Source organism: Tessaracoccus sp. O5.2, assembly GCF_964266725.1.
Classification (GTDB): domain Bacteria; phylum Actinomycetota; class Actinomycetes; order Propionibacteriales; family Propionibacteriaceae; genus Arachnia; species Arachnia lapidicapta.
Window position 1 is genome coordinate 1 of sequence record NZ_CAXWGV010000055.1, and the last position, 56,625, is coordinate 56,625.

General features: G+C 71.2%; 49 protein-coding genes and 1 pseudogene (1 of these 50 only partly in view). 34 read left to right on the forward strand and 16 right to left on the reverse strand.

Annotated elements, in window-relative coordinates; all coding sequences use genetic code 11:
- Positions 1-170: 170 nt before the first annotated feature.
- The 3 genes from ACFQPD_RS13880 to ACFQPD_RS13890 are packed head-to-tail and all read left to right on the forward strand — an operon-like array spanning position 171 to position 6,372.
- Positions 171-1,100, forward strand: coding sequence for a DUF2398 family protein (locus ACFQPD_RS13880; protein ID WP_385901502.1), 930 nt, complete (start codon positions 171-173; stop codon positions 1,098-1,100).
- Positions 1,097-5,242, forward strand: a complete 4,146-nt coding sequence (locus ACFQPD_RS13885) for an SbcC/MukB-like Walker B domain-containing protein (protein ID WP_385901366.1) — start codon at positions 1,097-1,099, stop codon at positions 5,240-5,242. The genes ACFQPD_RS13880 and ACFQPD_RS13885 overlap by 4 nt, the downstream gene beginning before the upstream one ends.
- On the forward strand, positions 5,239-6,372 hold the full coding sequence (locus tag ACFQPD_RS13890; protein WP_385901367.1) for a TIGR02679 domain-containing protein: 1,134 nt from the start codon (positions 5,239-5,241) through the stop codon (positions 6,370-6,372). Before ACFQPD_RS13885 ends, ACFQPD_RS13890 begins: the two co-directional genes overlap by 4 nt.
- Here the strand turns inward: ACFQPD_RS13890 and ACFQPD_RS13895 are convergent.
- A complete protein-coding gene (locus tag ACFQPD_RS13895) occupies positions 6,347-6,697 on the reverse strand; it encodes a dihydrofolate reductase family protein (protein ID WP_385901368.1) in 351 nt (116 codons plus the stop codon). The genes ACFQPD_RS13890 and ACFQPD_RS13895 overlap by 26 nt on opposite strands.
- Positions 6,698-6,753: 56 nt before the next feature.
- Between ACFQPD_RS13895 and ACFQPD_RS13900 the strand changes: the two genes are divergently transcribed.
- The gene (locus ACFQPD_RS13900) at positions 6,754-6,882 is read left to right on the forward strand and encodes a hypothetical protein (protein ID WP_385901369.1); all 129 of its coding nucleotides are present in this window, start codon (positions 6,754-6,756) and stop codon (positions 6,880-6,882) included.
- Here the strand turns inward: ACFQPD_RS13900 and ACFQPD_RS13905 are convergent.
- The 3 genes from ACFQPD_RS13905 to ACFQPD_RS13915 are packed head-to-tail and all read right to left on the reverse strand — an operon-like array spanning position 6,872 to position 9,101.
- A complete protein-coding gene (locus tag ACFQPD_RS13905; protein ID WP_385901370.1) occupies positions 6,872-7,714 on the reverse strand; it encodes an HAD hydrolase family protein in 843 nt (280 codons plus the stop codon). The two genes, ACFQPD_RS13900 and ACFQPD_RS13905, sit on opposite strands and share 11 nt — an antisense overlap.
- Positions 7,715-7,755: 41 nt before the next feature.
- Entirely contained in the window at positions 7,756-8,670 is a 915-nt protein-coding gene (locus tag ACFQPD_RS13910; RefSeq protein WP_385901371.1) for a proteasome assembly chaperone family protein, read from the reverse strand.
- A 47-nt stretch (positions 8,671-8,717) separates the two neighbouring features.
- On the reverse strand, positions 8,718-9,101 hold the full coding sequence (locus ACFQPD_RS13915) for a YchJ family protein (RefSeq protein ID WP_385901373.1): 384 nt from the start codon (positions 9,099-9,101) through the stop codon (positions 8,718-8,720).
- Positions 9,102-9,519: 418 nt separating this feature from the next.
- Here ACFQPD_RS13915 and ACFQPD_RS13920 point away from each other — a divergent pair, with 418 nt between their 5' ends.
- On the forward strand, positions 9,520-9,762 hold the full coding sequence (locus ACFQPD_RS13920; RefSeq protein WP_385901375.1) for a hypothetical protein: 243 nt from the start codon (positions 9,520-9,522) through the stop codon (positions 9,760-9,762).
- Between the two features lie 412 nt (positions 9,763-10,174).
- Here ACFQPD_RS13920 and ACFQPD_RS13925 read toward each other — a convergent pair whose 3' ends face one another.
- The gene (locus ACFQPD_RS13925; protein WP_385901377.1) at positions 10,175-11,572 is read right to left on the reverse strand and encodes an MFS transporter; all 1,398 of its coding nucleotides are present in this window, start codon (positions 11,570-11,572) and stop codon (positions 10,175-10,177) included.
- 68 nt (positions 11,573-11,640) lie between these two features.
- Between ACFQPD_RS13925 and ACFQPD_RS13930 the strand changes: the two genes are divergently transcribed.
- The 10 genes from ACFQPD_RS13930 (at position 11,641) to ACFQPD_RS13975 (ending at position 21,892) form a co-directional block, all read left to right on the forward strand.
- Positions 11,641-12,264: a helix-turn-helix domain-containing protein gene (locus ACFQPD_RS13930; protein ID WP_385901378.1), complete on the forward strand. Its 624-nt coding sequence runs from the start codon at positions 11,641-11,643 to the stop codon at positions 12,262-12,264.
- Positions 12,261-13,451, forward strand: a complete 1,191-nt coding sequence (locus tag ACFQPD_RS13935; protein WP_385901380.1) for a cytochrome P450 — start codon at positions 12,261-12,263, stop codon at positions 13,449-13,451. Before ACFQPD_RS13930 ends, ACFQPD_RS13935 begins: the two co-directional genes overlap by 4 nt.
- Positions 13,452-13,478: 27 nt before the next feature.
- Positions 13,479-14,273 carry a lysophospholipid acyltransferase family protein gene (locus tag ACFQPD_RS13940; RefSeq protein ID WP_385901381.1) on the forward strand — a complete coding sequence of 265 codons (795 nt, stop codon included), beginning with the start codon at positions 13,479-13,481 and terminating at the stop codon, positions 14,271-14,273.
- A 31-nt stretch (positions 14,274-14,304) separates the two neighbouring features.
- Positions 14,305-15,420, forward strand: coding sequence for a D-alanine--D-alanine ligase family protein (locus ACFQPD_RS13945; RefSeq protein WP_385901383.1), 1,116 nt, complete (start codon positions 14,305-14,307; stop codon positions 15,418-15,420).
- A 1-nt stretch (position 15,421) separates the two neighbouring features.
- Complete coding sequence (locus tag ACFQPD_RS13950) at positions 15,422-16,351, forward strand: thiamine-phosphate kinase (RefSeq protein WP_385901384.1); 930 nt, start codon at positions 15,422-15,424, stop codon at positions 16,349-16,351.
- 68 nt (positions 16,352-16,419) lie between these two features.
- A complete protein-coding gene (locus tag ACFQPD_RS13955; protein WP_385901385.1) occupies positions 16,420-18,945 on the forward strand; it encodes a DNA translocase FtsK 4TM domain-containing protein in 2,526 nt (841 codons plus the stop codon).
- A gap of 17 nt (positions 18,946-18,962) precedes the next feature.
- Positions 18,963-20,378, forward strand: a complete 1,416-nt coding sequence (rimO, locus tag ACFQPD_RS13960; RefSeq protein WP_385901387.1) for a 30S ribosomal protein S12 methylthiotransferase RimO — start codon at positions 18,963-18,965, stop codon at positions 20,376-20,378.
- Positions 20,375-20,992, forward strand: a complete 618-nt coding sequence (pgsA, locus tag ACFQPD_RS13965) for a CDP-diacylglycerol--glycerol-3-phosphate 3-phosphatidyltransferase (protein ID WP_385901389.1) — start codon at positions 20,375-20,377, stop codon at positions 20,990-20,992. The genes rimO and pgsA overlap by 4 nt, the downstream gene beginning before the upstream one ends.
- 28 nt (positions 20,993-21,020) lie before the next feature.
- Positions 21,021-21,500: a CinA family protein gene (locus tag ACFQPD_RS13970; protein WP_385901390.1), complete on the forward strand. Its 480-nt coding sequence runs from the start codon at positions 21,021-21,023 to the stop codon at positions 21,498-21,500.
- Between the two features lie 116 nt (positions 21,501-21,616).
- Positions 21,617-21,892 carry a helix-turn-helix domain-containing protein gene (locus ACFQPD_RS13975; protein WP_385901391.1) on the forward strand — a complete coding sequence of 92 codons (276 nt, stop codon included), beginning with the start codon at positions 21,617-21,619 and terminating at the stop codon, positions 21,890-21,892.
- Positions 21,893-21,894: 2 nt separating this feature from the next.
- Here the strand turns inward: ACFQPD_RS13975 and ACFQPD_RS13980 are convergent, their stop codons facing one another.
- Positions 21,895-22,650, reverse strand: a complete 756-nt coding sequence (locus tag ACFQPD_RS13980; RefSeq protein ID WP_068751468.1) for a DeoR/GlpR family DNA-binding transcription regulator — start codon at positions 22,648-22,650, stop codon at positions 21,895-21,897.
- Between the two features lie 178 nt (positions 22,651-22,828).
- Between ACFQPD_RS13980 and ACFQPD_RS13985 the strand changes: the two genes are divergently transcribed.
- The 4 genes from ACFQPD_RS13985 (at position 22,829) to rny (ending at position 26,577) form a co-directional block, all read left to right on the forward strand.
- A complete protein-coding gene (locus ACFQPD_RS13985; protein ID WP_353081861.1) occupies positions 22,829-23,023 on the forward strand; it encodes a DUF3046 domain-containing protein in 195 nt (64 codons plus the stop codon).
- A 175-nt stretch (positions 23,024-23,198) separates the two neighbouring features.
- Entirely contained in the window at positions 23,199-24,242 is a 1,044-nt protein-coding gene (gene recA, locus ACFQPD_RS13990; protein ID WP_353081862.1) for a recombinase RecA, read from the forward strand.
- The gene (locus tag ACFQPD_RS13995) at positions 24,232-24,738 is read left to right on the forward strand and encodes a regulatory protein RecX (RefSeq protein WP_385901392.1); all 507 of its coding nucleotides are present in this window, start codon (positions 24,232-24,234) and stop codon (positions 24,736-24,738) included. The genes recA and ACFQPD_RS13995 overlap by 11 nt, the downstream gene beginning before the upstream one ends.
- Before the next feature lie 231 nt (positions 24,739-24,969).
- Complete coding sequence (gene rny / locus ACFQPD_RS14000) at positions 24,970-26,577, forward strand: ribonuclease Y (RefSeq protein ID WP_068751200.1); 1,608 nt, start codon at positions 24,970-24,972, stop codon at positions 26,575-26,577.
- A gap of 4 nt (positions 26,578-26,581) precedes the next feature.
- On the opposite strand, the gene ACFQPD_RS14005 is transcribed toward rny, so the two are convergent.
- Positions 26,582-27,460, reverse strand: a complete 879-nt coding sequence (locus ACFQPD_RS14005) for an aldose 1-epimerase family protein (RefSeq protein ID WP_385901394.1) — start codon at positions 27,458-27,460, stop codon at positions 26,582-26,584.
- A gap of 64 nt (positions 27,461-27,524) precedes the next feature.
- Between ACFQPD_RS14005 and miaB the strand changes: the two genes are divergently transcribed.
- Complete coding sequence (miaB, locus tag ACFQPD_RS14010; RefSeq protein ID WP_385901395.1) at positions 27,525-29,018, forward strand: tRNA (N6-isopentenyl adenosine(37)-C2)-methylthiotransferase MiaB; 1,494 nt, start codon at positions 27,525-27,527, stop codon at positions 29,016-29,018.
- Between the two features lies 1 nt (position 29,019).
- On the opposite strand, the gene ACFQPD_RS14015 is transcribed toward miaB, so the two are convergent.
- The gene (locus ACFQPD_RS14015; protein WP_353081867.1) at positions 29,020-29,220 is read right to left on the reverse strand and encodes an antitoxin; all 201 of its coding nucleotides are present in this window, start codon (positions 29,218-29,220) and stop codon (positions 29,020-29,022) included.
- Between the two features lie 92 nt (positions 29,221-29,312).
- Here ACFQPD_RS14015 and miaA point away from each other — a divergent pair, with 92 nt between their 5' ends.
- From miaA to ACFQPD_RS14035, 4 genes and pseudogenes are all read left to right on the forward strand, one after another.
- Positions 29,313-30,296: a tRNA (adenosine(37)-N6)-dimethylallyltransferase MiaA gene (gene miaA / locus ACFQPD_RS14020; protein WP_385901397.1), complete on the forward strand. Its 984-nt coding sequence runs from the start codon at positions 29,313-29,315 to the stop codon at positions 30,294-30,296.
- Positions 30,253-31,071 carry a diaminopimelate epimerase gene (gene dapF / locus ACFQPD_RS14025; protein ID WP_385901398.1) on the forward strand — a complete coding sequence of 273 codons (819 nt, stop codon included), beginning with the start codon at positions 30,253-30,255 and terminating at the stop codon, positions 31,069-31,071. Before miaA ends, dapF begins: the two co-directional genes overlap by 44 nt.
- Before the next feature lie 104 nt (positions 31,072-31,175).
- The gene (gene hflX, locus ACFQPD_RS14030) at positions 31,176-32,603 is read left to right on the forward strand and encodes a GTPase HflX (protein ID WP_385901504.1); all 1,428 of its coding nucleotides are present in this window, start codon (positions 31,176-31,178) and stop codon (positions 32,601-32,603) included.
- Between the two features lie 67 nt (positions 32,604-32,670).
- Positions 32,671-34,563: pseudogene (locus ACFQPD_RS14035) on the forward strand (ATP-dependent DNA helicase); the annotation flags it as partial.
- 36 nt (positions 34,564-34,599) lie between these two features.
- Here the strand turns inward: ACFQPD_RS14035 and lexA are convergent.
- Positions 34,600-35,334: a transcriptional repressor LexA gene (gene lexA, locus ACFQPD_RS14040; RefSeq protein WP_385901506.1), complete on the reverse strand. Its 735-nt coding sequence runs from the start codon at positions 35,332-35,334 to the stop codon at positions 34,600-34,602.
- 201 nt (positions 35,335-35,535) lie between these two features.
- Here lexA and ACFQPD_RS14045 point away from each other — a divergent pair, with 201 nt between their 5' ends.
- The 4 genes from ACFQPD_RS14045 (at position 35,536) to ACFQPD_RS14060 (ending at position 40,035) form a co-directional block, all read left to right on the forward strand.
- Positions 35,536-35,865, forward strand: coding sequence for a hypothetical protein (locus ACFQPD_RS14045; RefSeq protein WP_385901399.1), 330 nt, complete (start codon positions 35,536-35,538; stop codon positions 35,863-35,865).
- Positions 35,866-36,061: 196 nt separating this feature from the next.
- A complete protein-coding gene (gene nrdR, locus ACFQPD_RS14050; protein ID WP_353081870.1) occupies positions 36,062-36,577 on the forward strand; it encodes a transcriptional regulator NrdR in 516 nt (171 codons plus the stop codon).
- A 58-nt stretch (positions 36,578-36,635) separates the two neighbouring features.
- Positions 36,636-39,488, forward strand: a complete 2,853-nt coding sequence (locus tag ACFQPD_RS14055; RefSeq protein WP_385901400.1) for a vitamin B12-dependent ribonucleotide reductase — start codon at positions 36,636-36,638, stop codon at positions 39,486-39,488.
- A gap of 136 nt (positions 39,489-39,624) precedes the next feature.
- The gene (locus ACFQPD_RS14060; protein WP_385901402.1) at positions 39,625-40,035 is read left to right on the forward strand and encodes a pilus assembly protein CpaE; all 411 of its coding nucleotides are present in this window, start codon (positions 39,625-39,627) and stop codon (positions 40,033-40,035) included.
- 25 nt (positions 40,036-40,060) lie between these two features.
- On the opposite strand, the gene ACFQPD_RS14065 is transcribed toward ACFQPD_RS14060, so the two are convergent.
- Positions 40,061-41,302, reverse strand: coding sequence for an FAD-dependent oxidoreductase (locus ACFQPD_RS14065; RefSeq protein ID WP_385901403.1), 1,242 nt, complete (start codon positions 41,300-41,302; stop codon positions 40,061-40,063).
- A gap of 158 nt (positions 41,303-41,460) precedes the next feature.
- On the opposite strand from ACFQPD_RS14065, the gene ACFQPD_RS14070 reads away from it, so the two are divergent.
- Together ACFQPD_RS14070 and ilvD are read left to right on the forward strand one after the other, a co-directional pair.
- Positions 41,461-42,258 carry a sulfurtransferase gene (locus ACFQPD_RS14070; protein WP_385901405.1) on the forward strand — a complete coding sequence of 266 codons (798 nt, stop codon included), beginning with the start codon at positions 41,461-41,463 and terminating at the stop codon, positions 42,256-42,258.
- A 230-nt stretch (positions 42,259-42,488) separates the two neighbouring features.
- Positions 42,489-44,324, forward strand: a complete 1,836-nt coding sequence (gene ilvD / locus ACFQPD_RS14075; protein ID WP_385901407.1) for a dihydroxy-acid dehydratase — start codon at positions 42,489-42,491, stop codon at positions 44,322-44,324.
- Between the two features lie 24 nt (positions 44,325-44,348).
- Here ilvD and ACFQPD_RS14080 read toward each other — a convergent pair whose 3' ends face one another.
- The 3 genes from ACFQPD_RS14080 to ACFQPD_RS14090 all read right to left on the reverse strand — a co-directional run bounded on the left by ACFQPD_RS14080 (position 44,349) and on the right by ACFQPD_RS14090 (position 46,965).
- Complete coding sequence (locus ACFQPD_RS14080; RefSeq protein WP_385901409.1) at positions 44,349-45,494, reverse strand: magnesium and cobalt transport protein CorA; 1,146 nt, start codon at positions 45,492-45,494, stop codon at positions 44,349-44,351.
- A 30-nt stretch (positions 45,495-45,524) separates the two neighbouring features.
- Positions 45,525-46,010: a DedA family protein gene (locus ACFQPD_RS14085; protein ID WP_385901410.1), complete on the reverse strand. Its 486-nt coding sequence runs from the start codon at positions 46,008-46,010 to the stop codon at positions 45,525-45,527.
- 118 nt (positions 46,011-46,128) lie between these two features.
- Positions 46,129-46,965 carry an AEC family transporter gene (locus tag ACFQPD_RS14090; protein ID WP_385901411.1) on the reverse strand — a complete coding sequence of 279 codons (837 nt, stop codon included), beginning with the start codon at positions 46,963-46,965 and terminating at the stop codon, positions 46,129-46,131.
- Positions 46,966-47,041: 76 nt separating this feature from the next.
- Between ACFQPD_RS14090 and ACFQPD_RS14095 the strand changes: the two genes are divergently transcribed.
- From ACFQPD_RS14095 to hrpA, 4 genes are read left to right on the forward strand one after another with little or no spacing between them, the layout of a single operon-like run.
- Positions 47,042-47,929: a YbjN domain-containing protein gene (locus tag ACFQPD_RS14095; protein WP_353081892.1), complete on the forward strand. Its 888-nt coding sequence runs from the start codon at positions 47,042-47,044 to the stop codon at positions 47,927-47,929.
- Positions 47,930-47,981: 52 nt separating this feature from the next.
- Positions 47,982-48,377, forward strand: a complete 396-nt coding sequence (locus ACFQPD_RS14100) for a pyridoxamine 5'-phosphate oxidase family protein (protein ID WP_385901413.1) — start codon at positions 47,982-47,984, stop codon at positions 48,375-48,377.
- A gap of 20 nt (positions 48,378-48,397) precedes the next feature.
- Positions 48,398-49,270, forward strand: a complete 873-nt coding sequence (locus ACFQPD_RS14105) for a universal stress protein (protein WP_385901415.1) — start codon at positions 48,398-48,400, stop codon at positions 49,268-49,270.
- Positions 49,267-53,076, forward strand: coding sequence for an ATP-dependent RNA helicase HrpA (gene hrpA, locus ACFQPD_RS14110; protein WP_385901417.1), 3,810 nt, complete (start codon positions 49,267-49,269; stop codon positions 53,074-53,076). Before ACFQPD_RS14105 ends, hrpA begins: the two co-directional genes overlap by 4 nt.
- Positions 53,077-53,082: 6 nt before the next feature.
- On the opposite strand, the gene ACFQPD_RS14115 is transcribed toward hrpA, so the two are convergent.
- The 3 genes in view from ACFQPD_RS14115 to ACFQPD_RS14125 are tightly spaced (at most 39 nt apart) and all read right to left on the reverse strand, a layout consistent with a single transcriptional unit that may run on beyond the window.
- Positions 53,083-54,435 (reverse strand): sn-glycerol-1-phosphate dehydrogenase, encoded by a 1,353-nt coding sequence (locus ACFQPD_RS14115; protein WP_385901419.1) that lies wholly within the window; start codon positions 54,433-54,435, stop codon positions 53,083-53,085.
- Positions 54,436-54,446: 11 nt separating this feature from the next.
- Complete coding sequence (locus ACFQPD_RS14120) at positions 54,447-56,006, reverse strand: ribulokinase (protein ID WP_385901421.1); 1,560 nt, start codon at positions 56,004-56,006, stop codon at positions 54,447-54,449.
- Between the two features lie 39 nt (positions 56,007-56,045).
- Positions 56,046-56,625, reverse strand: partial view of an HAD-IIA family hydrolase gene (locus ACFQPD_RS14125; RefSeq protein WP_385901423.1) — the 3' portion only. 287 nt of this gene lie beyond the right edge of the window; only the last 580 of its 867 coding nucleotides appear in the window; the start codon falls outside the window, past its right edge; it ends in the stop codon at positions 56,046-56,048.

Below are 56,625 nucleotides of genomic sequence, written 5' to 3' on the forward strand. Positions count from 1 at the left end.
CTTCCGGAGGAACTCCTCCCGCTTCGGGACCCGGCGACGCTGGCCGTACTCGACTTCTGAAAGACTCGGCTGCAACTCATCCACAACCAGCATTCTACCTAGCCAACACGTCATTGACCCGGCTCAACACCCACTGATCAACCATCCACCCCGACAGACCAGGCCGGCCCATCAAATCCCAGGCTCGCCGATTAATCAGCGTTTCCCTAACCCTGTACGCGGCGGCCTGCCTCGACGACCGCCGCGACGACAGCGTCACGTTGCAGGAACTCTCCGACGACGTCCACCTCAGCACCGCCGCACTCGGCCGACGCCTCTACGACCCGAACCTGCGCTCGCACAGGCAGCAACTGGTCCGGGCTGTCGACCGGCTGGTCGCGCACGGTGTCCTCGAGCGCCGCACGGACGAGCGGCTCCTGGAGGAGTGGGAGCGGGGCAACGAGGGCATCGGCGCCGGCCTCATCCTGCACCGCGACGCCCTCGCCCTGCTCATCAGCACCGACGACCTCGACCTTGCGCTCGCCGGACGGGCCGAGGCGCCCGATGACACGCGCGGCGTTCGGCTCCTCCGGCAGCTCATCGAATCTCAGGGCATCCTCGTGGCCGAACTGCCGCCGGACGAACAGCAGTATCTGGTGGGGCAGCGCTCCCGGCTGGCCTCGCTGGCCGAGGAGATGACCGGCGGAACCGTGGAGATGCGCGCCGACCTCATCCTGCTCGTCCTGCCCGCAGACCGCGCACTCCCGGCATCGGTGCAGCTCGATTTCCCGGCCGCCACCGCGAAGGACTGGGTGGCGCTGCGGCTGCTCGACGACGTCGCCCGGTCCGCCACCGACGGCACCCGCACCTGCCCCCGCGACCGAGTAACCGCCCTCGCCCGGGAGTTGCACGCGACGCACGGCAGGAACCTGACCCGGGCGATGCAGGACGCACCCGACCAGGTGCTGGTCGCCGCCGAAGGACGGCTGCGGGACCTCGGGCTGCTGCGTGTCCTCCCCGACGGCTCCTGGCAGCTCACGCCCCTGGCCGCACGCTTCCGCGGCGCCGATCTCGACCTGCCCTCGGCCACCGCCCCGTCGCTCTTCCCGGAGGACCCATGAGTACCGACGACGATCTCCGAGCCTGGCGTGACGCCGCCGCCGCGGGGGGGTTGCCCCACCCGCACCGGGAGCGCTGGCAGCCGCTGCGCGCGGGCGTGGTGAACCTGTGGGAGTTCGAGGCGGCCGAGTATTGGTACGCGGGCGGCTGGGCGCAACTGATGGGGCGCAACGAGACGGGCAAGTCGTCGCTGATGGCGCTGACCACCCTCATCCCCTGGCTCGCCGACACGTCCAGCGACAAGATCGACACCCTGGGCCGTTCCGGGAAGCAATTCTCGTACTACGTCAAGCCCACCGGCGCCGACGGCGACCGACGCGATGCGAGTGCCTCGTTCTTCCACGGCTGGCTGTGGGTGGAGTACGGCCGGGTCGTCGACGGCACGGAGGACTTCTTCACGACCCTTCTCTACGCCTCGGCGCGCAGCGCCACCGGGCGGGTCGCCCTCGAGTGGTGCACGGCGCGCGGCGGCCGGGTGCGCGAGGACCTCAGACTGACCCAGGGTCGCGAGGTCCAGCCGCCCAAGGCCATCACGGACCCCCGCTTCACGCCACATCCCTCGGCGCTGGCGTACAAGGGGGAGGTGGCGGACCGGCTGCTTGGCAGCAGTATCGACAAGCTCGAGATCATCGGCAAGATCCTCAAGGTCACCCGCACGCCCAAGCTCGGCGCACACCTCGATGTGCGTTTCGTCACCGACCACCTCCGCTCGTCGCTGCCGGAAGTCCGCCGCGGCGAGCTCCAGCAGCTCGCACAGGGTTGGGACCAGCTCGACCAGATCCGCAACGACCTGCAGCGCACGCAGGAGGCTGCGGACACCGTCGCCCGGTTCGCCGGCAGGGAATGGAGGGCCTGGCTGGAGGCGCGCCTAAGGCTGGTCGCCGACCACGCGGCAGACCGTCGCACGCGGTTCGACAACGTGCGTCGCACCGAGGAAGCCGCCCGTCAGGCCCTCCAGTCGTCGGAGGGTGCCGTCGCCGCCCTCGAGCATCGCGAGCAGGAGGCCAGACGCACCGAGGAGGCGGCGGCAGCCGCGGCGGAAGAGCTGCGCCAGTCGGCGGCCTATGGTGAGGCGCAGGGCCGGCTCGAGGCGGCCAGGCGCGCCGAGGACCTGCTCGCGGAGGCGCGCAAGCGGCATCGCGATGTGGAGCGCACCCTCGCCCAGGCGGGGCAGCGTGCGGCGGAGGCAGCCGCTGAGGACGAGGCCCGGCGAGGCGAGGCGGATGAGGCCCACGACGGGGCCCGGCGTGCGGGCGATGCACTGCGGGCGGCGGCCACCGACGCCGGGCTGGCCGCACCGGGTGAGATGGATGCCGACCGGCTGCGGCAGCAGGCCCGCGAACGCCGCCGAGATCTCGACCGGGCGGCGCAGCTGCTGCGCGCCGCCGACGACGCCAACGCCACAGCAACCCGTCTGGAAGAGACCGCCGCCACGCTTCAGTCCGCGGCAGACGGTTTCGAGGCCTCCGCCGACGACACTTGGCGACAGGCCGAGGACGAGCATGCGGCTGTGATCGAGGCGCTGTCAGCGTGGGTGGCCGACCTGGAGCCCCAGCCCGACACTGCGGCTTGGCGTGCGGCGCTGCCGACCTCGGCCACCGACGTTTCAGGACCCTCGATCACCGAGCTCATTCGCGCCGACTGGTACGAACCCCGCCGCCTGATCCTGCACGAACAGCGTCGCGCGGCGGAGGATGGGGCCACCCGTGCCCGCGTGGCCGCCGCTGAGCTCGGCGCAGAGATCGCCGCACTGGAAACCGCCGGGGCACTGCCGGTGCCGGAGCCGTCGCTGTGGCGGAGGCGCTCCCGAGCAGGTGCCCCTGGTGCGCCCTTCTGGCGGCTGGTCAACCCCTCCGGCCTCGACGGAGCCGATCTCGCCAGACTGGAGGCCGCCCTCTCGGCGGCCGGGCTGCTCGATGCCTGGGTGGACACCGCGGGCCCTTCGGGCGTCGACACGTTCGTCCAGGACCCCGATCACACCGGTGACGGGCTGAGGCTGAGCTCAGTGCTCCGCGTCGCCGACGACGCGGGGGAGCTGTCGGCGGCCACGCAGCGTGTCCTCGACGGTGTGGCTCTCTGTGGCGCCGGCGAGCCGCTGCCGACGGCGGGACTGGCGGTCGCCGTCGACGGCCGGTGGCGTAGCTCCGGACTGACCGGCATCACGGAACCCATCGGTGACGGCGCGCACTGGCTGGGGGAGGCCGCGCGGGAGTGGCAGCGGCAGCGACGCCTGGCCGAGCTGCGCGACGAACGGTCGAAGCGTGAGGCCGAGGCGGGCCGGTTCCGTACGGCGGCGGACGAAGCCGCGGCAGGCGTCAGGGCGCTGACCGAGGCCTTCCGCCGGGCCCCTGGGGACCGGGAATTGCGTCGGACTCTGGATCTCGCCGCCGAACGCCAGCGCATTGCCGAGAGCGCCCGGGCGGAGGCCGAGATTTCTCTCGAGAAGGCTCGGGCGGCCAGGTCGCAGGCGGACTCCCGGCACGCCGACTTTCTCCGGTTCGTCGGTGACGCGAGGCTGCCCGCAGGCAGTGGAGGCCTGGACGAGGTCCGCGAGGCGCTGCACATCGTCGAGCTCGCGCTTGACCGCCTCCGCACCGCCCAGGATCGGCATCGGAGCGCCCAGCGGATCGCTGATCAGGCACGACAACGCCGAGCCGCTGCCGAGGCGGAGCAGGCCGAGGCCCGGGTGGCAAGCGGGGAGTCCCAGCGGGCGCTCGGCTCGGCTCAGCGAACCGCGGAGGAACTCCAGGCATCCATCGGTGCCGACGACGCCCGGCTCCTCGACCGCTTGGACGGACTGCGCCGCGAGGCGGCGGAGGCTGCCCGGGACCGCGAGAGGCTGGGCGCGGAGCGTGTCAAGCAGTCCGTGACGCTGGGGCAGGCGCGGGAGCGGCTGGAGAACCTTCTGGCCCAGCGGGAGCTTGCCATCCGGGAACGCGACGCCGCCTTCGCCGCGTTCCGTTCACTGGTCGACCGTGGCGTGACGGCCGAGCTAGCCCTGGAGATCCCGGAGGAGGACTCGTCGTCGATCGAGCATGTGCGCGCGCAGGTGGCCGCGGTCCGCCGCGCCGTGACGCCGCGGCGCTGGGAGGACGGACAGGACCGGGCCGACGCGAACGAGCAGCAACTACAGCACCTGCGTTCCGCGCTCGAGGGGCGCGCCAGGGAAGTCAACACGGACCTGGAGCAGGGTGGCCGAGCGCTCAAGCTCGAACCGGTTGACGACCTTATTCGCATCGACGTCACCGTCAACTCCAACGGCGAACTGAAGCCGCTGCGTGAAGCCGTGGGGTACCTGGCGGCGACCGTGGCGACGCTGCATGCCGCCTACGACGCGCGCGTCCAGGAGACGCTCGACGAGCTGCTCGGCTCGACGTTCGTCGAACACCTGCAGGAGCGGATCGGGACCGCCACCACGTTGGTGCGGAACATCAACAAGGTTCTGGGAGAGCACTCCACCACCACGAGCGGCACGGCCATGCGGATCCGGCTCACGCCCGGTCAGCACCGGGCTGTGCTCGACGCGGTCACCGGCTCCGCGATGCTCGACCCCGAGGTGCAGGCGCAGGTGCGCGGGTTCCTGCGCGACCGGGTGGACGAGGCCAAACGCCAGGCCGTGGACGAGGGTCAGGCGGACTGGCACGATGCGCTGGCCAGGCAGCTCGACTACCGCGATTGGTACGACATCGCCCTGGAGCGCCGCATCGGCGTCGGCGGGTCATGGAGCCCGCTGACGGCGCGGAGCTTCGCAGAGATGTCCGGCGGGGCGCGCGCCGTCATGCTGATGCTGCCGCTGGTCGCCACGCTCGCGGCCCTGTACCAGGACATGCCTGGTGCTCCGCGCCCCATCTGGCTCGACGAAGCGTTCGACGGCTTGGACACTGCCAATCGATCCATGGTGATGAACCTGCTGCGCGAGTTCGACCTCGACGTCCTGCTGGCAGGTCCCGGCCGGCTCGTCAACGTCCACGCCGTTCCGGCGGCCGCGATCTACCAGGTGGTCCGAGCCCCGGCGCCGTTGCCCGGCGCTGACCTGACCCTGGAGTTGTGGGCCGGCGGATCGCTCGAGGCCATCGAGCTGCCGCTCACCTGGCTCGACGTCGGCCAGCCGCAGGCCGACTCCGGTCAGGAGTCGCTGTTGTGAGCGTGCCCATGTTCGTCCTCTCCTGGGCCGAGGAACCCGGGCCGGCGCGGGTGCTGACGGCCGCACGGGCGCGCGCCGAGGCCGGGCGTCTCGGCCCTCGGGCCACGCTGGACGTGGAGCTGACCGGAGACGAGCGCCGGCAAGTGGCTCGGCTGCTCGGCCCCGTGTGGGCGGCGTCGGGGGAGTCGGTCAAGGTGGCGCGGATACGCGAGGCACTGGCGACTCACAACACGACACTCGAGGCCCTGCTGGTGGAGGTCGGTGGTCCGTTGCATGACCTGCGCGCGACCCGACGCGCGGCGGCGGAGGCAAAGCGTGGGGATCGGGAGGCAGGGGTCGCGGTGCTCGTCGGCTTGGGTGGCGACGTCGAGCGGGCCGTGCTGGAACGATGTCTTGTCGGGGCGCAATCGTGGGAGGCTCGTGCGACGCAGATCGCGCTGGTCGTGAGCCTGCTGGATGGGCGTGTGGAGTCCGGCGAGGCCCCGATCCGCCTGGCGGTGCTGGCAGCCCAGCTGTTCCGGAACGCGCACGCGCTGGACCGCGCGGAGGCGCTCGGCCGGGCGGTCGCGCGGTTCCTCGCGGGGCGCGGGGCCGCCGCGGGGGGCTGGGTCGATCCAGTCGGCGACGCCGCCGCCTGGCACCGCGCCTGGGAGGCGGGCGGCGTGGTCTGCGACGGCGTCTCCGCGCAGGTGCTGGTTCTCAACCTGCCGCTGACAGGTGACGGCGCCGCCACCGCGCTGAGCGAAGTCGCCGGCGAGCCGGTCTGGTTGACGCTGCGGAGCCTGCTGCGCCCGTTCGCCCTGGCCGACGGCGTGCCGGAGGTCTTCGTGTGCGAGAACCCCGCGATCGTGGAGGCGGCCGCCGACCGCCACGGCGCGTCGAGCCGCCCGCTGGTGTGCACCTACGGCCTGCCGAACCTCGCGACAATGACGCTCCTGGAAGCGCTCGCGCCCCGGACGACTCTGTGGATCCGGGCCGACGGCGACGCCGTCGGCTGGCGGATCGTCGAGCGGCTGCTGCGGCTGCCCGGCGCCAGACCCTGGCGGATGCCTGGTGGTTTCGACCGCTACGAGGAGGAGATCCTCGACGACCTCCTGGCGGATCTCAGCCCGGGACGTAGCTCAGCCTGAGGATGTCGTCGTCCATCCGGTCGGCGCTCTCCAGGTCTCCCTCAAGGAGACTCGCGTTGGGGCCCACCGAGGTCAGCGTCCGGGAGGCGACCCACTTGTGCTGGGCGCGGTACGCGGCGGCGAACTCGCGCTCGTCGTCCTCCCAGGCCGGGTCGTCGTCGTCCCAGTAGCTCATGATCTCGTAGATCCGGCGCCCGTAGATCGAGGCCGCCTGGGTCCTGGCCTCCTCGATGAAGTGGCGGAACAGCGCCGGGGCGGGCGCGAACGCCTCGTGGTCGACGTAGCCGTCGAGCGACTGGTTCATCCCGAACACAAGCGTGGCCATGCTCACTCCTTCTGTGCTGCCAGATCACCGCCTACTGTCGCGAACCGTACTGCGTCATGGCCGCCACGGCCGTCACCCGGCCGCGGGACAGCGGACGCAGTGCGGTGCGGCTCGAGGGCGGCTACCCGCAGTGGCGCGACGCCGGGCTCCCGGTCGCCGACGGACCAGGCACCGCTACGGGCTGAGGTCGTCGGCGACGGCGGTCAGCCCGAGTTCGGCGAAGCCCCGCACCAAACCTGACCGGTGCGGCGGCTCGACGACGTGATCGGCCAGCGCCATCACCTCCGGCGCCGCGCCTTCCACCACCACTGCGGTCCCGGCGTGGGCCAGCATCTCCAGGTCGTTGTGACCGTCGCCGATGCCGATGATGTCGCCGCGTTCGACCCCGAGGTGGGCGGCCGCGACCTCGATCCCGACGGCCTTGTTGACGCCCCGCAGGTGGATCTCCCCGGCGTGGCCGGTCAACCCGGTGACGGAGTTCGGCAGTGCGCCCACCCTGGGCCCGACCATGTGGGCCAACTCGCTGACCGCGACCGGCGAGGCGAAGATCGTCACCTTGCCGAACGAGGCCGCGGCAGGGTCCGGCACCGCTCGCAGGTGCCGGAGGATGTCGTCGACCCCGTCGTGGGGCCCATCGGACCCGAGCGCGGCGCCCAGGATCTCGCGCAAGCGTTCCTGGATCCCCGGCGGGCCGTACAGTGCGTCGGGGGCCTCGAGGATGAAGGTCGCGTCGTGGGCGGCCAGGACGGCGACGACGCGTTCGGCCAGATCCCCCGGGAATCGGGTGTCGGCCAGGACCCGGTCGCCCACCTCGACGTACCCACCCGCGGCGCCGACCATTCCGTCGAACACCGAGTCCAGGATGCGCGGCGGCACCATCGCCTTCGGCCTGCCCGTGCACAGGAACACGTGGTGGCCGTTGCGTCGCGCCTCCCGCACGGCCGCCACGTGGCCGGCAGGGACCTGCCCGCGGTCGGCGTACGTCCCGTCGAAGTCGATGAACACGGCCTTCGGCATCTCACACCCCATCTCGTCGCTCCCCGCGGGCCGGTTCCGGCTCACTCGTCGTCGTCGGTCACCGTGCGCAGGAAGTTCTCGAATTCTGCGGCGAGTTGGTCGGCCGAGGGGATCCGCGACGACTCCGGGGCCCAGAGGTTGGGGTGGTGCTGCCCTTCGAGGAAGGCGTCGTACTGCTGCTCCAAGGCGGCGACCACGGCCTGGACCTCCTCGTTGCCCTCCACCTCGGCGGCGATGGCGCGCCGGTTGGCCTCGGCGGTCTCGACCAGTCCGTCGTTGGGCAGGTGGAGCCCCGTCAGGTCGACGATCGCGTTGAGGGCCGCGAGGGCGCCGTCGGCGAACTGCGACGCGGCCAGGTAGTGCGGGATGTGCAGCGCGAAACCCGCGGCGCGGTGCCCGGCCTCCCCGAGGCGCAGCTCGAGCAGCGCGCCGATCGAGCCCGGCACCTGGACGCGCCCGAAGGGGGAGTGGGTGTCGCCGATGAGCGCGGGGTCTGTCGCGTGGGCGGTCATCCCGACCGGCCTGGTGTGGGGAACCGCCATCGGCACGCCGTGGACGCTGACCACCAGAGTGACGCCGAGCGCGACCACCAGCTCGCGGATCGCCGCGACCATCCGCTCCCACTGGAAGTCCGGCTCTGCCCCCGAGAGGAGCAGGTACGTGTGGCCGTCGCGGTCGGTGAGCCGCTGCAGGATGATCGACGGCGCCTCGTACTCGGCCCACCGGTTGACGTCGAAGACCATCGCCGGACGCCGGCCGCGGTAGTCGAACAGCTGGTCGACGTCGAACGTCGCGACGACCTCGGCCTCGCCGGTCTCGACGAGGTGCTGGGTCAGCGCGCGCTGGATCTGCCCGGCGTCGATGAAGGCGCCCAGCGCCACCACGAGGACGCCCGAGCCCGGGTCCGTGAGGTCGACGTGGGTCTCGAGGCGGTAGAGATCAGACGGGTTCTGCACGGGACAAGCGTTGCACGTCGTGCGAAATCCGGCAGCGGGGTGCCCGCCTACGGGCGAAGATCGCCGTCCACATACATCCATCGTCCGGCTCGGCGCTCGAACCGGGACCGCTCGTGCACGCGGCCCGGGCGGCGGCCGTCCCGGTAGTGGGCGACGAATTCGACGACGCCGGTGGAGTCGTGCTCGCTGCCGTCGACGACATCGATGATCTCCAGGCCGGTCCACGCGGAACTGTCGACGGTGACCCGCTCCGGGCGGGTGCGCGGGTGCCAGGTCCGCCAGAGATGGTCAGGCAGGCCCAGCGCGAAGGCCGAGTAGCGCGACCGCATCAGAGCCTCAGCGGTCGTGGCCTGGGCGTCACCGGCGTGCAGGGGCCCGCAGCACCCCGCATAGGGGCCGCCGCCACACGGGCACTGGGTGGGATCGGTCATCTGGCGCCTCCTTCGGCGCGACGCTAGCACCGGCCGGCCTGCTTGGGGCACGCCGGGGCGGTGGCAGCGTCAGGCCACGACCTCCGTGTGCCTCCTCCGGATTATTGGTCCGTGGCTCGCGGCTCGAATTCGACCAGGCCGTCACCCTGGCCTGACAAGGCTTGCCATCCCGTGTTCGTCGGGGTGACTGCTACCGCGGCGACGCCTGCCTGGTGACTCCCGGCCTGTCCTCAAGGGCAGGCGTCTCGACACAGGGCAGGCGCCCCAGTGACGCCTGCCCTGGAGAGCAGGCGTACCGAGGCATGGCAGGCGCGTTGTTCGACGTGGCGTATGGGCGCTCCTCACGCGCATCGCGGCCTGGAGGGTGATGGGCTACCCCTCCTCGGACAGTCTGGCTTGTGAGCGGTTGAATGTTCCTGTGATCGCACAGCAGACTCTGCAGTCGTGGTGGGCGGGGCTCACTTCCGAACAACGCGGGCGCGCCGTCATCGTCGCATCCCGCCCTGCGCCGCGCGGGATGCTGATCGACGACCTGACTGCGTCGATGATCCAGGCCGGACTGCCGACGTCACGGCAGATCTGGACCGGCCAGCCTGAGCACCTCGTGGAGATGCTGGACGATGTCGCGGAGTTCGTGCTGGGGGATGGCCGGGTGCCGTGAGGTCCGTGGTGCGGTCGCCGAGTCGCGGGCTGGGGGGTCGTCGAGGGCTACGGTGAACGTCATGCTGATGGACAAGTCCTTCTCCGAGCTCACGACGACCGAGCTGTACGCCATCCTCCAGCTGCGGCACATGCCCGCTACGTCGGTGGCGCCCTGACTCGCGCCTCGCCTGAGCCGCTCGGCGAGGGAGGCGCCTGTCCTACCTCTTGTCGCCTGCCCTCTAGGACGAGCGTCGAGCATCACGGCAGGCGCCCTGGGCCGCGGGGCAGGCGAAGCGCAGTAAGGCAGGCGTCGTGAATGTAAGGCAGGCGTCGTGAATGTAAGGCAGGCGTCGTGAATGTAAGGCAGGCGTCGTGAAAGTAGGGCGGGCGTTGTGGAGTAGGGCAGGCGTCAGGCGGAGAGCGGGCCGGCGTCAGGCCGCGACCGGGTCAGGTTCCGGCTCGATCGAGGATGCCGAGCCTCCGGCTGCCGAGCCCGCGCTGGACACGGCAGAGGTGGCCCGGCCGGAGGGAGCGGAGTCCGGCTCGGCTGCGGCGCTGTCTGTCGGGCGGAGCTCCCACCGGTCGACGACCGACTGCGGCACGCGGACCGCGACGATCGCCGTCGACAACAGCATCAGCACCACCACCGTGAGGAACACCGCAGGGATCCCGAACCACTGCGCCACCTGCCCGCCCGCAACGGCGCCGAGCGGCATGGCGCCGAAGCCGATGACCCGGGCGGCTCCGTGCACGCGGCCCAGCAGACGCTCCTCGACCATCCGCGGCCGCAGCGACCCGCTGACGACATTGCCGACGACGCCGAACACTCCGGCGCACATGAGGAACAGTGCGAAGGACCACGCGGCCGGCCACAGCAACGGCAGCAGGTTGACCAGCGCGGCGGCACCCCAGCAGGCGACCAGCACCCGCATCTCGGACCAGCGAGCCGTCACCGGCCCCGCGACAACGCTGCCCAGCAACCCGCCCACCGGCATCGCGAGCAGCACCAGCGAGAACTCCTGCGGGGTCAGACCGGCCGCCGAGCCGGGCCCGACCATCCACAGCACGAAGACCGCCGAGAGCGCCGTCGACCCGAAGTTCCACAGCCCTGCGGCGATGAGCAGCGGACGCAGCACCCGGTGCCGCCACAGGACGCTCAGCCCCTCGCCGAGGTCGTGGCGGAGGGCGCCGAGACGACTCGCGGAGGCCGCCGCGGGCAGGTGATCGGCCGCAGCCCGGGGCGCCGCGAACCGGCCGCGTAACCCCAGGGCCAGGACCACCACTGCCCCCACGACGATGAGGGCCGGCACCCCGGTCACCCACGCCGCACCGACGGCGACCAGTAGGCCGGCGACCGGGGGAGCGACGAAGCCGCCGGCGGCCTGCTCGACCGCGAGCAGCCGCGAGTTCGCGCTGCGCAGCGCTGCGCCGTCGCGGCCGACGAGCGCCGGCACCTGCGCCTGGGCGGCGAGGTCGGTGAACACCTCGGTGAACCCGTAGGCCAGTGCGAAACCGATCAGCCACCAGATGCTGAGCGCCCCGGCCGCGCCCACCATCGCCACGGCCGCGAGGAGAGCGGCGCGCAGCCCGAGCGCGACGAGCATGGTGCGGCGGCGGTCCCAGCGGTCGACGAGCACCCCGGCGGGGATGCCGGCCAGCAGCCACGGCAGCCAGACGGCCGCGGTGAGCAGCCCGATGAGCCCGGGGGAGCGGGTGAGCGTGATCGCGAGCAGGGGCACGCCGGTGGCGACGACCCCGTCGGCGAGGTTGGCCAGGGCGACCGTGGAGAGATGGATGCGGAAACGTGGGTCGAGCTGGCGCGCTGGCATGAGGACCTCCACTAGACTGATGCAGAAGAAGTTATGCAAAGAAGTCTCTGCAAAGGTACCTCTGCATCATGGCTGAGCGCAAGACCCATTCCCGGCCGGCGACGGCGCAGCAGATCAAGGCGTTCGCGCACCCCCTGCGCATGCAGCTCTACCGCCTCCTGAGCGATCAGGGCCAGGCCACCGCCAGCGTCCTGGCGCGCGAGACGGGGGAGAGCACGGGCCAGACCAGCTACCACCTGCGCCAGCTCGCGAAGTTCGGCTTCGTGGAGGAGGTGCCCGGTGAAGGAACGGCCCGCGAACGCTGGTGGCGCGCCGTCGGCTTCTCCTACGACCGCGTGGACGACCCCGACAGCCACACGGTGCGCACCCTCAACCGCTGGATGATCGACAACCAGTCCGACACGCTGCACGCCGCCCTCGCCGCCCTGCAGCACGACGACGAGGGCTGGCGCGACGCCAGCGTCCTCGGATCCACCAGCGGCTGGATGACCCGTGACGAGCTTGAAGCCCTGAGCGAGGAACTGCTCTCGGTCGTTGAGCGGCACACCGAGCAGGCCAAGGCCAGGCGCGACGAGGCGGGCCCCACCCCGGCACACCTGGCCGCGCGGCCCGGCGAGCGCCGGGTCCGGATCTACATCAGCGCGCTCCCGCTCCCGAGCAGCGACGCCGGCGGTCAGGGGGCCGCGCGATGAGCCGCGGAGCGCCCCGCAAGGTCGAGCGTCCCGGCGAGCCCGACGGCCCCCGCGTCGAGCGCATCGATCGCGTCTGGCGCATCCGTTCCCTGGCGGCGGCGCAGCAGGTCCTCCGCGCCCGGCACGCCACAACGCAGGCCGGCTTCACCGCCGAGGCCATCCCCAAGGGGTACCTCAAGCACCACCCGATCCTCATGTCGGACGGTCCCCTGCATGACGAGCAGCGCAAGAAGGTCGCGCGGTTCTTCGCCCCCGCCGTCGTCGCCAAGCGCTACGAGACCCGCATGGAGGAGTGCGCCGAACGCCTCCTCGACGAGGCCGGCCCCGAGATCACGCTCGACGAACTCGCCCTCCACTACACCGTCGAGGTCACGGCCGAGGTGGTGGGCCTCACCGCGTCGCCCCCGAAGAAGATGGCGGCCCGGCTCGTGACCTTCTTCAACCAGCCGCCGTTCGACATCACCAAGCCCGGCCTCGGCCGCACCAACCGGCAGTGGATGCAGGCCGCGTTCAACGGCCTGGCCCCCATCCTGAAGTTCCACGTCCTCGACGCCCGCCCGGCCATCCGCGCCCGCCGCAAGGCGCCGCAGGACGACATCATCAGCCACCTCATCGCCGAGGACTACACCGACCTCGACATCCTCGTCGAGTGCGTCACCTACGGCACCGCCGGCATGGTCACCACGCGCGAGTTCATCTGCATGGCCGCCCTCCACCTCCTCGGCGACGACGCGCTGCGCGAGCGCTACCTCGTCGCCGGCCAGCGGGAGCGCCACGCGATCCTGGCCGAGATCATCCGGCTCGAGCCCGTCGTCGGCCACCTCTACCGCCGCGTGCAGGAGGCCATCGAGGTCACCGACCGCGGCGAGAGCCACACGCTCGAACCCGGCGACCTCGTCGACGTGTTCGTCCGCCCCGCCAACGCGGACCCCGACGCCGTGGGCGAGGACCCGCTGCACCTGTGCCCCGGCCGCGACACCGCCTCCGGCGTCAACGAGACCGGATTGGCGTTCGGCGACGGCGCCCACAAGTGCCCCGGTCAGCCGCTGGCCATCCTCGAGTCCGACGTCCTCCTCCTGAGGCTGCTGCGCCGCCGCCCGCGCATCGTCCGCATGCCCGAGCTGGGCTGGGACGACCTCATCGCCGGCTACTGGCTGCGGGGTTTCGTGCTGCATCAGGAGGGCTGACCGCGCCCACCCTGCCATGATTGGCCTATGACCGTCCCTGACCCAGCGACCCCGCACTGGCGACGACCCCTGCGCCAGGTCAACCACGAGCGCGCGCCGTGGATCTACCACCTCATCGCGCGGTTCGCGCATACCGTGTTGCCGATGGTGGCCCGGCGCCGCTGGGTGGGAATGGAGAACGTGCCCAAGGAGGGGCCGGTCATCGTCGTGGCGAACCACATCTCCAACTTCGACCCCATCGTGATGGGCGAGTTCCTCATCTGGAGCGGCCGCTGGCCGCGGTTCCTCGGCAAGGCCGACATCTGGAAGGTCCCCGTGCTCGGCTGGATCGCCCGGCAGGCGGACCAGATCCCCGTGCACCGCGGCACCACCCGCGCCGCCGACTCCCTCTTCCACGCCCACGAGGCGCTCAAGAGGGGCAAGCTCGTCGCCATCTACCCGGAGGGCACCATCACCGGGGACCCGGACGTGTGGCCCATGAGCGGGCGCCGGGGTGCGGCCCAGCTGGCCCTCGACTCCGGGGCGCCGGTGATCCCCGTCGCCCAGACCGGCGCACACCTCATCCTCGGCCAGAAGAGCCTCGAGTTCCGCAAGTTGTTCGGGCGCCGCCGCGACGTCGCGGTCATGGCGGGCCCGCCGATCGACCTCACCCCGTTCCAGGGCCGTACACGCACTCCCGCGCTCCTCGACGAGGTCACCGACCTGTTCCTCGACGTCCTCACCGGCATGGTCGCGGAGCTGCGCGGCGAGCAGCCGCCGGAGGGGCGCTACGACATCCGCAAGGGCATCCGCGTGCCGAGGCAGCCCCGCGCCGACCAGTAGACTCACGCACGCCCCACCCCAAGGAGGACCCGTGAGTGACCGGACCCGCGTCGCGCTGATCTTCGGCGGTCAGTCGTCGGAGCACGGCATCTCGTGCCTGACTGCCGCGAGCGTGCTCAAGGCGATCGACCGCGACCGGTACGACGTCGTCGGCGTCGGCATCACGCGCACCGGGCGCTGGACCCAGATCCCGCTGGAGACCATCCGCGACTACCGGATCGTCGACGGTGTGGTCCCCGAGGTCGCGGAGCCGCGGCACGACGCGGTGTGGATGGTCGGCGAGCACGGCTGCGAGGTGGCCACCCGGGCGGGGGAGACGCTGGTCGACATCAACGGCGTCGACGTCGCGTTCGCCCTGCTGCACGGGCCGTTCGGCGAGGACGGCACCATCCAGGGCATGTTCGAGCTCATGGGCATCCGCTACGTCGGCAGCGGCGTCGCGGCCTCCGCGATCGGCATGGACAAGCACTTCATGAAGGTGGCCTTCGAGGCCGCCGGCCTGCCGGTCTGGCCCTACGTCGCGGCCTCCGCGCACCGGCTCCGGCACCACCGCACCGCCGTCATCGCCGAGATCAACGAGCGGCTCGCCTACCCGCTGTACGTCAAGCCGGCCCGAGGCGGGTCGTCGCTGGGCATCGTGCGGGTCACCGAGCCCGCCCAGCTGGACGCCGCGATCGACGAGGCGCAGCGCTTCGACCCGAAGATCGTGGTGGAGCAGGGCTTCGTGGGCGCGCGCGAACTCGAGGTCGCGGTGCTGGGGGCGCCCGGATCGCCGGATGGGTGCCTGGCGTCGGCCGTCGGCGAGATCCGCGTGCACGCCGAGGACGGCTTCTACGACTTCCACGCCAAGTACATCGACGAGAACGGCGCCGCCCTCGACGCCCCCGCCGACGTGACGCCCGAGCTGACCGCGCGGCTCCAGGACCTGGCCCGGCGCTCCTACGAGGCGGTCGGCGCCGAAGGCCTGGTCCGGGCGGACTTCTTCGTCACCGACGACGGCGCCTGGATCAACGAGGTCAACACCATGCCGGGCTTCACGCAGATCTCCATGTACCCCACGCTGTGGCAGGAGGCCGGCATGACGTACCCCGAGTTGGTCGGCCGCCTCATCGACCTCGCCATGGAACGCCCCCTCGGGCTGCGCTGACGTGGCGGGCGAGTTCGAGCTCATCGACCGCATCACCGAGGGGCTGACCGTCGGCGACGACGTGGTCCTCGGCGTGGGCGACGACGCGGCCGTGCTGGCGCCGTCGGGCAACATTGTCGTCACCACGGACATGCTGATCGAGAACGTCCACTTCCGGCGCGCCTGGTCGCCGGCCCGCGCCATCGGCCGCAAGGCGGTCGCCGTCAACGTGTCCGACGTCGAGGCCATGGGCGCCCGCCCGAGCGCGGTCGTGGTCGCGCTGGCGTTCCCGACGGACCTCGACCAGGACTGGGTGGCTGAGTTCGAGGCCGGCGCCGTCGAAGAGTGCCGCCGCGCGGGGGTCAGCCTCGTCGGCGGTGACCTGTCGTCGTCGGCCCACATCGCGATCACGGTCACCGCCATCGGCGACCTCGACGGCAGGGCCGCCGTCACGCGCGCCGGGGCCCGCGTGGGCGACATCGTCGCGGTGTGCGGCCGCCTCGGCTGGGCCGGCGCCGGGCTCGCGGCACTGCAGCGCGGGTTCGGGTCGCCGAAGGAGGTCGTCGCCGAGCAGCTCACCCCGAGCGTCCCCTACGGCCAGGGCGTCGTGGCTGCCCGGGCCGGCGCCACCGCCATGCTCGACGTGTCCGACGGGCTCCTCGCCGACCTCGGCCACATCGCCGAACGCAGCCACGTCCTCATCGACGTCGACTCCACGCTCCTGGAGATCCCCGACGCCGTGCAGCGCGTCGCCGCCGCCACCGGCCGGCCCGCACTGGGCTTCGTGCTGGCCGGCGGCGAGGACCACGCGCTCGCCGCCACCTTCCCCGCCGACGCCGCGCTCCCTGAGGGCTGGCGGCGCGTCGGCTCGGTCCGGGAAGGCTCCGGGATCGTCGTCGACGGCGCCCCCTTCGACGGCAGCCTCGGCTGGGACCACTTCGCCCAGCGCTGAGCGGGCCATCCACGGCAGCGCCGGGGGAAATACCGGGCTTCGCCGCGCCCTCGGCTAGGTTGGACCCCATGGCGTCCCGCGGTTCTTCCCCCACGCGGAACGCCGGCACCGCGAACAAATCCTCCGGTGCTGCGCGTTCCCGCACGACCCCGGCCCCCCGGAAGTCGACGAGCACCAGCCGGTCCGGCTCCGCCCGGTCCGGGGCGTCGTCGCGCCGTCCACCGGCCAAGAAGCCCGCCGCCCGGCAGCCGGGCGGATTCTCGCGCGCCATGGGCGCGCTGCTGCGCGGCATCGGCGCGATGTTCCGCGGGCTGGCGGCCGGCGTCGGCTGGGTGGCGCGCAGCTTCGGCGGCGCCGCGCAGGACGTCGACCCCAAGCTCCGCCGCGACGGCTGGGGCCTCGTGCTGCTGGCCCTCGGCATCGTCGTGGCCGCCCGCTTCTGGTTCGCGCTGCCCGGCCCCGTCGGCCAGGCGCTCGGCGACGGCATCTCCACCGTCTTCGGCTCCGTCGCGATCCTGATCCCGGCCGTGCTCCTGTACGGCGCCTGGCGCGTGCTGCGCCACCCCCGCGACGTCGACGCCGCCCCCCGCACCGGCCTCGGCTGGGTGCTCATCACCATGGGCGTGCTGGGGCTCATCCACATCAACCGCGGCATGCCCGCCCCAGCCGACATGCCGGCGCTCCGCGAGGCCGGGGGAGTGCTCGGCCACGTGGCCTCCAGCCTGCTGGTCGACCTGCTGACGGTCTGGGTCGCGGTGCCGCTCCTGTCCATCGTCACGCTGTTCGGCACCCTGCTCGTCATCGGCCGCCCCCTGCACGAACTCGCCGCCGGCGCCCGCAACGCGTTCGGCGCCCTCGTCGAGCACGACGACCAGCGCGACCGCCCCGAGAAGCTGAAGCTCGGCGTCGACGTTCCCTACGACACGCCGTTGATCGAGGACCCCGCCGAGGACTCCGCGGACGACGTCTTCGACGTCGACGCCCAGGACGACGAGTACCTGATGCCTGCCGCGGCCGCCGAGCCGCGGCAGATCCCGGGCCGGCCCAAGGCCGACGCCCCCCGCGACCTCGAGCCCCCGCCGCACACTCCGCCGCCCGCCCGGGCTGAGCAGCTGCAGCTCAGCGGCGACATCGTCTACGCCCTGCCCGAGGACCGCGTGCTCGCACCCGGCAGCAAGCCCAAGGCCCGCACGGAGGCCTCCGACAAGGTCGTACGTCAGCTGGGCGACGTGCTGCGCGAGTTCGAGATCGACGCCCGCGTCACCGGCTACACGCGCGGCCCGACGGTCACGCGCTACGAGGTGGAGCTCGGCTCCGCCATCAAGGTGAGCAAGGTCACGGGCCTGGCGGACAACATCGCCTACGCCGTCGGCTCCAACGAGATCCGCATCCTCACGCCCATCCCGGGCAAGTCGGCCATCGGCATCGAGATCCCCAACGTCGACAAGGAGGTCGTCTCCCTCGGCGACGTCCTGCGCTCGACGAAGGCGAAGAACGACCACCACCCGCTCACCGTCGGCCTGGGCAAGGACGTCGAGGGCGGCTACGTCGTGGCCAACATGGCCAAGATGCCGCACCTCCTCGTCGCCGGCGCGACCGGCTCGGGCAAGTCGAGCTTCATCAACTCGCTCATCACGTCGATCATGATGCGGGCCACCCCGGACGAGGTCCGGCTGCTGCTGGTCGACCCGAAGCGGGTGGAGCTCAACCACTACGAGGGCATCCCGCACCTGGTCACTCCGATCATCACGTCGCCGAAGAAGGCCGCGGAGGCGCTGGCCTGGGCCGTGCGCGAGATGGACATGCGCTACGACGACCTGGCCGCCTTCGGCTTCCGGCACGTCGACGACTTCAACAAGGCGGTCCGCGCCGGGCAGGTCAAGGTCCCCGAGGGCTCCGAGCGGGTCCTGGCGCCCTATCCGTACCTGCTCATCGTCGTCGACGAGCTCGCCGACCTCATGATGGTGGCCCCCCGCGACGTCGAGGAGTCCGTGGTCCGGATCACGCAGCTGGCGCGCGCCGCCGGCATCCACCTCGTGCTGGCCACCCAGCGCCCGTCCACCGACGTCGTGACCGGCCTCATCAAGGCCAACGTGCCGTCGCGGCTGGCGTTCGCGACGTCGTCGATGACGGACTCGCGCGTCATCCTCGACCAGCCGGGCGCCGAGAAGCTCGTCGGCAAGGGCGACGGGCTGTTCCTGCCCATGGGCGCGGGCAAGCCCATCCGCGTGCAGGGCGCCTGGGTCAACGAGTCCGAGATCCGCGACGTCGTCACCTTCGTCTCCACGCAGCTGCAGCCCAACTACCGCGACGACGTCACGACGGGCGCCGCCACGGAGAAGAAGGTCGTCGACGACATCGGCGACGACATGGAGCTCGTGCTGGACGCCTGCCGCCTCGTCGTGGAGCTGCAGCTGGGTTCGACGTCGATGCTGCAGCGCAAGCTGCGCGTCGGGTTCGCGAAGGCCGGCCGGCTCATGGACATCCTCGAGAGCCGCGGCGTCGTCGGCCCCTCCGAGGGCTCCAAGGCCCGCGAGGTGCTCGTCAAGCCCGAGGACCTGGACGAGGTGTTGGCCAACCTCGCCGCGGGATAGGGATAATGGCGTCCACCATGACTGCCCCACACTCGGTCCACATCGCCTCCCTCGGCTGCGCGCGCAACGACGTCGACTCTGAGGAGCTCGCCGCCCGTCTCGAGATGGGCGGCTTCCTCCTCGTCGACGACCCGGAGAGCGCCGAGACCGTGGTGGTCAACACCTGCGGCTTCGTCGAGCAGGCCAAGCAGGACTCCATCAACACGCTCCTGGAGGCCGCTGACCTCAAGTCGGGCGGGCAGGTCCGCTCGGTGGTGGCCGTCGGCTGCATGGCGGAACGCTACGGCGTCCAGCTCGCCGAGGCGCTCCCTGAGGCCGACGCCGTGCTCGGGTTCGACGACTACGTCGACATCGCCGACCGCCTGCGCGGCATCCTCGACGGCGAACGCCACATCTCGCACGTCCCCAGGGACCGGCGGCACCTGCTGCCGCTGACCCCCGCGGCCCGGCCCGCCGCCGCCCGCGGTGTCGCGGTGCCGGGCCACACCCCGCTGCCCGACGGGCTCGCCCCCGCCACCGGGCCGCGCGCGCTGCGCCGTCGGCTCGCCGGCGGTCCCTCAGCGTCGCTGAAGATCGCCTCGGGCTGTGACCGGCGCTGCGCGTTCTGCGCCATCCCGGCGTTCCGCGGCTCCTACCTGTCGCGGCCCGTCGAGGAGGTGGAGGCCGAGGCGCGCTGGCTCGTGGAGCAGGGCGTGCGGGAGGTCTTCCTTGTGTCGGAGAACACCTCGTCCTACGGCAAGGACCTCGGCGCCGACCACCGCCTGGAGACCCTGCTGCCGCGTCTGTCGCGCATCGACGGCCTCGACTGGATCCGCGTGTCCTACCTGCAGCCCGCCGAGATCCGTCCCGGGATGCTGGACGCGATGCTCGGCACGGACAAGGTCGTGCCCTACTTCGACCTCAGCTTCCAGCACGCCTCCCGCTCGGTGCTGCGCGCCATGCGCCGGTTCGGCGACGCGGACAGCTTCCTCGACCTCATCGGACGCATCCGCGCCGCCGCACCCGCCGCGGGCATCCGCAGCAACGTCATCGCCGGCTTCCCCGGCGAGACCGACGCCGACGTGCAGATCCTGCGCGACTTCATCGTCGCCGCCGAGCTCGACGTCATGGGCGTCTTCGGGTACTCCGACGAGGAGGGCACCGAGGGCGTCACCCTGCCGGGACACCTGAGCGACGACGAGATCGAGGCCCGGCGCGCGTCGCTGGCCGATCTGGCGCTGCAGGTCTGCGAGGCGCGCGCCGCGGACCGGGTCGGAGAGGATATCGTCGTGCTCGTTGAGAGTGTCGACGAGCAGATCGTCGGCCGCGCGATGCACCAGGGCCCCGAGACCGACGGTGTCGTCACGCTCGACCGTGAGGCGGCCGTCGGCGACCTGGTGACGGCGACAGTGGTGGACTCGATCGGAATCGATCTGATGGCGGAGGCGACGTGAGCGAACCCCGACGGGCGACGGACCGGCCGAGCAACTGGAACGTCCCCAACGCCCTGACGGTGGTCAGGATCATCCTCGTCCCCGTCTACGTCGTGCTGCTGTTCGCGGCGCCGGACGACCTCGGCTGGCGCATCGGCGCGACGGCGGTGTTCGTCGTCGCGATGCTGACCGACCTGGCCGACGGTCACATCGCACGCAGCCGCAACCTCATCACCGACTTCGGCAAGCTGTGGGACCCCATCGCCGACAAGGCGTTGACCGGCGCGGCCTTCGTGTCGCTCAGCATCCTCGAAGCGTTCCCCGGCCAGGTCGGGCTGCCGTGGTTCTTCACCATCATCATCCTCGTGCGCGAGTGGGGGATCACCTGGGTGCGGGCCGCGATCGCCAAGTACGGCATCATGGCGGCCAACAAGGGCGGCAAGGCCAAGACGCTGACGCAGTCGCTGGCGCTGATCCTGTTCAGCCTGGGGCTCCAGTTCCTTCCCGGATGGATCCAGGTGGTGGCGTGGATCCTGGCCTGGGCCGCGCTCATCCTCACCGTCGTCACCGGCCTTGACTACCTACGGCACGCCTGGAAGATCCGTGCTGACGCCCGCGCGGGGCGGGTAGGCTGACGGGACCGCACTCGACGAGGAGACTCCCATGACGCTGGCCGCCGACGTGATCGCGAAGATGACCCATCGTTCCGTGACGCTGGCCACGTGCGAGTCGCTGACCGGAGGTGGCGTCGGCGCGGCGCTCACCTCGGTGCCCGGGGCGTCGGCCGTCTACCGCGGCGGCCTCATCACCTACGCCCGCGACCTCAAGAGCCGGCTGGCGGGGGTCGACCCTGAACTGATCCAGGCCGAGGGCGTCGTCAACGAACTCACTGCGCTGCAGATGGCCGTCGGCGCCCAGTCGCGGTGCGACGCGGACTGGGGGGTGGCCACTACAGGTGTCGCGGGCCCCACCGAGGCGGACGGCGTGAAGGTCGGCACGGTGTGGTTCGCCGTCGTTGGTCCGCGGGTCGGGATGTCGCCGCCCCCGCAGTACACCGAGCTCAAGCACTTCGACGGGGACCGGGAGACCGTCCGAGCGGCGGCCACCGAGCACGTGTTCGAGATGCTGCTGCGCGTCCTCTGACCGCACGGGAGCGCTCGCCAGGAATTTCTCCCAGAGGTCGGGAACAAACGGCCCCGGCCAGCGGTTGCAGTGTGTCGAGGGCGGGCACACAGCTCGCCGGTTGGGATATGGAAGCCGTGAAGACGATTCTGATTCGTAAGGTGATGGGCGAAACTCTCCGGGAGCTCCGGATGAGCGCCGGCATGACCCTGCGAGAGGTCTCCATGGCCAGCATGGTCTCGCTGGGCTACCTCTCGGAGATCGAGCGCGGCCACAAGGAGGCGTCTAGCGAGGTGCTGTTCGCCATCGCGTCCGCGCTCGACGTGTCCCTGTCCGAGCTGATGATCGCGATCAGCGGCAAGCTCGCGGCGCTCGAGGCGGCCCGTGTGCCGCGCGTGGCGGTCGCCGCCTGACGTCAGCTCGGCGCGTCCACCACGTGCACCTCGACGCCCGCGTCGCGTAGCCGCTGCAGTTCGTCGGCCGGGGCGCCGGAGTCGGTGACCACCACGTGGACCTCCGAGATGTCGGCCATCTTCGCCAGCGTCGGCCTGCCGACCTTCGACGAGTCGACGGCGACGATCACCCGCTGGGAGCGCTCGATCATCGCGTAGTTCGTCCGAGCCTCGATCTCGTCGTGGGTCGTCAGGCCCTCGGCGGCCGTGAGCCCGTCGACCCCGACGACGGCCGTGCCGACGTTGACCATCTTCATGGTCTGCTCCGCAAGGGAGCCGACGAGCTCCAAGGAGCTCGACCGCAGCACTCCGCCCGCGATGAGGACCCGTGCCTGGCCCTGCTCGGCGGCCTCCAGGCCGATGCTGATCGAGTTGGTGATGATCGTGAGGTCGTTGCGGTCGTGCAGCGCGCGCAGTACCTCGGCCGTCGTCGTGCCGCCCGTCAGCCCGATGGCGTGCTTGCCGTGGGGGATGAGCTCGGCGACCGCGCGGGCGATCCGCCGTTTAGCCTCCTGGTTGCGCCCGTCTCGGAGCCGCACGGGCAACTCGCGGTTGCCCTTGGCCGGCCGGGCGCCCCCATGCGTCCGGTCGAGGAGTCCCTGCGCCGCGAGCACCGCGACGTCGCGGCGGATGGTGGCCGCCGACGCCCCGAGTTCCTGCGCGAGTAGGGACAGGGGGAGCGGGCCGCGGTCGTTGAGCATGGCCAACAGCGCGACCATGCGGTCCGAGCGCTTGTGCGACGGGACCCCTGGTGCGTTCATGCGCGACTGCTCCTCTGCGTCGGGCGGGTGTCCGCCGTGCTCACTTGCCATGCGCGAGCGTACAACGGATTGTGCGCGTTCGCGCGACGATTGAGCAGAGTCGGCGACCGGTTGACGGGGCGGGTACGGTGGCGGCGTGCGTGAGGTCGAGCTGTGGCAGCGGATGGGCGAGGTGCTGCCCGGCGGTTACGCCTCCGTGTGGGCCGACCAGGTCGTGCTGGCCGATCTCGGCGGGCGGACCGTCCGCGAGGCGCTCGCGGCCGCCGTGCCGTGCAAGCGCATCTGGCGCGCGGTGTGGCGGCAGCTCGAGCTCCCCGACCGCCTGCGCTGACCCGCCGACACGCCGCCGTGGCGACGCGCCAATCGAACGGGTGTTCGGGTAGGCTGTGCCTCAGTTCTCCACAGGAGACGGCGCGGACGGAAAATTGTCGGTGGCCCTTCCTAGTGTGAGGGTCGACATCGTTACACCTGGCCGAACACCCCGGTCCAGTCAGAGAGGACACCCCATGGCCGTTGCGGACCGTACCAAGGCGCTCGAGGCAGCCCTGGCCCAGATCGAGAAGGCCCACGGCAAGGGCTCCGTCATGCGCCTCGGCGAGGACACGCGCCAGCCGATTGACATCATCCCCACCGGGTCCGTGGCGCTGGACGTCGCGCTCGGCATCGGCGGGCTGCCGCGTGGCCGCATCGTGGAGATCTACGGCCCGGAGTCGAGCGGTAAGACGACGGTGGCCCTGCATGCCATCGCCAATGCGCAGCGCGGCGGCGGCATCTGCGCGTTCATCGACGCGGAGCACGCGCTGGACCCGGACTACGCCCAGAAGCTTGGCGTCAACACCGACGAACTGCTCGTGTCCCAGCCGGACAACGGCGAGCAGGCGCTCGAGATCGCCGACACGCTGGTGCGCTCGGGCGCCCTGTCGCTCATCGTCATCGACTCCGTGGCGGCGCTGACGCCGCGCGCCGAGATCGAGGGGGAGATGGGGGACTCGCACGTGGGCCTGCAGGCGCGGCTTATGTCGCAGGCGCTGCGCAAGATGACCGGAGCCCTGAAGTCCACCAACACGACCGCCATCTTCATCAACCAGCTCCGCGAGAAGATCGGCGTCATGTTCGGCAGCCCCGAGACCACCACCGGTGGCCGGGCGCTGAAGTTCTATTCGTCGGTCCGCATGGACGTGCGTCGCATCGAGACGCTCAAGGACGGCACGGAGATGGTGGGCAACCGCACCCGCGTGAAGGTGGTCAAGAACAAGGTGGCCCCGCCGTTCAAGCAGGCCGAGTTCGACATCATCTACGGCGAGGGCATCTCCCGCGAGGGCAGCCTCATCGACATGGGCGTGGACGCCGGCATCATCCGCAAGGCGGGCGCCTGGTTCACCTACGAGTCCGATCAGCTGGGTCAGGGCAAGGAGAACGCCCGCACGTTCCTCAAGAACAACCCGGACGTGGCGGCGGAGATCGAGCGCCGCATCCGGCTCCACCTGGGCGTGGACAAGGAAGCGGTCCCGGAGGGCGTGGATCCGGCCACCGGGGAAGTTGACTTCTGAGTCCGAGCGGGCCACCCAGGTCGAGGTGGCCCGCAAGATCGCGCTTGATCTCTTGTCCGTCCGGCAACGCTCCGCCGAGGAGCTGCGGCGGGCCATGGCGAAGCGCAACGTCCCCGAGGACGTCGCCGAGGAGATCCTCGAGCGGTTCCAGGACGTCGGCCTCATCAACGACGCCGCGTTTGCGGCGGCCTTGACGGCCTCCCGGTCCGAGTTTTCCCTCCGCGGGCGCCGTCGCATCCGGCAGGAGCTCCAGGCCAAGGGCGTCAGCCGCGAGCTGGCGGACGAGGCCCTGGCGTCGCTGCCCCCCGAGGACGAGCGGGCCGCGGCGCTCGCGCTCGCTGAACGTCGCGCCCGGTCGCTGTCCGGCCTGGAGCCGCACGTGGCCCGCCGGCGGTTGATGGGGGTGCTGGCGCGCCGCGGATTCCCCGGCAACATCGTCTCCTCGGTGACCGACGAGGTCCTCGGGCGGTGGACCGACCCCGACCAGGGCTGTTGAGTTTTCCACAGGTCAGGAATAGGCTCGACGCCAAGGTCCACGGACCCCGCATAAACCCGCCCGGCTCGCCGGGCACAGTGAAACGACACTCACCAGCGGCCTCGGCCGCTGTCTGACTCCGTCCGTGGCGGCGCTGCCGCCGCGTCTCGCCGACCCCGAAGGTCGGTCGTCTGCTGACCGGTGTGTGCGGCGTGCGCGGGACCGGGAGGTTCGCAGACAACAGGAGGCGCCGTGCCCGAGCTCGGATGGATCGTCGCAGGCGTGGTCGTGGTCGCCGCCGCCGTTCTGGCGTGGCTGCTGTGGCGGGCCACCGTCCGCAACCGGCTCGAGCGGGACTCGTGGGAACGCCGGTCCCGCGCGGACATGGCCTCGATCCGCGAGTCGGCCCAGGCGGCCGCGGAGACCATCCGCGCCGACGCCGAGCGGCTGCTCGCCCAGGCGCAGGAGCGGGCCCGCGAGGCCCTCGACGACGTGGAGCGGCGGCGCGGCGAGATGGAGGCCTCCCTCACCGCCCAGCGCGCCGAGTTGCGCGAGGTCCGGGCCACGCAGGAGCGGCGGGAGTCGCGTCTGCATGAGCGCGAGGACCGGGTATCGGCTGAGGCCGAGGGCCTGGAGTCCAGGGCGCAGCGGCTCGAGGCCCAGCGCACGCAGTTGAAGGAGCAGCGCGAGGCCCTGCGCCTCGAGCGCGACCAGGTGCACGCGGAACTCGAGCGCGTGGCCGGGCTCACCGTCGCCGAGGCGAAGGCCGAGGTGCTCGCCGAGGCGGAGCGGCAGGCCAAGCTCACGGCCACCGCCCTGGCCCGCGACATCGAGGGCGCGGCCAAGCGGGAGGCCGACAAGCTGGCCCGCTCCATCATCGTCACCGCCATCCAGCGCGTCGCCTCCGAACAGACCAGCGAGTCCGTCGTCTCCACCGTCGATCTCCCCAGCGACGACATGAAGGGCCGCATCATCGGCCGCGAGGGCCGCAACATCCGCGCCTTCGAGCAGATCACCGGCGTCAACGTGCTCATCGACGACACCCCCGAGTCGGTGCTGCTCAGCAGCTTCGACCCGGTCCGCCGCGAGATCGCCCGCCTCACGCTCACCGACCTCGTCGCCGACGGGCGCATCCACCCCGCCCGCATCGAGGAGGTCTACGAGCGGGCCGAGCGGCGCATCCACGAGCGGATCGAACGCGAGGCCGAGGACGCGCTCACCGAGGTGGGCATCGTCGACCTCCATCCCGACCTCGTGCCCATCCTGGGGTCGCTGGCCTACCGGACGTCCTACGGCCAGAACGTGCTGCGGCACCTGGTCGAGTGCGCGCACCTGGCCGGGGTCATGGCCGCCGAACTCGGCCTCGACGTCGCCACGTGCAAGCGGGCCGCCTTCCTGCACGACATCGGCAAGGCGCTCACCCACGAGGTCGAGGGGCCGCACGCGCTCATCGGCGCCGAACTGCTGCGCAAGCACGGCGAGCATGAAGACATCGTCCACGCCGTCGAGGCCCACCACAACGAGGTCGAGCCCCGCACTGTCGAGGCGGTCCTCACCCAGGCGGCCGACGCCATCTCCGGGTCACGGCCGGGAGCCCGTCGGGAGTCGCTCGAGGCGTACGTCGAGCGCATGGAGAACCTGGAGGGCATCGCCCTGGCCCACGAGGGAGTGCTGCGGGCCTACGCCATGCAGGCCGGCCGCGAGGTGCGGATCATGGTGGCGCCCGACCAGGTCGACGACGCCGGCGCGCACGCGTTGGCCCGCGACATCGCCGCGGAGGTCGAGCGCAACCTCAGCTACCCCGGGCAGATCCGGATCACCGTGGTGCGCGAGTCGCGCGCCACGGAGACCGCCCACTGACGGGTCAGGAGACCCGGAAGCCCCACACCGAACGCGAGCCCTCGCCCGGCTCCAGCACGATGAGACCGTCGTGCGTGGGGCCCTCGTTGAAGGCGTCCGGACCGCAGGTCATCGGCTCCACCGCGAGTGCCACGCGGTCCGGGTGCGTGAACACCTGGCCCCACGGCAGCGACTCGTCCGCCCACAGCGTCACGGTCCTGCCGCCGGTGGTCACCGAGAGCTCCCAGGCGCCGTCGGCGCCGGTGAGCGCGGTGTCGAACTCGGTGTCGCCGACGGGGCGCGCGCTGCGGAAGTCGTGCTCCGGGGTCACGTCCGCGACCTCGATCGGCAGCAGGCGCTCGGGGTCGACGAGCAGTTCCTTGGCGAACGGGAGACTGAGTTCGGCGGTCGCGACGTCCGCCTTCAGGTACGGATGCGCGCCGTAGCCGTACGGGGCGCGGGTGGCGCCGACATTGGTGACCTCAACCGTGACCGTCAGCCCGTCCTCGCCCACGCGGTGCCCGATCGTCGCCTCCAGGACTGCGTTCCAGCCGCGCTGCGGGTAGTAGCGCGACGTGAGGACCACCTCGTCGTCGGTGTGGGAGACGAGCTGCCACGCGACGCCCTCGTTGAGACCGTGCAGCGCCGTCGTGCGGGGAACCTCGGTGATCGGCAGCTGGTACTGCGTGCCGTCGAAGGTATAGCGGCCGTCGCGGATGCGGTTGGGCCACGGGAGCAGCTGGCGACCCATCGAACCCGAGGGGGCCTCGTCGGCCGCGAACGTCCACAGCACCTCCTCGCCGTCGAGCGTCAGGGAGCGCAGCGTGGCGCCGACCTCGGTGACGACGGCGCCGTAGCGGCCGTGGCTGATGGAGTACTGCGTGCCGGTGGGGTTCAACGTCATGGCCAGAGCCTACGACAGCCGTGATTCGGCCGCCCCCCACCACCGCGTTTAGCATGGTGGGACCATGGCAGACCCACGCACGTACCACGTCATCACCTACGGGTGTCAGATGAACGTCCACGACTCCGAGCGCATCAGCGGCCTCCTGGAGGAGGCCGGCCTCGCGCGGGCCGAGGGACGCTCCGAGGCGCTGGGCGCCGGCGCGGACGTCGTCGTGTTCAACACGTGTGCGGTGCGCGAGAACGCGGACAACCGGCTCTACGGCAACCTCGGCCACATGGCCCGGATCAAGGCCGAGCATCCCGGCCTGCAGATCGCCGTCGGCGGCTGCATGGCGCAGAAGGACCGCGACGTGATCCTGCGCAAGGCGCCGTGGGTCGACGTGGTGTTCGGCACCCACAACGTCGGGTCGCTGCCGACCCTCCTGGAACGGGCGCGGGTCGAGCGCGAGGCGCAGATCGAGATCAAGGAGGCGCTCGAGACGTTCCCGAGCAACCTGCCCAGCCGTCGCGAGTCGCCGTACTCGGCGTGGGTGTCGATCTCGGTGGGCTGCAACAACACCTGCACGTTCTGCATCGTCCCGGCGCTGCGTGGCCGCGAGGCAGACCGTCGGCCCGGCGACATCCTCGCCGAGATCGAGATGCTGGTGGACCAGGGCGTGCAGGAGATCACGCTGCTGGGCCAGAACGTCAACGCGTACGGGGTCGAGTTCGGGGACCGGCAGGCGTTCGCAAAGCTGTTGCGCGCCTGCGGCACGATCGACGGGCTGGAGCGCGTCCGGTTCACCTCGCCGCATCCCAAGGACTTCACCGACGACGTCATCGACGCCATGGCCGACACCCCCAACGTCATGCCGCAGCTGCACATGCCGCTGCAGTCGGGGTCGGACCGCATCCTCAAGGCGATGCGGCGGTCCTATCGCTCCGAGCGGTTCCTCGGCATCCTCGACCGGGTGCGCCTCGCCATGCCCGAGGCGGCCATCACCACCGACATCATCGTCGGCTTCCCCGGCGAGACGGAGGAGGACTTCCTGGCCACCATGGACGTCGTCCGCCGCGCGCGCTTCTCGGCGGCGTTCACGTTCCAGTACTCGATCCGGCCCGGCACCCCGGCGGCGACGATGCCCGATCAGGTGCCCAAGGCGGTCACGCAGGAGCGCTATGAGCGGCTGGTGGACCTGGTCAACGAGGTGGCCTGGGAAGAGAACCGGCGCTTCGCCGGACAGGACGTCGAGGTGATGTTCGCCACGGGCGAGGGGCGCAAGGACGCCGAGACCCATCGGATGAGCGGCAGGGCCAGGGACAACCGCCTGGTGCACGTCGCGGTGCCGGAGGATCCGGCGCTTCGCCCCCGGCCGGGCGACATCGCCACCGTGCGGGTCACCCACGCCGCGCCGCACCACCTCAATTCGGATGAGCTGCCCCGCGACCTGCGCCGCACGCGGGGCGGGGACGCGTGGGAGGCCGCGACGCAGGCCCCCCGCCCGGTGGGCGTCGGGCTGGGACTGCCGACAGTGGGTCGGCCCGACCCGCTACCCGCCGCCACCGGCTGCGGCTGAGTCAGCGCCGCGTCGGATCCTGGTCCGCGTCGTCGTTCATGCGGTCCAGGTGCTCGTTGGCCAGGTCCTGCGCCTGGTCCACGTGCTCGGCGTACCGGCCGCCGGTGCGTGCGTCGAGGACATCGCCGGCCTTCTCGATGCCGCCCTCGACCTGCTCCTCGTGCTGCTTGGCCAGGTCACCCAGGTTGTCGAACAGTCCCATGACGGTTCCTCTCTCGTAGCGGATGGCCCCATGATGCCCCGGTCGGAGGTCGCGGCCAAGGGTCCGGGGCGGGCGATGGCACACTGGCAGGCGTGAACGTCCCCCTCGTCGTCCTCGTGGGCCCCACCGCCACCGGCAAGTCGGGCCTCGCCGTCGACCTGGCACTCGAGCTGGCCGCGGCCGGCCGGCCCGCCGAGATCGTCAACGCGGACTCCATGCTCGTCTACCGCGGCATGGACATCGGCACGGCCAAGCCGACCAGGGCCGAACGGCGCGGGGTGCCGCATCACCTCATCGACATCTGGGACGTCACGGTGCGCGCCTCCGTGGCCGAGTTCCAGCTGCTGGCGCGGGAGACGATCGCGCGGCTGCGCGGGGCCGGCGTCATTCCGGTCATGGTCGGCGGATCGGCGCTGTACACCCGGGCCATCGTCGACCGGTTCGACTTCCCCGGCTCGGACCCGGAGGTGCGGGCCCACTGGGAGGCCGAGCTCGCGGCGGTCGGTCCGCACGCGCTGCATGCGCGGCTCGCTCAGCTGAGCCCGGAGTCCGCGGCCCAGATCGAACCCGGCAACGGCCGGCGGATCGTGCGGGCCCTGGAGATTGCCGAGCTCACCGGCGGTCATCGCGCGGAGCTGCCCCAGTGGACCTACGAGCTGCCGGGGGTGCACCAGTTCGGGCTCACCATGGACCGGGCGGACCTGGACCGCCGTATCGAGGAGCGCGTCAACGCCATGTGGCGCGCGGGGCTGGTCGATGAGGTGCGCGGCCTGGTGAGCGCCGGACTCCGCGACGGTCAGACGGCCGTGCGCGCCATCGGCTACCGTCAGGTCGTCGACTTCCTCGACGGCGCCTGCAGCGAGGACGAGGCACGGGAGGCCGTCAAGCGGGCCACGCGCCAGTTCTTCCGCAAACAGCTCGGCTGGTACCGGCGCGACCCCCGCATCACGTGGCTCCCCGCAGGTGACCCGATGAACGTGGGCCGCATCGTCGCCGCGCTACGATCGGACGACCAGGCGCAAGGAGGTCGGCATGCGGCGTTTCAGCTTCCACAAGGGCCACGGGACCCGGAATGACTTCATCATCCTGGACGACTCCTACGGCATGCACGACATGCATCCTGAGTTCATCCGGGCGGTGTGTGACCGGCACGCCGGGATCGGCGCCGACGGCGTCATCCGCGTGGTGCGCGCGGGCAGCATCCGCGACTGGACGGGCGACCCGCACCTGTGGTTCATGGACTACTACAACGCCGACGGCTCCGTCGCGGAGATGTGCGGCAACGGCCTGAGGGTGTTCGCACGCCACCTCATCAACGAGCAGCTGGTCGACGCGGGCGCGTTCGACGTCGCCACCCGCGCGGGCGTCAAGCACGTGGAGGTCGCCCGCCACGGCCTCATCAGTACCGACATCGGCCGCGCCCTGGTGCTGCCCGACGACGTCACCGTGACCCTGGAGGACCGGTCTTGGCCCGTGGTGAAGGTCGACGTCGGCAACCCCCACGCCGTCGTGTTCCTGACCGACTCCGACGTCCTGGAGGATCTTGACCTGCACCGCGCGCCCCGCTGGTCCCCGGCTGAGGCGTATCCGCAGGGCGTCAACGTCGAGTTCGTGCGGGTCGACGCCCCCGACGCGCTGACCATGCGCGTGCACGAGCGGGGAGTGGGGGAGACCATGAGCTGCGGCACCGGGGTCGTGGCGGTCGCCGCTGCCCACCGGGCGCGCGGCGGGCACGAGGGGCCCGTGACGGTGCGCGTCCCGGGGGGAGAGCTGTCGGTCCAGTTCACCGGCGACGAGGCGCGGCTGACCGGACCCGCCGTCGTCATCGGCCGGGGCGAGTTCTGGATCTAGCGTTATCCACAGGCGCGACTCCGCGCTTGGGTAACCGGCCGCGGGCTGGGACAATGGGCGGCACGATGACAGATCATTCCCTCGACGAGAACGTCGACGACCTCATGCCGGACCTCGACGGCGACGCCGGTGACTACCCCCAGGACGACTACGACGAACCCGACTACGACGGCGGCCAGGAGGACCTGGCGGCCCGCCGCTCACTGCGACGCGTCGCGGGCATGCGCACCGAGCTCGAAGACGTCACCGAGGTCGAGTACCGCCAGCTGCGCCTCGAGCGGGTCGTGCTGGTCAGCGTGTGGACCAGCGGCACGCAGGAGGACGCGGACAACGCCATGGCCGAGCTGAAGCTGCTGGCCGAGACGGCCGGTTCCGAGGTGCTCGCGGGCCTGGTCCAGCGGCGCAGCCACGTGGACCCGGCCACCTACATCGGCCGCGGCAAGGTCGAGGAGGTCGCGGAGATGGTCCGCGCCACCGGCGCCGACACCGTCATCTGCGACGGCGAACTCGAGCCCGCGCAGCTGCGCAACCTGGAGGACCGCGTCAAGGTCAAGGTGGTGGACCGCACCGCGCTGATCCTCGACATCTTCGCGCAGCACGCCAAGAGCGCCGAGGGCAAGGCCCAGGTCGAGCTGGCGCAGCTGCAGTACCTCAAGCAGCGGCTCCGCGGCTGGGGTGGCAACCTGTCGCGCCAGGCGGGTGGCCGCGCGGCGGGCGGCGCCGGCATCGGCGGCCGCGGCCCTGGCGAGACGAAGATCGAGACGGACCGCCGGCGCATCCACACCCGGATCGCGCAGCTGCGCCGCAAGCTCCGCGAGATGGACGCCACCCGCGAGGGCAAACGAGCCGAGCGGCGCCGCAACCAGGTGCCGTCGGTCGCGATCGTCGGCTACACCAACGCGGGCAAGTCGTCGCTGCTGAACCGGCTGACCGGGGCGGGGGTGCTCGTGGAGGACGCGCTGTTCGCGACTCTCGATCCCACCACCCGTCGCAGCGAGACCGCCGACGGCCGCGTCTACACCCTCACCGACACCGTCGGCTTCGTCCGGCACCTGCCGCACGACCTCGTGGAGGCGTTCCGGTCCACGCTGGAGGAATCGTCCCAGGCGGACCTGCTGGTCCACGTGGTCGATGCGTCGGACCCGGACCCGGAGGGACAGATCGGCGCCGTCCGCACCGTGCTCGCCGAGATCGGCGCCGCACAGGTGCCCGAGCTGCTGGTGCTCAACAAGGCCGACGCGGCCGACGAGACCACCATCCTGGCGCTGCGGGCCAACCACCCGGACGCCGTTGTGGTCTCCGCCCGGACGGGAGCCGGGCTGGACGAGCTGCGCGCCATCATCGAACAGCGCCTCCCGCAGCCGGAGGTCCGCATCACTGCCCTCGTCCCCTACGAGCGCGGGGACCTCGTGGACCGGATCCACAAGACCGCGGTGATCGACTCGCTTGAGCACACGGCGGACGGTACTTTGGTGAGCGCCCGCGTGATGCCGGCTCTGGCCGACGAGTTGGCGGCCTTCGCCCGTGACTGACCACGCCGCCATCCTGGCCGCCGCCGTCGGCGAGATCCACGGTCAGGCCAGGCCGGGGCAGCAGGTGATGGCGGACTCCGTGGCGCGCGCGTTGGACGACGGCGTGCACCTACTCGTGCAGGCGGGCACGGGCACGGGCAAGTCCTTGGGCTACCTGGCCCCGGTGCTGGCCCGCTGCGTGGACCGGGAGGAGCGCATCGTCGTCGCGACGGCGACCCTCGCCCTTCAGGCGCAGCTCGCGAGCAAGGACATCCCCACCGCGCTGGACGCCGTCGAGGCGGTCACCGGGACGCGCCCCAAGGCGGCCATTCTCAAGGGCCGCACCAACTACGCCTGCCTCTACCGTGCTCGCTCCGGTGGGCCCGCGGAACAGGACAGCCTCGTGGGCAGCTCCGCCCTGGCGGAGGCCGTGTCCCCGAGCGCCGATGACGTGTCGCGGCTGGGAGCCGAGGTGCTCGCCCTGCGTGAGTGGGTCGAGGAGGAGGCCGAACGGAAGGGGCTCGCAGACCGCGACGACGCGCCCACGCACACGGCCCGGGCCTGGGCCCAGGTGTCGATCCCCACCCGGGAGTGCCTGGGCGTCGCGAACTGCCCCTTCGGCGCCGAGTGCTTCGTCGAGGCGTCGCGCGAGGAGGCCCGCAACGCGCAACTGGTGGTGACCAACCATGCGCTGCTGGCCATCAACGCCATGCACGGCGGCACGGCGCTGCCCGAGCACGAGGCGCTGATCATCGACGAGGCCCACGAACTGGTCAGCCGGATCACCACCGCCGCCACCGACGAGCTCACGCCCGGCCTGGTCGAGCGGACCGCCCGGCGGGTCCTGACCTGGGTCGACGACGACCTCGGCGTCGACTTCCTCGACCAGGCGGACGTGTTGCGCCAGGCCCTGGCCGAGTCGGAGCTGGCGCGCATCACCGCCGGGTCCGCGCCGCTGGTCTACGCCGCGGCCCAGCTGCGCGACGTCGCGCGCAAGGTCGTGAGCGCGCTGGGCAAGGCCACCGACGACGCTGAGCGGACCCAGGCCGCGTCGGCCGTGAAGGAGGTCTTCGACATCGCGGAGCGGATCGCGAAGCTCTCGGAGGCGGACGTGGTGTGGGTGACGGAGTCGGAGGTGTTCGGCCGGTCGGCCTACGTGGCGCCGCTCAACGTCGCCGGCCTGCTGCGCAACCAGATCTTCGCCGAGACCCCGACGGTGCTGACGTCGGCCACCCTGGAGCTCGGCGGGTCGTTCGAGGCCGCCGCCAGCGCCGTGGGGCTGTCCTACGGGGATCGGCTGGAGGACGGCCAGGAACCCCAGGACCAGTTCGCCTGGCGGGGGATCGACGTGGGGTCCCCGTTCGACTACCGGAGGCAGGGCATCCTCTACGTGGCCCGACGCCTGCCACCACCCGGCCGCGACGGGATGAGCGAGCAGACGCTCGCGGAGATCGCGCAGCTCATCTGGGCGGCGGAGGGGCGGACCCTGGGGTTGTTCGCGTCGCGCCGGGCGGCGGAGCAGGCGGCCGAGTACTGCCGCCGCGAGCTGCCCGACCTGCGGATCCTCTGCCAGGGTGACGCACAGTTGTCCGAGCTCACCCGCACCTTCATCGCGGACCCGTCGGCGTCGTTGTTCGGCACCATGTCGCTGTGGCAGGGCGTGGACGTGCCGGGGGAGACGTGTCAGCTGGTCATCATCGACAAGATCCCGTTCCCGCGCCCGGACGACCCGCTCATGCAGGCCCGCAAGAAGGCCGTGGACGACGCCGGGGGCAACGGGTTCATGCGGGTGGCCGCGACGCACGCGGCGCTCCTGCTGGCCCAGGGCGCGGGGCGCCTGATCCGGCGCTCCGAGGACCGCGGGGTCGTGGCGATGCTGGATCCGCGGCTGGTGACCGCCCGCTACGGGGAGTACCTCAAGTCCTCGCTGCCCGGCTTCTGGATGACCACCGACGGCGACATCGCGGTCCAGGCGCGGCGCCCCCCCCGCGGAGCGTTGTCGCGGCGCAGCGGCGGCTCAGAGCTTGCGGAGGACGGCGACGACCTTGCCCATGATGGTGGCGTGCGTCCCGTCGATGGGGGAGTAGTCCGGGTTGTGCGGCATCAGCCAGACCTTCCCGTCCTGCCGCTTGAAGGTCTTGACCGTCGCCTCGTCGTCGAGGAGGGCGGCGACGATGTCACCGTTGTGTGCGTCCGACTGCTGCCGGACCACCACCCAGTCGCCGTTGCAGATGGCGGCGTCGATCATCGAGTCGCCCCGGACCTCGAGCAGGAACACCTGCCCGTCGCCGACCAGTTGGCGCGGCAGCGCGAAGACGTCCTCGACCTGTTCCTGAGCCAGGATCGGGCCGCCGGCCGCGATGCGGCCGATGAGCGGGGCCGCGACGGAGGTGGGCGCGGCATCGAACGTCTGCGCCGAGTCCATGCCCTCGTCGCCCGGCAGCGTCACCACCACGGCACGGGGGCGGTTCGGATCCCGGCGGATGAAGCCCTTCTCCTCGAGGACCTTGAGCTGGTAGGTCACGCTCGACGTGGACGCGAGGCCGGCCCGCGTGGCGACCTCCCGGATGCTGGGCGGATAGCCGACCTCGTCGATCGACTGCTTGACGACACGCAGGATGGCCATCTGCCGCCGCGTCAGTCCATGGGCGTCGACCGGCCCGTCCGGGAACGGCGCCATCGATCCGAGCTCAGCCTCGATGGCGGCGTTGGTGGGGCGCCCGCGACGGGGACGTTTCGTCTCATCAGCCATGACCCCAGCCTACCCAGTGGCGGTACGTGTGTTCGATAAGACACCCCGTGTCGAGCACCTGCGCGAAAAATGTCAGTGGTCCCCGGTGGACTCATCCCGTGCCCGATCGTGGGCATCGGATCGGACGGGTTCGCACAGGTGTTTGAATCGACGCGTCGGATTCGCTACAGTTCAATCGAACAGACGTTCTAGGAGGTTGACATGACCGCGTCCGCCGCAGTCCGTTACCAGGTGATCGACGCCGGCCACCGTCGGCTGGTCACCGTGTCGCCCGCCGCGCGCCCAGAGCTGGGTGGCCCCGTCGCACGAGCCGCCCGCCCCGCGCTGCCGGGCCGGGTCCGCACCGCCTCCTCCTGTCGCGTGACTCGTCCGGTGTCCGGATGGATGGCGCTCAAGGTCGCCGGCGTCGGCATTCTCACGGCGGTGGGGATGGCCGTGGCGGGTCTGCAGTTCGCCGAGATGGCGTCGGCGGAGGCCCCCACGGGCTACGTGGCGGGAGACCCCGCCTGGGCGCACGTGTCCCAGCCCTGACGGCCCTGCAGCACGCCGCGCCCACGACGATCTGGCCGAAAGTCGTGGGCGTTTCGCGCTTGTATGTGGTGGCGCCGCGTCCTAGGCTTCCCTATATCTAGTAGTTCCAGCGGCGGGATTCCCCTACAAGTTGTGGTTAAGGCCACACAGTGGCAAGGTAGGGCCCCCGTCGCACACAGGGAAGGTCCGCTCGCCCATGCACTGCCCGTTCTGCCGCCATCTCGACACCAAGGTGTCGGATTCGCGGGCCACCGAGGATGGCTCGGCCATCCGCCGGCGGCGGGTGTGCCCCGTGTGCGAGCGGAAGTTCACCACCGTCGAGCAGATCGTGCTCACGGTCGTGAAGCGCTCGGGCGTCGTCGAGTCGTTCAACCGGGACAAGGTCATCCGGGGCGTGTCGAAGGCATGCAAGGGCCGGCCGGTGACGGCCGCGCAACTGGCCGCGCTGGCCCAGCGCGTGGAGGAGTCGCTGCGGTCCTCCGGCCAGGCCGAGATCCCGGCCGAGCAGATCGGGGTCGCCATCCTCGGTCCGCTCGAGGAGCTCGACGAGGTGGCCTACCTGCGTTTCGCCAGCGTCTACAAGAACTACGACTCCGTCGACGACTTCCAGCGGGAGATCGACGCGCTGAAGATCAGCGCGGCGGAGAAGGAACTCAGACGTGAGGTCGCCGCCATCGAGGTCGCGTCGGCCCAGGAGCCACTCATCAGCTGAGCCGCACGGCTCGGTTCGCTATTCATCACCACATCCAGGTAACAACGAGGGGAAGATCATGACCGCGACAGCTGCACGCGCCACCCGCCGCAAGGCCACGGGCGAGGGGAAGGGCCTCGTCATCGAGCGCGTCTTCACCAAGCCCGGCGTCCACCCGTACGACGAGGTGGAGTGGGACCGGCGCGACGTCGTCCAGACCAACTGGAAGACGGGCGAGACCGTCTTCGAGCAGCGGGGCGTCGAGTTCCCGTCGTCGTGGAGCGTCAACGCCTCCACCATCGTCACCACGAAGTACTTCCGGGGCGCGCTCGGCACCGCGCAGCGCGAGGACAGCCTCAAGACCCTCATTGACCGTGTCGTGCGCACCTACCGCAAGGCGGGCCAGGAGTACGGCTACTTCGCCTCGGAGGATGACGCCGAGATCTTCGAGCACGAGATCACCTGGATGCTGCTCAACCAGTACTTCTCCTTCAACTCGCCGGTCTGGTTCAACGTGGGCACCCCCTCGCCCCAGCAGGTCAGCGCGTGCTTCATCCTCAGCGTCGACGACTCGATGGACTCGATCCTCAACTGGTACAAGGAGGAGGGCTTCATCTTCAAGGGCGGCTCCGGCGCCGGGCTGAACCTGTCGCGGATCCGCTCGTCGAAGGAGCTCCTGAGCTCGGGCGGCACCGCCTCCGGGCCCGTGTCGTTCATGCGCGGCGCCGACGCGTCCGCCGGCACCATCAAGTCGGGCGGCGCCACCCGTCGCGCGGCGAAGATGGTCGTGCTGGACGTCGACCACCCGGACATCGAGGAGTTCGTCGAGACCAAGGCCCGCGAGGAGGACAAGATCCGCGCGCTCCGCGACGCCGGCTTCGACATGGACCTCGGCGGCAAGGACATCACGAGTGTCCAGTACCAGAACGCCAACAACTCCGTGCGCGTCAGCGACGAGTTCATGAACGCCGTGGAGGCGGGCGACAAGTTCGGGCTGCGCGCCCGCATGGACGGCCGGGTGATCGAGGAGGTCGACGCCAAGGGCCTGTTCCGCAAGATCGCGCAGGCGGCCTGGGAGTGCGCCGATCCCGGCATCCAGTACCACGACACCATCAACGACTGGCACACCAACCCGGTCACCGGCCCCATCACGGCCTCCAACCCGTGCTCGGAGTACATGAGCCTGGACAACTCGTCGTGCAACCTGGCCTCGCTCAACCTGCTGAAGTTCCTGAGCGCCGACGGCACGTTCGACGCCGAGCTCTTCGTCAAGGCCGTCGAGCTCATCATCACCGCGATGGACATCTCGATCTGCTTCGCGGACTTCCCGACCGAGTCGATTGGCGAGACCACGCGCAACTTCCGCCAGCTGGGCATCGGCTACGCCAACCTCGGCGCGCTGCTCATGGCCATGGGCAAGGGCTACGACACCGACGGCGGCCGGTCGACGGCCGCGGCGATCACGTCCATCATGACCGGCACCTCCTACCGTCGTTCCGCCGAGCTGGCGGGCATCGTCGGTACCTACAACGGGTACGCGGAGAACGCGGAGGCGCACCAGCGGGTCATGCGCAAGCACCAGGCCGCCAACGACGACCTGCGTGTGCTGCCCGACGACCGGCAGTTGCATGCCGTGGCCTCCCGCGAATGGGATCACGTGGTGCAGCTCGGCGCCCGCAACGGCTTCCGCAACGCCCAGGCGTCGGTCCTGGCGCCCACCGGCACCATCGGCTTCATGATGGACTGCGACACCACCGGCGTGGAGCCGGACTTCTCGCTGGTGAAGTTCAAGAAGCTCGTCGGCGGCGGCTCCATGCAGATCGTCAACCAGACCATCCCGCGCGCCCTGAAGCGGCTCGGCTACAACTCGGAGGAGATCGACGGCATCGTCGAATTCATCTCCGCCAACGGACACGTCATCGGGGCTCCCGGCCTCGCCGCGGAGCACTACGAGGTGTTCGACACCGCCATGGGCGCACGCGCCATCAAGCCGATGGGGCACGTCCGGATGATGGCCGCGGTGCAGCCGTTCCTGTCGGGCGCCATCTCCAAGACCGTCAACCTGCCGGAGACGGCGACGGTCGAGGAGATCGAGGACGTCTACCTGCAGGGCTGGAAGCTGGGCCTCAAGGCGTTGGCCGTCTACCGCGACAACTGCAAGGTCGGCCAGCCGCTCTCCGACGGGAAGAAGGAGACCAAGGAGGAGAAGAAGGCCGAGCCCGAGGTGCGCATCGAGTACCGCCCGAAGCGGGCGCGGCTGCCCAAGTCGCGCGCCTCGCGCACCACGAGCTTCTCCGTCAGCGGCGCCGAGGGCTACATGACCTCCAGCGCCTACGAGGACGGCCGGATCGGTGAGGTGTTCCTCAAGCTCGGCAAGCAGGGCTCGACCCTCGCCGGCGTCATGGACGCGTTCTCCATCGCGGTGTCGATCGGCCTGCAGTACGGCGTGCCGCTGGAGAGCTTCGTCCAGAAGTTCACCAACCTGAAGTTCGAGCCGGCCGGCATGACCGACGACCCGGACATCCGGATCGCGCAGTCCTTCATGGACTACATCTTCCGCCGCCTGGCGCTGGACTACCTCAGCTTCGACGACCGCGCCGAACTGGGCATCTACACCGCCTCGGAGCGCGCCCGGTACGTGGAGACCGGCTCCTACCTGTCGGAGGAAGACGAGGCCGCGATGCCGGAGGCCGTGTCCCTGCGCAACGACGCCGGAGACGACTTCAAGGTCGACGGCGCCCGTCAGCCCTCACTCATCGACGCCCCGGCCCCGGCCGAGTTCGGCACCGCCCGCACGACGGCGGAGCTGATGGAGTCGTTGACCGGGCGTGAGGTCGACGCCCCGCTGTGCATGACGTGCGGCACGAAGATGCGCCCCAGCGGCTCGTGCTATGTCTGCGAGGGCTGTGGCTCCACCAGCGGCTGCAGCTGATCCGGTACCCGGGTCCACCGGGACACCGTGACGCGAGGGCGTCGGCCTCAGGGCCGGCGCCCTCGTTGTCCGCCCCGGCTTTTGCCGCCGCTGGGCACAATAGCAGCACCACCCACTGACATCGACGAGGAGCCAGATGATCTCCGTTGCGACCGCCGAACGCCTCGACCGGGCGGGTGTCGCCTGGCACCCGGGCGAGGGGGACCGGTTCGTGGTGCGTGCCGCCGACTTGGCCGACGAGGTGTTCACGCTGGCCAACATGGTCGTCGAGGCCCGCGAATACCCGTCGGGGACGCTGCTTGCCTTCAACGGCACGACGGAGTGGGCGCTCGACTCGCTCCCCGCCAGCAAGGCGCTGTGGCTGCCCCGTGAGGATCAGCTGCGCGAGCTGCTCGGCGGCACCTTCCGGTCCATGTCGCGGGCGGCGTCGGGGGAATTCTCCGTGGTCGTGGAGATCCCCGGGCAGCCCCCGCGGGCCTTCATCTCCCCGGACGCCGCCGAGGCCTACGCCGAGGCCCTGCTGGCGCTGGTCGCGGCGGCGGGGTGACCGGCGCCGGGACCAGCGGTCGGGATCAGATCGAGTACGCCAGCACGTAGGCGTCGTCGATGGCGTCGCCGACCTTCCGCGGCGACACGCAGTCGCCGACCGAGTGCACCTTCGCTCCGAAGGCAGCGGTGAGTGCGGAGGGCAGTGACGTCGCCGGCCGGACGCCGAACGCCGTCACGACGGTGTCGCATTCGAGGACGACGTCGCCGTCTGGGCCGGCCGCGCGCACCCCGTCGTCGGTGACCTCCCGGACGGTGTAACCGGTGAGGACCCGGACCCGGTTCTCGGCGAGGGAGCGCAGCAGGGAGATCCGGTTGAGGAACAACATGGCGCGCGCGATCACGTCGACCATCTCGACGAGAGTCACCTCGTGCCCGTCCTCGGCCAGCTCCAAGGCGAGATCCGCGCCGGAAAGCCCGCCTCCGCAGACGACCACCCGGTGACCGGGTCGGCCTCCGGCGTGGCGGGCCGGGTAGAGCACCCCGCCCAGGTGGTCACCCTTGTCGTAGACGTGGACCCGGTGCCCCCGCAGGCCGGCGACGCGCGCGGCCTCGAGCCCCGCCGGTCCGGCGCCGACGACGAGGATCTGCTTGGGCGCGTCGGTCGGGGTCAGCCGCCACTCGAACTCATGGCTCACTTCCGGGTTGACGGCGCAGCCCAGCGCCTTGCCGTTGAACGCGTTACCGGTGCACAGCTGATTGCAGCGGATGCAGGGCCGGACCCGGGACTCCTCCCCGGCCCGGATCTTGGCGACGATGTCGGGGTCGGCGATGAGGCCACGGCCGATGCCGATCATGTCCGCCGCCCCGCGGGCCAGCAGTTCCTCCCCGCCGGCCGGGGTGATGTTGCCGCAGGCCGCCACCGGGATGTTCACGTGGGGTTTCACGGCCTCCGCCGCGCCCACCATGCAGTTGTCGCCCAGATAGTACGGCGGGAAGACGTAGTCCATGGCCTCGTAGGACCCCTCGTCGCAGAGCAGAAGATCGACACCGGCCCGCTCCAACTCCTGCACGATCGGGATGGTCTCCTCCGCGGTGCGGCCGCCCGGGAAGCGGTGGTCCACCGAGATGCGGAAGCTCACCGGAACCCCCGGCGCGTTGTGCTTGACCGCTGCGATGGCCTCGGCCGCGAACCGGCACCGGTTCTCCACTGAGCCGCCGTACTGGTCGGTGCGACGGTTCCAGCAGGCGCTCATGAACTGGTCGACCAGGTAGCCCGGCTCCATGCCGAGGCTCTGGCAGTACTGGTTGTTGCGCCCCAGGCCCATGGCGAGCTGGAGGGCCAGCTTGCCCCCGCGGCGTGGACGGCGTCAGCGATGGCGGCGAAGCCGGTCCTGGGATCCTCCTCCTTGAGGTCGTCATCCGAGACTATGACCGGACATTCTGTGCGCATTGACCGGGGTCGGTTGGGCGTAGGCTGGCGCGCGTGATCCCTCCTGTTGTCGACTCCGCGTGGCTGGCCGCCCACCCGGACGCTGTCGTCGCCGACGTGCGGCACTACCTCGACGGCCGTTCGGGCGGCGACGCCTACGCCGCCGGTCATCTGCCGGGTGCGGTCTTCGTGCCGATGGACGATGTGTTGGCGGGCCCGCCGTCGGCCGCCCGCGGGCGTCATCCGCTTCCGGATCCTTCGACGTTCGCGGAGGGGCTGGCCCATCTCGGTATCGGTGACACCGACACGGTCGTCGCCTATGACGACGCCGGCGGCGCCATGGCGGGACGCCTGGTGTGGCTGCTGCGGATCCTGGGCAGGGAGGCGGCTCTCCTCGACGGCGGCCTCCAGACGTGGGAGGGACAGTTGACCACCGACGTGCCGCGCCGCCCGCGAGCGGAGTTCGCCGTCAGGTCCTGGCCGGACGAGGCGCTCGCCGACATCGAGGACGCCTCCGAGGGGGCGTTCGTCATCGACGCCCGAGGCGCGGAACGCTTCCGAGGCGAGTCCGAGCCGATCGACCCCAAGGCCGGCCACATCCCCGGCGCGCGCAGCTATCCGATGACTGGGAACCTGGACGCGGAGGGCCGGTTCCTCAGCCCGGCGGCGCTGCGGGCGCGGTTCGCCGCCGTCGACGACGCGGCCGACGTCATCTCGTACTGCGGGTCCGGGATCACCGCGTGCCACAACCTCATCGCGATGGAGTACGCGGGCCTCGGCCGCGGGCGGCTGTACTCGGGATCGTGGAGCCAGTACAGCCACACCTCGCGCCCGGTCGCGACGGGGGAGTAGCCGCGCAACCGGTGAGCACTGCCCAGGGGTGACCGGCGGGGCCCGGTCGCGGTGGGCCGGGCGTCGGGCAAGGCACGCCGTCCTTTCGGCGTGCCGAGGGCGCCCGTGGGCGAGGCCGGGCCCCGTCGGGCACCCCTGACCAGGGCCCCTTCCCCATAAGACGCGATCGGGGCGGCAAGGGCGCGCCCGGTATCCTTGGCCGGGTACGTCCACGCCATTGGAGGATCCCCATGCCGGCACTCCGGTCCCGCACCACCACCCACGGCCGCAACATGGCGGGCGCACGCGCCCTGTGGCGGGCCACCGGCATCACGGACTCGGACTTCGGCAAGCCGATCGTGGCGGTGGCGAACTCCTTCACGCAGTTCGTGCCCGGGCACGTCCACCTCCGCGACATGGGCAAGCTCGTCTCCGAGTCCATCGCCGAGGCCGGCGGCATCGGCCGCGAATTCAACACGATCGCCGTCGACGACGGCATCGCCATGGGCCACGGGGGCATGCTCTACTCGCTGCCCAGCCGCGAGCTCATCGCCGACTCCGTGGAGTACATGGTCAACGCGCACTGCGCCGACGCGCTGGTGTGCATCTCCAACTGCGACAAGATCACCCCCGGCATGTTCCTGGCCGCGCTGCGGCTCAACATCCCCACCGTCTTCGTCTCGGGCGGGCCCATGGAGGCCGGCCGCGCCGTCGTCAAGGATGGCGTCGTGCGCTCGCTCGATCTCGTCGACGCGATGGTCTCCGCGGTCGATCCGAGCGTCACTGACGACGAGCTGGACCGCATCGAGGCCAACGCCTGCCCCACCTGCGGCTCGTGCTCGGGCATGTTCACCGCCAACTCGATGAACTGCCTGCTAGAGGCCATCGGGCTCGCGCTGCCCGGTAACGGCTCGACGCTGGCCACGGCCGCGGCCCGCAAGGGCATCTTCCAGGAGGCCGGCCGGCTGGTGGTCGAGCTCGCGCGCCGCTGGTACGACGACGAGGACGCCACCGTGTTGCCGCTGTCGATCGCCACGAAGGCGTCGTTCTCCAACGCGATGAAGCTCGACGTCGCCATGGGCGGCTCCACCAACACGGTCCTGCACCTTCTGGCCGCCGCGCAGGAGGCCGGGGTCGACTTCACCATGGCCGACATCGACGCCATCTCCCGCGTCACCCCGTGCCTGGCGAAGGTGGCGCCGAACTCGCCGAAGTACTACATGGAGGACGTGCACCGCGCCGGCGGCATCCCCGCGATCCTCGGCGAACTGCACCGCGGCGGGAAGCTCGACGACCAGGTCTCCTGCGTCCATTCGCCGTCGCTGCAGCAGTGGATGGACGACTGGGACATCCGCGGCGGGAAGGCGAAGCCGGAGGCGGTCGAACTGTTCCACGCGGCCCCCGGCGGGGTCCGGACCACGGAGGCGTTCTCGTCGACCAACCGCTGGGACACCCTCGACACCGACGGCGAGAACGGCTGCATCCGCTCCGTCGAGCACCCCTACACCCTTGACGGGGGCCTGGCCGTCCTGACCGGCAACCTCGCCCCCGACGGCGCGATCGTGAAGACCGCCGGCGTGCCGGAAGCCCAGTGGGAGTTCACCGGCCGGGCGGTGGTGACCGAGTCGCAGGACGACGCCGTCGAGGCCATCCTCGGCAAGCGCATCCAGCCCGGCGACATCGTCATCGTCCGCTACGAGGGCCCCAAGGGCGGCCCCGGCATGCAGGAGATGCTGTACCCGACGTCGTACCTCAAGGCGCTGGGCCTCGGCCCGCAGTGCGCGCTGATCACCGACGGCCGGTTCTCCGGCGGGTCCTCCGGCCTGTCCATCGGGCACGTGTCCCCGGAGGCTGCCTCGGGCGGCGCCATCGGCCTGGTCGAGGACGGCGACACCATCACCATCTCGATCCCGCAGCGCTCGATCACCCTCAACGTGGACGACGAGACCCTCGCAGCCCGCCGTGCCGCGCAGGATGCCGCGGGATGGGCGCCGAAGGCACGCGAGCGTGAGGTGTCGACGGCGCTGAAGATCTTCGGGATGTTGGCGCAGTCCGCCGACAAGGGTGCGGCCCGCAAGCTGGGCTGACCCGCCGCCGCGGGGAGGGCCGGCCTAGAGCCAGCCCTTGAGCTTGAACACGGTGTACATGCCGACGCCCGTGAGCAGCATCAGCACCACCGCGAACGGATAGCCCCACGTCCAGGTCAGTTCCGGCATGTGGGCGAAGTTCATTCCGTAGGTGCCGGTGACGAGGCTGGGCACGAACAGCACGCCGGCCCAGGCCGCGATGCGACGGGAGTCCTCCGCCTGCTTGAGGCTCGCCGCCGTCATGTGGCTGACCTCCTCGTTCTGGCGCTGGGCCTGCAGCGAAATGTGCAGGTCGAGCGTGCCCTTGAGCGTCTCGCGGAGCACGTCGACGCGCTCGATGAGGGCGATGGCGTGGTCCTCGATGTCGCGCAACTCCTGGCGGCGGCGCTCCCCGGCGCTGGCGAACACCCGGTCGCCGCGGACGCCGTCGATGATCTGCTTGATGGGCCGCACGGCGCGCTGGAAGTCGATGACCTCCCGCGACAGCTGGTAGATGCGCTTGGACACCCGCGAGCTGCCGGTGAACACCTGCGTCTCGATCTCGTCGATGTCGTTCTCGATGCCGAGCACGACCGGCAGGTAGTCGTCGACGATCACGTCCAAGAGCCCCAGCAGCACCACGCTGGGCCCCTTCGCCAGCACCGACGGCGTCGACTCCAGTTCCCGGCGGATGCGGGTGAGGTCCGGCGTCTCGGAGTGCCGGACCGTGATGACGAAGCGGTCGCCGACGAAGGCGTGCACCTCGCCGAAGTCGACGGTCTCGGAGCGGTCGATGTAGCGGGCGGCGCGCAGGACGAGGAACAGCGTGTCCTCGTACCGCTCGAACTTCGGCCGCTGGTGCGCCGTCAGGGTGTCCTCGACGGCGAGGGGGCTGAGGTGGAACTCCGCCGCGACCGCCTCCATCTCGGCGTGGCGCGGGCGGTAGAGCCCGATCCAGGCGAAGGCGTCCGGGTGCGCGGCGAGTAGCCGGAAGGCCTCGTCGAAGCTGGTCGGGGTGGCGATGCGCTTCCCCGCGACGTAGATGCCGGCATCGACGATGGGGTTGGTGCGCGGCGCGGTGGTGTCGGCAGCCCCGGTCGGGGGCTCCTCGACGGGGCCGGGCGCCGATGCGCCGGTGCGCCGGCGAAGCGTCCGCAACAGCCGCTCGGTGGATCTGCTCTGCTCCGCCATGGCACCTCCCCGTCCGTTCCCGGGCCGAGCCTACTCCGCGGCTGGCACTGCCTCGGCTCGGTCGCGGCGCGTGACGACCCAGACCACCACGGCCGCACCCGCCGCGAGCACGGCCACCGTGAGGGCGGGGGACCGCTCCCAGAGCCGCACGACGGCGTACCACCCGATGAACCCGACCGTGCCGTACATGAACGCCCAGATGATGCAGCCGACGGTGACCGCGGGCAGATAGCGCCGCAGCGGCATCCGGGTGACGCCGGCCGCGAGGTTGACCATCGTCTGGATCCCGACGGTGAGGAACGACAGCGACACGGCCGGGGCGCCCCACCGGTTGAGCCACCGGGCGCCACTCGCGTAGTGCGGGGAGGTGAGGAGCCGCTGCCAGCGGGTGCGCTCGGCGCCCGCCGCGAGGCCCCGGCCGAGCCAGTACGTGGCGTTGGCGCGGGCCATGACGATGGCGAACAGTGCGACGACCACGACCGCGAACGGTGCGTTCCACGAGGTGGGGTCGAACACGGGCGGTCTCTTCCGTTCCGGGCGGGGGAGGGTCGGCCCAGTCTACCCGTCAGCCCAGGAGCGCCCCGACCGCGACGATGATCGGCACGCTGAGGGCGGTCGACCACAGGGTCGTGGCCTAGACGAGCTGCAGCCCGACGCCGTAGCGGATCGCGTGCACGAACACGACCTGCGCCGTAGGGAGCGCGGCGAGCACCACGGCCGCCTGCAGAGACGGGCCGCTGACGCCGGCGGCGAGGCCGATGAGCAGCGCGACGGCGGGCACCACGACCGTCTTCGTCGCGATGGCCGCCACCGAGCGCGCCGACAGGTGTCGCGGCAGGGGGCTGGCGTGCAGCGACATCCCGAACGCCAGCAGCATCGCGGGGATGCCCAGGTCCGCCAGCAGGGTGGTCGGGCCCCACAGCACCGGCGGGGGCCGCCAGCCGGTGAGGTTGAGCGCGAGCCCCGTCAGCCCGCCCAGCACCAGGGGGTGCGTGCCGAAGCTCCGCACGACGGAGCGGCCGCGCCCCGACGGCGACGACTCCAGCACCGCGACCGCACTCGGCTGCAGGAGCAGCACCTGCAGGAGAATCGCCGGCGCCGCCCAGGCCGGGTCGCCGAGCACGAACGCCGACACGGGGATGCCGAGGTTCCCGGCGTTGACGTAGCTCGTGGCGAGGTAACCCATCGCCGCCTCGGCCCGCCCGGATGCCCAGCGCCGCCAGGACACGACGGCGAACCCGACCCCGCTCAGCACGCACGCCGCGCCGAACACCGCCACGTGAGGACCGACGAGGAGGTCAAGGTCTGCGCCGGACACGGCCACCAGCACCACCGCCGGTTGGCCGATGACGAACGCCACGTCGCCCAGCGCCTTCTGCGCCCCCCGGTCGACGGCGGAGAACCTGGCGAGCAGGTACCCGACGGCGATCACGATCCCGATCGTCGCGAATCCCTCCAGCGCCGCCCACATGGCCCTCAGCCTAGGGCGCGACCGCTCGTGGGGCGTCGCGGGCTTTGCTAGGTTGACGGCCAAGGAGGTGACCGAGATGGCCGACTACCGCGACTTCGACTTCGACGCCACGCAGCGGCACGCATGGGAGGAGTTCACGCTCCGCCTGGACGAGGTGCTGTCCGTCATGGACGCCACCGCGGATCTGACGATCTCCGCGGCCGGCCCGGACGACATCCCCACCCGCCCCGGCCTCCGCTTCTCGATGGTGCGCCCCGGCAGCATCACCGCGTTCGTGACCGGCTCGGACGGGGGCCGCGCGACCGCCGCCGAGGCCGAACAGCTGCGCGCACTCGGCTGGGAGGAGCCCACCGAGGCGGCGCCCCAGTTCCACGCCGAGGCCGATCAGGAGGCGTCGTCGGGGCTGGCGGCGCTCGCGTCCGCCACTCTCACGTCGGTGTTCGGGGTCCTGCACCCCGTGTTCCTGCACCCGGACCAGCTCGCCGAGATCCTCCAGGGCGAGGCGGCGTGGACCCCGCTCACGCCGCGCAAGTTGTCGCGGGAGGAGACCGCCGTCATGCCCGGGTCCCGGCCGGAACTCGACTCGCTCGTCGACGACGAGCTGCGCCGCGTCTTTGGGCATCCGCCGCTGCGCAATGAGGTGGGCGACGTGGCCATCCGCGTCGGCTCCACCATGGTGTTCCTGCGGAGCACCACCGACGCGGCCGAACTCCTGCTCTTCTCCGCCCTCGTCCACGACGTCGAGGGCCGGTCCCGGGCGTGCGAGGTCCTCAACGACCTCAACGTGGAGACCCGCTTCGGCAGGTTCGCGCTCCACCGCGACCGCGTGTTCGTGCAGTTGACCGTGCCGGCGCAACCGTTCGTCCCGGCGCACCTGCACCAGGCACTGGCCCACCTCAGCCAGATCGCTGACGGCATCGACGACGACCTCGCCACCAAGCTCGGCGGCCGCACCACGTTCTGACGCGCGGCGCACCGGCGCCCGCCGGACGGCCCCGAGCACTAGAGTGGGAGACATGACGACCGATCCCCTGCCGGTGAGCTACTTCACGCGACTCGACGCCGAGGAGTGCTGGGCGCTGCTCGCGGAGGGCGACGTGGGCCGCATCGCGTGGCTCGCACCCGACGGGATCTCGGTCGTCCCCGTCAACTACCACCTGGTCGAGCGGTCCATCGTCTTCCACACCTCGGAGGGATCCTTCCTCGCCCGCCTCGCGGAGCGCACCGAGGTCGCGTTCCAGGTCGACGAGATCGACCCCGAGACCGCCACGGGCTGGTCCGTGCTGGTACGCGGGGAGAGCGGGCCGGCGGACGGGCAGGTGTCGAGCGTCAGTTGGCTCGACGGCACCGTCGGGCTCGCCGTCACGGCCGCCTCCATCGCGGGGCGCGTCGTGTCCGGCCAGAAGAAGTGAATCGACAGGAGGAGTCCACCATGACCGATCGCACCTCACCCCTGGTGGTCGTCGGCGTCGACGGCAGCGACGACGGCCTGCGCGCCGTCCGCTTCGGAACGGGCACCGTGCTGCGCTACGGCGGTGAACTCCTGCTCGTCAACGCCGTCGACGACACCCTGATGGCCGGCGCCTGGGGCGTCGTCTACGACCCCGAGGTCCTGCAGGCCGCCGGGGTCACCGCCAACGAGCAGGCCAAGGACGTCGCGCTCGGCATGGGACTCACCGAGGACAAGATCCGCACCGAGGTCGTCATGGGGTCGCCCGGCGGTGTGCTGACGCGTCTCAGCGAGGTCGCGGACCTGGTCGTCGTCGGCCGGCGCGCCGCCACCGGGCTCGAGCGCATGTTCGTCGGATCGACGTCGGTGGCCGTCGTGGCCAACGCGTCGTGCCCCGTCGTCGTCATCTCCGCGGCGGCGCACCCGAACCCGGTGGGCGAGAAGGGCCTGGTCGGGGTCGGCCTCACCACCGAGCCCGGCTCCGAGAAGGTGCTGGAGGCCGGCTTCGTCCAGGCCGAGCGGCTCGGCGCGCCGCTCGAGGTCGTGCACGCGATCCAGCCCCCCGTCGGACTGTTCGCGCGCAAGCTGAGTCCGACTCAGCTCGACGAGCAGGTCCGGTTCGCCAAGGGAGGCATCGAGGCACTGGCGGAGAAGCTCGCGCTGCAGCACCCGGGTGTCCGCTACGAGGTCATCGTGGCGGCGGACAGCCCCATCAACGAACTGGTGACCCGCAGCGCCAACTACGACCTGCTCGTGCTCGGGGTGGGCGAGTCGCACCTGCCGGGCTTCGGGCTCGGCGGTCTGCTGCGCGGGCTCATGGCGCACGCCGAGTGCCCGCTCTACATCACTCGATGACGGACGCGCACACCGCGCCGACAGTCGAGGTCGATCCGTCCCTGCCGATCGCGGCGGAGGCGGAGCGCATCGCCGCGCTGATCCGCGACCACCAGGTGGTGGTCGTGGCGGGCGAGACCGGATCGGGAAAGACGACTCAGCTGCCGAAGATCTGCCTGCTCGCAGGCAGGGAGCGCATCGCGCACACCCAGCCGCGGCGCATCGCGGCGCGCACCGTGGCACAGCGGATCGCGGCCGAATGCGGCGTCGAGCTCGGGGACTTCGTGGGCTACCAGGTCAGGTTCACGCGGAAGGTGTCGGCCGAGACCCGCATCAAGGTGATGACCGACGGCATCCTGCTCTCGGAACTCACCCACAACCGGCGCCTCAGCCGCTACGACACGATCATCATCGACGAGGCGCACGAGCGCAGCCTCAACATCGACTTCCTGCTCGGCTACCTCAAGCAGCTGCTGCCGGCGCGCCCGGACCTGCGGGTCATCGTGACGTCGGCGACCATCGACACCGCGCGGTTCTCGGCGCACTTCGACGACGCCCCCGTCGTGGAGGTGTCAGGGCGCACCTACCCGGTGGAGACGCGCTACCGGCCGCTCACCGAGGACGAGGACGAGATCGACGGGATCGTGGGCGCGGTCGAGGAGATCGTCACGGAGTCGACCACGGGAGACATCCTCGTGTTCCTCAGCGGAGAGCGGGAGATCCGTGACGCCGCGGACGCCGTCGAGAAGCTGGGCACCGGCCTGGAAGTCCTGCCGCTGTTCGCCCGCCTGTCCGCCGCCGACCAGCAGCGCGTGTTCCAACCGCACGGCGGGCGCCGTGTGGTCCTCGCCACCAACGTGGCCGAGACGTCCATCACGGTCCCGGGGATCCGCTACGTCATCGACACGGGGACGGCGCGCATCTCGCGCTACTCGGCCCGCACCAAGGTGCAACGCCTCCCCATCGAGCCGGTCTCCCAGGCGTCGGCCAATCAGCGCGCCGGGCGATGCGGGCGCCTCGGCCCGGGCATCGCGATCCGCCTGTACAGCGAGGAGGACTTCGAGTCGCGTCCCCTGTACTCGGAGCCGGAGATCCTGCGCACCAACCTCGCCACTGTCATCCTGCTGATGGCGCAGGCCGGCCTGGGCGACGTCGAGAACTTCCCCTTCGTCGAAGCCCCGGTGCTGTCGCAGATCAACGACGGCGTACGCGTCCTCACCGAGCTGGGCGCCCTGCATCCGCGCAAGCGCCACGACCACGTCCGGCTGACTCGCACGGGGCGCATGCTGGCCCGGCTCCCCGTCGACCCGCGCCTCGGCAGGATGCTCGTCGAGGGCTCCCGGCGGCGCACCCTCGGCACGGTGCTGATCCTCGTCGCGGGACTCACCGTGCCCGACGTCCGCGAACGCCCCGCCGAGTTCCAGGCCCAGGCCGACCAGCTGCACCGCCGATTCTGGTCCGGCGACGACCCCGCGCCCGAGCAGCCCGCTCCCTCCGCGGAGCCGGCCCGACACACGGTGCACACCGGGACCCGGCCCGAGGCGGCCGCCGCTGCCCCGCTTGAGGGCGGCGACTTCGAGGTGCTCCTCAACGTGTGGACCTACCTGCGGCGCCGTCGCCGCGAGCTATCGGGCAGCGCGTTCCGCCGCATGTGCCGCGCCGAGTACCTCAGCTTCGTCCGCTTCCGGGAGTGGGAGGACCTGGTGTCGCAGCTGAAGGAGGCGGTCCGGGAACTGGACCTCGACACCTCCGGATCGGGGCCCATGTCGGAGGTCCTCACCTGTCTGCTGACCGGCCTGCTGTCGAACGTCGGGCTGGCCGAGGTGGACAAGAGCAAGCCCACGCCCGGGAAGAGGCGTCCGCTGACGATGTATCTCGGCGCACGCGGGGCGAGGTTCGCGATCCAGCCCGGCTCGTCCCTCGCCCGGCGCACGCCGCCGCTGGTGATGGCCTTCGAGCTCGTGGAGACCTCGCAGCTGTGGGCGCGGACCGTCGCGGAGGTGCGCCCCGAGTGGATCGAGGCCGTGGGGGGTCACGTCCTCACGCGGACGGTCTCCGAGCCGCGGTGGTCGCAGCGGACCGCCACGGTGATCGCCAGCGAACGCCTCACCCTCTTCGGGGTGCCCATCGTTGCGGGCCGGCGCACCAACTACGCGGCCGACCACCCGGCCGAGGCCCGCGAGATCTTCCTTCGATCCGCGCTCGTGGAGGGGGAGTGGGAGACCCGCAACAAGCTGGTGACCGCCAACCGGGCCGTGCTGGTCGAGGCGACGACCCTGACGGACCGGATGCGTCGGCCCGACCTGCTCATCTCCGACGAGGCGCTGTTCGAGTTCTACGACTCCAGGGTGCCCGGCGACGTCGTCTCCGGCGCCACGTTCGACCGCTGGCTGCGCGGGCTCCCGCCGGCGGAATGGCCGCGGCTCACGCTGGACGACGCGGTCGTCGACGCGGACGCGCTGCGCCCCGACGACTACCCCGACCACTGGCTGGTCGGGCAGCACCGGCTGCCGATCCGCTACGTGTTCGACCCGGGCGCGGGCGGCGACGGCGTGACGGTCACCGTCCGGCTGGAGTTGCTCAACCAACTCGACGGCGCGCCGTTCAGCTGGCAGGTGCCCGGGCTGCGTCGCGAGCTCATCACCGAGCTGATCCGCACCCTGCCCAAGGCCCAGCGGACCAGCTTCGTCCCCGCACCGGATTACGCCCGCCGCGCGCTCGACCACATGGCGGAGCGCGGGCTCGTGGGCCGAGGTTCCTTGAGCGAGGCCCTCGCCTCGACGCTGACCGCCCTCACCGGCACCGTCGTCGCGCCCGGCGACTTCCGCCCCGAGGCGTTGAGCAGCCACCTGCGGCCGACGTTCGTCGTCACCGACAACGGCCGCGAGGTGGCGCGCGGGGCCGACCTCGACGCCCTCGTGGAGCGCCTAGCGCCGCGGGTGGCCGCGAAGCTGACGCGGTCGGCGGGCGACCTCGCCCGTACCGGTCAGCGGAGCTGGACCTTCGGCGCAGTGCCGCGGCGCATCACGGTCGCCGCAGGCGTGATCGGCTATCCGGCGCTCGTCGACGAGGGGTCCACGGTCGGGCTGCGGGTCCTGGACGCGCCCGCCACCGCCGACCGCTCCCACGTGCTGGGGGTGCGCCGGCTCCTGACGCTCACGAACCCGGACCCGGTCAAGTGGGTCGTGGGGCACCTCGGCCGCGACGAGAAGCTCGCGCTCGCCAACTCGCCCTACCCCAGCGTCCCTGAACTCCTCGCGGACGCGTGGCTGAAGGCCGGCGAGCAGCTCGCCGCGGAGCAGGGCCCCGTCGTCGAGGTCCGCGACGAGGAGGCCTACGCCCGCGTCGCCCTGGCCGTGCGGCAGGAGTGCCCGGGCCGCACCCGTCAGGTCGTGGCGACCGTCGCGCAGGCCCTGACGTCGCTGACGCGGGCCCGGCTGCTGCTGGGGTCGATGGCCGAGGCGGATCCGGTGCGCCGTGACGTTACGACCCAGCTCGACAACCTGTTCTTCCCCCGCTTCATCTCCGCCACCCCGGACCCCTGGTTCGGCCACCTGCCGCGCTACGCGCAGGGCGCCGTCGCGCGGATCGAGGCGGCCCTGGCGAACCCGGCGCGCGACGCCCGGCTCCGGGCTGAGGTGGACGAGATGGAGGACCTGTACGCGGACCTGACCGCCGCCCAGCCGCCGGGGCCCCTGCCGGCCCCCGTCGAGGAGATCGCGTTCCTGCTGGAGGAGTTCCGCGTGAGCCTGTTCGCTCAGCAGCTCCGCACCGCGGTCCCCATCTCCGCCAAACGGGTCAGACAGGCGATCCGTCAGGCCCGTTGAGCCGGCTCAGGAACGCTGAGCACCCCAGAAGCCGTCCTCCGCGAACAACCGCTCAACCATCCCTTCGAGAAGGCCGGCTTCGAAAACCACGTCCAGCACGGTGTAGCGCTTGCGGATGGTCTGAGCCCTCAGGTAGGTCTGGCGGAACCGGTCCCAGTCGAGATCGATGTCGTCGGGATGGGCTGGGGCGCCGGCGGCCCTCAGGCGTCGTTGCACCTCGGCGGCGGGCAGAAGCTGATCGCGAAGCCGGGGCGCGATCCTGTGCCACTCCCGGGTCAGCCTGGTCAGGCGCGCCTCGAGCTCGGCAGGAGTCACCCACTTGGCGAGAGTCTGCTGCACCGTCTCCTCCACCAGCTGCGGGTTCGGGTTGAGGGACCGGACGTGTCGTTCGAGCTCCTCGCGGGACCTCCACGCCGCCACGGCCGCGCCGACGTCGAGGTGGGCCACGTCTGTGCCGAGCAGGTCCTCGTACAGGGCCGCGATCGCGACCGTGCCCAGGCCCACCTTGAAGCCGTGCGAGAGCCGCGGCTTCTGCTCCACGCCGTGACCCTCCATCTCCCACAGGTGGCTGAACTGGTGTTCGGCACCGGACGCCGGCCGCGACGACTGGTGGGCCTGCATCGCGAGGCCGGACATGATCAACCCCTCCGCCAGCGCTCCCACCGCGTCGACGTCTCCGGCGGCCAGGGCCTCCGGCCGTGCGACGGCGGCGCCCAGCGTCCCTTGGACCTTGTCCCACACAGCCTGGTCGATCGGCTCGACGCCGAGCACGTCAGCCAGGATCCAGTCTGCGCCGGAGGTGACCTTGCCCAGCAGATCGCCGTAGCCCGACGCCGTCATGACCGACGGCGCGGCTGCCATGATGTCGAGATCCGCGACGCACGCGCGGGGCGCGGGGCAGGCGAGGGTCTGCTTGAACCCGTCGACGGCGATGGAGGCCCCGAACGCCGTGTAGCCGTCCATCGACGCGGCGGTCCCGACGATGATGTAGCCCCGCTCCAGTTCGCCGCTGGCCCTCTTGACGATGTCGTTGAGCGTCCCGGCACCCACCGCCACAGGAACCGCGTCGATGAACGCGAGGTGGTCGCGCAGCTCGACGATGTTCTCGTAGCGGGCGTACAGCTCGGGATCGCCCGGGAACACGTAGGGCTCGTGGCATGCGACGCCGGAGGCGGTCAAGGCCCGCTGGACGCCCTGGCCCGCCACCACCATGGTGCGGTCGTCGGCGACGACGATCGCCGACCGGCCCGGGTAGAGGTCGGCGAAGACCCCCGGGATTTCTCGGATGGCACCTGAGCCGAGCACGACACGCCTGGTGTCGCCCGCGTCTGCAAGTGCCGCCTGGATCTTGTCTGACATGCGCCGACTCCTCACTTCGCTGCTTCGTGGTCGACCACCTGGTGGGTGAGTTCGGCCATCTGGGGGTAGGACTGGCAGTACCGGTCGACGTAGAACTGGTACTCCTCGTGGCGGGCGGGATCCGGCTCCAAGCGCTCGACCTCGTGCACCATGTGGTCGGCGGCATCCTGGATGTCGCGGTAGAGGCCCGCGCCGACCGCCGCCAGCATGCAGGTGCCGAGGACCACGGCGTCGCCCACCTCGGTGAGCGTCACGGGGACGCCGGTGACGTCGGCATGCATCTGCATCCACTCGCGCGAGTTGGTGGCGCCGCCGCACGCGACGATCTCGGACACCTCGAAGCCCTGGCTCTCCATGGCGCGAAGGTTGTGCGCGGTCCCGTAGCAGACCGACTCCTGGATGGCGTGGTAGAAGTGGGCCGGCGTGTGGTGCAGGGACAGGCCCCAGATCATGCCTCGGGCCTTGGAGTCCGTGTAGGGCGTGCGGTTGCCCTGGAAGTACTCGTTGATGATCAGGCCGTCGGATCCGACGGGGATCTCACGGGACTTGCGGTTGAGGATGTCGTAGGCGTTGAGGCCGCTGGTCTCGGCGGCGGCCACCACGTCGGGGGCGAAGTTGTCCTTGAACCACTTGAGCACCGAGCCGGTGGAGACCTGCCCGCCCTCGACGGTGTACTGGCCCTTGATCACGCCGTCGGTGTAGGCGCCGAAGAAGCCCGCGCCGTGGATCTCGGCGGCGGTCTGCCCCGTCAGGACATGCGAGGAGCCGGTGATGAGGGCCATCTTGCCCGGAGTGACGACGCCGAGCCCGATCTGCCCGGCCCACGCGTCGGCCGGTCCCTGCGCCACCGGGATCCCCGGAACAAGCCCGAGTGCAGAGGCGGCCGCGGGGGTCAGGCCACCGACGGGGGTACCGAGATCCAGCACCCGGTCAGGGATCTTGTCAAAGACGTCGCCGCATCCGATGGTCTCGTAGAAGTCCACCGGCCAGCCGCCGTGGGCGCGGTTGTGGTACATGCGCAGTGCCGCGGAGTTGATGTTGACGCTCCACTCGCCGGTCAGCTTGTGGGTGACCCAGTCGGGCGCATCGACGAGACGGTGCGCCGCGCGGTAGACGTCGGGCTCGTTCTCCTTGATCCAGGCCGCCTTGAACGGGTACCACTCGGCGGTGGCGGGTGCGGTGCCGGCCCCGTTGTAGAGGCGGGCCACCGAATCGGAGGACTCGGCGCGGGCGGCCTGCTGCGTCGCCCGGACGTCCATCCACATGATGGCCGGCCTGAGCGCGTCGCCTCGCCCGTCCATGGCCACCACCGTCATGGTGGTCGCGTCGCACGAGATGCCCGCGATCGACGCGGCGGGCACGCCGGAGTTGGCGAGTGCCTTGCGGGATGAGGCCTGGAGGGCCTCCCACCAGTCGTCCGGGTGCTGCTCCGCCCATCCGGGCCGAGGATGGTGGGTCTTGTAGGCGGTGGCCGCGAACGTCACGGGACGTCCGGTGAGGTCGAAGATCGCGACGCGGCAGCTCTCCGTGCCGAAGTCGATCCCCATCAGGTAAGGGCCGTCGATGCTCATGATGAACCTTCTTCGTTGAGTGTTCGTGGGTCAGGGGTGTCAGTTGTCGTTGTCGTCTGTCCAGCCGAGCTCGTCCCAGATCTCTGCAGGGATGAGCCGGTCGATGCGGTCCAGGACGTAGGTGGGTCGGGCGCTCTCGGGAAGCGCCGCGACATCCGCGGCTGTGGCCTCGCCGGTGAGGACGAGAGCCGATGGCATGGCCGCGTCGAGTGCCATTTGGATGTCAGTGCCGAGGCGGTCGCCGACCATGACTGCGTCGGCCGGCTCGAGGCCAAGGCCCGCCATCGCCTCGTGCAGCATGACGGGGGAGGGCTTGCCCAGGCTGACCGCGCAGGGGACGCCCGTGCAGGCCTCGATCGCGGCGGTGATGGCTGCGCAGTCCGGCTCGCCGCGGCCACCGGGGAACGGGCAATACCGGTCGGGGTTCGTCTGGATGAGGAAGGCACGCTTGTGGTACCAGATGGCGTCGAACGCGATCTGCAACTTCCGGTAGTCGAACGTCCGGTCGTAGGAGGCGATCACGATGTCGATCTCCGAGGGATCCTCGCTCAACCGGAACCCGGCGCCCAGCAACGCGGCCCGCAGCGGCTCCTCGCCGATGCAGAAGAGCACCGCGTAG

Bases quoted from the DNA above. Each gene is read 5' to 3' on its own strand.
- ACFQPD_RS13885 (WP_385901366.1), top strand. From the start codon at position 1,097: ATGAGTACCGACGACGATCTCCGAGCCTGGCGTGACGCCGCCGCCGCG.
- ACFQPD_RS13895 (WP_385901368.1), bottom strand. From the start codon at position 6,697: ATGGCCACGCTTGTGTTCGGGATGAACCAGTCGCTCGACGGCTACGTC.
- ACFQPD_RS13900 (WP_385901369.1), top strand. From the start codon at position 6,754: ATGGCCGCCACGGCCGTCACCCGGCCGCGGGACAGCGGACGCAGTGCG.
- ACFQPD_RS13905 (WP_385901370.1), bottom strand. From the start codon at position 7,714: ATGCCGAAGGCCGTGTTCATCGACTTCGACGGGACGTACGCCGACCGC.
- ACFQPD_RS13915 (WP_385901373.1), bottom strand. From the start codon at position 9,101: ATGACCGATCCCACCCAGTGCCCGTGTGGCGGCGGCCCCTATGCGGGG.
- ACFQPD_RS13925 (WP_385901377.1), bottom strand. From the start codon at position 11,572: ATGCCAGCGCGCCAGCTCGACCCACGTTTCCGCATCCATCTCTCCACG.
- ACFQPD_RS13930 (WP_385901378.1), top strand. From the start codon at position 11,641: ATGGCTGAGCGCAAGACCCATTCCCGGCCGGCGACGGCGCAGCAGATC.
- ACFQPD_RS13935 (WP_385901380.1), top strand. From the start codon at position 12,261: ATGAGCCGCGGAGCGCCCCGCAAGGTCGAGCGTCCCGGCGAGCCCGAC.
- ACFQPD_RS13940 (WP_385901381.1), top strand. From the start codon at position 13,479: ATGACCGTCCCTGACCCAGCGACCCCGCACTGGCGACGACCCCTGCGC.
- ACFQPD_RS13955 (WP_385901385.1), top strand. From the start codon at position 16,420: ATGGCGTCCCGCGGTTCTTCCCCCACGCGGAACGCCGGCACCGCGAAC.
- rimO (WP_385901387.1), top strand. From the start codon at position 18,963: ATGACTGCCCCACACTCGGTCCACATCGCCTCCCTCGGCTGCGCGCGC.
- ACFQPD_RS13970 (WP_385901390.1), top strand. From the start codon at position 21,021: ATGACGCTGGCCGCCGACGTGATCGCGAAGATGACCCATCGTTCCGTG.
- ACFQPD_RS13980 (WP_068751468.1), bottom strand. From the start codon at position 22,650: ATGGTCGCGCTGTTGGCCATGCTCAACGACCGCGGCCCGCTCCCCCTG.
- recA (WP_353081862.1), top strand. From the start codon at position 23,199: ATGGCCGTTGCGGACCGTACCAAGGCGCTCGAGGCAGCCCTGGCCCAG.
- ACFQPD_RS14005 (WP_385901394.1), bottom strand. From the start codon at position 27,460: ATGACGTTGAACCCCACCGGCACGCAGTACTCCATCAGCCACGGCCGC.
- miaB (WP_385901395.1), top strand. From the start codon at position 27,525: ATGGCAGACCCACGCACGTACCACGTCATCACCTACGGGTGTCAGATG.
- ACFQPD_RS14015 (WP_353081867.1), bottom strand. From the start codon at position 29,220: ATGGGACTGTTCGACAACCTGGGTGACCTGGCCAAGCAGCACGAGGAG.
- dapF (WP_385901398.1), top strand. From the start codon at position 30,253: ATGCGGCGTTTCAGCTTCCACAAGGGCCACGGGACCCGGAATGACTTC.
- hflX (WP_385901504.1), top strand. From the start codon at position 31,176: ATGCCGGACCTCGACGGCGACGCCGGTGACTACCCCCAGGACGACTAC.
- lexA (WP_385901506.1), bottom strand. From the start codon at position 35,334: ATGGCTGATGAGACGAAACGTCCCCGTCGCGGGCGCCCCACCAACGCC.
- ACFQPD_RS14045 (WP_385901399.1), top strand. From the start codon at position 35,536: ATGACCGCGTCCGCCGCAGTCCGTTACCAGGTGATCGACGCCGGCCAC.
- nrdR (WP_353081870.1), top strand. From the start codon at position 36,062: ATGCACTGCCCGTTCTGCCGCCATCTCGACACCAAGGTGTCGGATTCG.
- ACFQPD_RS14055 (WP_385901400.1), top strand. From the start codon at position 36,636: ATGACCGCGACAGCTGCACGCGCCACCCGCCGCAAGGCCACGGGCGAG.
- ACFQPD_RS14060 (WP_385901402.1), top strand. From the start codon at position 39,625: ATGATCTCCGTTGCGACCGCCGAACGCCTCGACCGGGCGGGTGTCGCC.
- ACFQPD_RS14065 (WP_385901403.1), bottom strand. From the start codon at position 41,302: ATGGGCCTGGGGCGCAACAACCAGTACTGCCAGAGCCTCGGCATGGAG.
- ilvD (WP_385901407.1), top strand. From the start codon at position 42,489: ATGCCGGCACTCCGGTCCCGCACCACCACCCACGGCCGCAACATGGCG.
- ACFQPD_RS14080 (WP_385901409.1), bottom strand. From the start codon at position 45,494: ATGGCGGAGCAGAGCAGATCCACCGAGCGGCTGTTGCGGACGCTTCGC.
- ACFQPD_RS14090 (WP_385901411.1), bottom strand. From the start codon at position 46,965: ATGTGGGCGGCGCTGGAGGGATTCGCGACGATCGGGATCGTGATCGCC.
- ACFQPD_RS14095 (WP_353081892.1), top strand. From the start codon at position 47,042: ATGGCCGACTACCGCGACTTCGACTTCGACGCCACGCAGCGGCACGCA.
- ACFQPD_RS14100 (WP_385901413.1), top strand. From the start codon at position 47,982: ATGACGACCGATCCCCTGCCGGTGAGCTACTTCACGCGACTCGACGCC.
- ACFQPD_RS14105 (WP_385901415.1), top strand. From the start codon at position 48,398: ATGACCGATCGCACCTCACCCCTGGTGGTCGTCGGCGTCGACGGCAGC.
- hrpA (WP_385901417.1), top strand. From the start codon at position 49,267: ATGACGGACGCGCACACCGCGCCGACAGTCGAGGTCGATCCGTCCCTG.
- ACFQPD_RS14115 (WP_385901419.1), bottom strand. From the start codon at position 54,435: ATGTCAGACAAGATCCAGGCGGCACTTGCAGACGCGGGCGACACCAGG.
- ACFQPD_RS14120 (WP_385901421.1), bottom strand. From the start codon at position 56,006: ATGAGCATCGACGGCCCTTACCTGATGGGGATCGACTTCGGCACGGAG.